Genomic DNA, 44,829 nt, shown 5'->3' with positions numbered 1-44,829 from the left:
GACACGTACAGCTCGCTCCTTAAGCTTTCGCATTGCCTCAGAGTTACTTGGAGCTAGTCCAGACTTTGTCAACAATGCAACGAGGCGCACCCCATCCGCAGGAACATTAATCTTCTGTAACGGCAACAGGTTGTTGTTACCTTGCCCTGTCACCACCGCTTGCCAACCAGCGATTGCTTTTTCGGCTGCTGCATTATCATAGAAACGGCTCACTAGCTCATGAGCTAGACGTAATTTAACCTCACGCGGATTCAGTTCCGATTTTGCGACCGCTTCACGCAATGCAACCGCTTCAGCGGCGCTGATCTTAAAAGAAAGCAGTTCGATCCAACGCCACATCAGATCGTCACCAATTTTCATAGTTTTTGTAACAATGTCGATAGGCGGCTCTTTAATACCAATGTAATTCCCCAAGGACTTGGACATCTTAGCCACACCATCCAGCCCCTCAAGCAGCGGCATAGTTAATACAATCTGAGGTGGCTGACCATGATGCTCTTGCAAGGCTCGCCCCATCAATAAATTAAACTTCTGATCTGTACCACCAAGTTCAACATCAGCTCGCAAAGCAATAGAGTCATAGCCCTGAATCAGTGGATAAAGGAATTCATGGATCACAATCGGCTGCTGAGAAGCAAAGCGCTTGGCGAAGTCATCCCGCTCAAGCATGCGAGCAACAGTGTGCTGAGCCGCGAGCTTGATCATATCGACAGCACTCATCTTCTCAAACCATTCGGAATTGAACCTCACCTCGGTAAGTGTACGATCCAAAACCTTAAATACCTGATCCTCGTAGGTACTGGCATTAGCCAATACATCCTCACGACTGAGTGGCTTACGGGTAACGTTCTTACCAGTCGGGTCACCAATCATCCCCGTAAAATCACCAATCAGAAAAACAACTTGGTGACCAAGATCCTGAAATTGCCGCATCTTGTTCAGCAAGACGGTATGCCCCAAATGCAGATCAGGAGAAGTCGGATCGAAACCTGCCTTGATCCGAAGCGGACGCCCGCTTCTCAAGCGACGCTCTAATTCATCGAATTTAAGTATCTCATTAGCACCTCTTTCAATGAGAGCAATAGAATTTGAAACCAAAGACATAATATTATTCAGTAGTAAAATTCGTCTGAAATTTTAATTGCATTAATAATAAATTAATAGAAGATCAATTCATCTGGAACATTAATAGAATTAAAATTACGAATGAGGTCAATGGTTTGACGAGTCAGGGATAAAATGTCTATGTTAACCCTGCTTGAGCTTAATTTGCAGATATCTTTTTTAAGGAAATTACATAATGCAAAATGCCGAACATAGGCACACTCACAAACAACGTATACGTGAACGACTCCATGTCCTACATGTTTCCACCCTACATCACAAGCTCAAGCATACGTTTCCTGCTGCGTTCAACCAACGCTGGACACCACGCCATTGGATCCACATGGCACTATTCGCCATGATAGGCGCATTAATTGCCACAATCATCCCAGGCTTATCTAACAACAGCCCACCCACCCAGCTATCAAGCCTAGCAACATTAGCACTCCCCCTCCCGCCACAATACACATCAACGGCGGACACATGGCGAATGGTGACAATTAAACCCGGGCAAACGCTAAGCAGCATATTCAACGAACTCAAGCTATCCAGTAACGACATGGAACGCGTGCTGAATTATGCCGATCTACGTAAAGTACTCACCCGACTCAGTCCAGGCGATGAAATCTCTTTCGATATACCGAACGACGGTCAATTACGCGGAATGCGTTTTAATCGTGACGAAAAACACCGCGTAGAACTGACTATTGATGACAACACCATCCATCAACAGGTTAGCCAACGCCAGACCAGCACCCGTACCGTCATTGCTAGTGGCGAGATCAAGAGTTCGCTATGGATCGCTGCACGCGAAGCAGGTTTATCACCTGTAGATGTGATCACGCTGACCGATGAAATTTTCAAATACGATATTGACTTCGACAAAGATTTGCAGACTGGCGACCGCTTCAGTGTGGTGATGGATGAAACTTGGCGAGAAGGTGAGCGCTTACCTGACGCCAAGATATTGGCCGCCACCTTTAACACTGGAGGGAAAATCTATTCAGGCATACGCTTTATGCGCGACGGCAAAGTCGAATACTTCGATAAGGAAGGCAGACCGCTGAAGAAAAGCTTCATTCGTATGCCAATCTCATATGCACGGCTTAGCTCCACCTTCGGCTTACGCCGCCACCCTATTCTAGGCACAATGCGCATGCATAAAGGTGTGGATTATGCCGCCGCAACCGGTACCCCAATTATGGCCGCGGGGGATGCACGCGTACAGTTTATCGGCCAACAGCGCGGATACGGCAATGTAGTGATCCTCAATCACGGAAAAGGGTACAGGACACTATATGGACACATGTCGCGCTTTGGAAAAATCAAAGCAGGCCAAAAGATTAACCAAGGGACGGTCATAGGCTACGTCGGCATGACCGGCTTGGCCACTGGGCCACATCTACATTACGAATTTCAAGTGAACGGCCAGCATCGCAACCCACTGTCAATCACGATGCCACCACCAGAACCTTTACGCGGTAAAGATCTAATTGCATTCCGCACTCAAACAGCCCCGCTAATCGCACAAATTCAACAATACGAAAAACGATTCTACGCAATAACAAACAAACACGACTCCAAATCTACGGAAAAAAGTACACGTGGCTGAAACACACTGACTTCAAGACCAAAAAATAAGGGCAACGTAAACCACTTTCAGCTCATTTCCTGTATGCCTGTGCATGATGATCACTGCAATCCAAATCCAGCTCCTCTCTACCTCGGTCTCATGTCCGGCACCAGCATCGACGGCATCGACGCAGCGTTGGTACGGATTAACGCAAACCCGATAACACATTGTGAGCTGATTGCCGCGCAAACCTCCGCTTGGGACCCTAACCTACGCACGACATTGTTGGAACTAAGTCAAGGACAGAACACAGCATCCCTTGACCAACTAGGCTGGCTCGACGCCCAAGTCGGACTGGCCTTCGCCACAGCCGCTAATACACTGATCGCAAAAACGGGCATAAAGCACACACAGATACGTGCAATTGGCTCTCATGGCCAGACCATACGCCATCGCCCACACGGCGATCTACCCTTCACTTGGCAATTAGGCGATGCCCACCGGATCGCCGAACTCACTGGAATCACTACCGTCGCAGACTTCCGACGCCGTGACGTGGCTGCCGGCGGCCAAGGCGCACCACTCATGCCCGCTTTCCATCTAGCGATCCTTGGATCCGCCAATGAAAACCGAGCAGTGCTGAACTTAGGCGGGATTGCAAACTTGACACTGATCCCGATGACCGGTCCAGTACTCGGCTTCGACACCGGACCAGCGAACGCACTGCTCGACAGCTGGTATCAACGCCATCATCACGAGACATTCGATCAAAGCGGTAACTTCGCCGCAAGCGGCAAAATCAACCAGAAGTTACTGGCCTGCCTGCTAGACGACCCTTGGTTCACCCTCCCACCTCCCAAAAGCACAGGGCGCGAACAATTCCATTTGGACTGGATGACCAAACAACTAGAACCTACACCACCATCACCAGCCGATGTGCAGGCAACACTGCTCGAACTGACCGCAGTCACCGTAGCAGATGCCCTACTACGCCAACAACCCAAGACGACTCGGCTACTGATATGCGGTGGCGGTGCGCATAACCCAGTATTGATGGCACGCCTGGCCACACACCTACCCAACGTAACAGTGGAATCGATTCAAACCTATGGACTCAATCCGGACTATCTGGAAGCAATGGGGTTTGCTTGGCTGGCCGCACAAACACTGGACGGCCAACCAAGTAACCTGCCAAGCGTCACTGGCGCACGCGGCCTGCGTTTGCTCGGCGCAATCCACCCAGCCTGAACCAAGAAAAAACCCATCCATCCGTCTCACACACGAAGCAACAAACAGATATCAAGACTTCCTTGGCAGCACAGCCTTGATTACTGCTGATAGCTCATTACTTAAATTCTGCAGACATATTTATCGGTAAATGTATCGACAAACAGCCCCCCAACCTCGCTCACCCTGGAAAACGATAGCTCATTGCATCTATTTCAGTACGCATACACCAAGCTATTACCAAACCTGGGACTCCCACCAATAAAGATACAAGGAAGAAAGCTTGCCACCCACAAGCATCAGCCAGCACCCCAGCAAATGGTCCAACGAAAACCCGACCGAGTGACGCAAACGCTGAAAGCAACGCATAGTGCGTTGCAGAAAATCGAACATTACACAAATTACTCAACAACGCCACAAAGGCCGCCGTACCCATACCCCCAGAAAAATTCTCCAGACTCAACACAAACAACAACAGACGATCCATTTCTGTCGGCATCTCAAGATGCACAATCAACGCATTAAAGCTCGGAATCACCGAACTCCCCCAGAAACCTGCACCAACACGTGCTAATGCATAAAACCCCAAATTGGAAACTAATTGCATCGCACCGAACCAAAACAAGGCCCGGGACAAACGTACACGTAATAGAAAAAAACCACCGATAACCGCACCGACAATCGTCATCAACAAACCAACCGTCTTATTAGCAATCCCAACTTCCGTTTGACTAAAATGTGCACCATTAATCAGAAACGGCGTAGATAAACTAAGCGCAAAAGCATCACCAACCTTATAGAGCACCACCAACCCCAAAAATGCCAAAGCACCCTGCATTTGGAAATACGTCGCCAACGAACGATTTAATGTCTCGAAACGCACAAAACGGATACACAACAACCCCAACAGCACCCCACCGGAAATCTCTCCTATTACAAACAGCAAACGGACCCAACTTTCTTTACTCCCCGGATCCAATCCAAACATCATAAAAAGATAACGACTCAACAGCGCCCCCACCACCACACCAACCAGCAAAGCCAAGAACCCCAACAACTCGCGTGCACCATGAGTCACAGGAGCCACGAAACGCCCCGAAAGACGCGGCATTAACAATAACGAAAGCAAGCCACCACCAAACATAAATCCACCCATCACCCGATATACCTGTGGCCAGCTATGCCATTGCTCAGCCCAAATCAGAGCAATACCACCAGATAACACCATTGCTAACCGATAGCCGAGCACAGCCAGAGACCCCCCCAATCCCCGCTGATGAGGCTCAAGCAAATCTGTCCGATAACCGTCGATCACCACATCTAACGTTGCAGACAACGCCGCAACAGACACCGCAACAACCGCAAACAACCGCAACTCGTGAACCGGCGACACACTCCCCATAAGAAACAAAGCACCACCAAGCATCCACTGTATAAAGACAATCCACCCACGCCGCCGTCCCAACCACGGCACATCGAATCGATCAATCAACGGCGCCCACAGCATCTTGAACGTATAAGGAGCCGCAACCAATACAAGAAAACCAAGCGTGACAAGATCCAACCCCTCAACCGTCAACCATGCCTGCATCGCACCTCCAGTCAACGCAAGCGGCAATCCCGAGGCAAAACCAAGCAACAACACAGTCAGAAAACGCCGTCCATTTTGCAAAACAGCATGCACATCGAACTTTCCCGAATAGTCACTCACAACACATACTCCACAGTGTAAGGGGCATGATCTGAAAAACGTTGCTCACAATAAATCGCACAACGCGACACACGTTCACGCAAACCTGGAGAAACAAACTGATAATCAATCCGCCATCCCACATTATTAACGCGCGCCGCACCGCGGTTACTCCACCACGTGTAATCCTCACCTTGCGGATGCAACACACGGTAAGTATCAACCCAGCCTCGCCCCTGAGCCGAATTAACATCATGTAGAGAATCGGCACATAAACCATTGAGCCAATCGCGCTCCAACGGCAAACAACCGGAATTTTTCTGATTAGATTTCCAATTACGGATATCCAATGCACTACGCACAATATTCCAATCACCACACAACACATAATCCCGACCACTGAGCAACCACTCGCACAAAATCGGACGCAACCAACGCATGACCTCGAACTTATAATGCTGACGCTTCTCCCCTGAAGAACCAGAAGGAATGTAAAACGAAACCACACTCAAATTTCCGAATCGCGCCTCCACATAACGGCCCTCTTCGTCAAACTCGGCCCAACCCAGCGTAGTGCGAAGCTCATCCGGCTCACACCTACTGTAAATCGCCACCCCGCTATAACCTTTCTTAATCGTCGCATCCCGAAAACACACATGATAGCCAGCCGGAAAAAAATCCGGTCCAACTAGCTGGTGCCTCTGCGCCTTGATTTCCTGCACACACAGCACATCAATGTCCTGAGTAGAAAACCAATCAAAAAAACCCTTACTAAGAGCCGATCGCAACCCATTGGCATTAAAACTGGAAATTCTCAAAAATCACCCAAATTCATATTTTTTTCATTCAATAGTTAAGACATCACAAATGCATAACTACTTTTCCAGAAACTCACATCATCATCACACTGATGACTTACCGGCAGACTGAATGCATTCTATCGACACCACTGACTGGTACTGCAAACACATTTGGCACATTACTCACGTCCCAACACACATGGACACGCTATATTTTCAACACCCACAAAGATAACAATCGATAAGCCAATACTGATCTCAAGCACAAAGACGACTCTGCAAAAAAAGAACGTCCCATTCCAGAATCATAAAAAAATGTAGCCGCTTATAACTTCCCTCTCATAGAAAAATAACCAACATCATGATCCATGAACACAACACCCTATTTTTTTCTTTTCTATTCGTGCTGGTGTCACACCATACTCAGACTGCATTTAATTATGTCGCATGAATGATCGCCAACCATGACACCCAGAAAAAACAAAACATTTCCCATCACTGATAGAAAATCATTACAACGTTACAAAGACCATCTTCCATCATCACTACCGTATCCCCAATCCACCTACTGAAACCGATACAGCCCGACTCATATTCTTGCCCAGCGACCAACAGCACATCATGACTACAACATTAAATATCACCAATATCGCATCGGACATTCTTCTCAAAACAACCATCCTCATTACATTACTTCGGATCCAACACTTCAGAACCACACCAACAAATAAGACAAAATAACCAAAACGCGACTATAACCCTGCCTTACTGCATCACATAGAACGATGACACAACGATAAAACGAACGGCCCTGCTACAAAAAAATCACTACCATGACTGCATCTTAAAGAGTCGACCAAACTCACCCTCATCATGCAACGTCAATACAATTTCATCGGGACTAAAAACTGGAAGATCATTAACACTCCGCTCCGGAAGATCCGAATCAATCAACGTAATCACTGACTGAATCCCGAAACTCGCATATTGCCGAATCACCCTTAGCAAATTTTCCTTCTTACGATCATCCAAAGACTCAAATACCCCATCATGATAAACAAACCGTGGGAATGGATCGTTTGAATACGCACGCAACACTGCCAGATCAAATGCGATACACATTAACCTACGGTAAGTATTTCCAAGATCCGCACTGGTCGGTTTACCAGCAGCATCCGTAATTTCCGCATGAAACTCCAGATGGCCATGTTTATTAGTGGTCACTCTCAATGCCCCATAACAATCAATAACCTCACGGATCATCTCTTTAAAATAGCGACCGATGGAAGCAAAGAGACTCTCTTTCTCCGAACACTGCTGCCGTACATCGGTATTAATCCTCTCCTCCAAATCAATACATTCATGCTTCAGAGTACCAATGTACTGATCCAAGGCCTGCAACTTACGCAAAGGTTCCCGTTGATATTCCAAGAAAGCGACCTCTCCACGCAATGCAATAATCTCATTGCAGAGCGTCTGATACTTTGTGAAAACACCCCGATTCGTTAAAAACGCAAGACCCTCCGCACGCCGTTTCCCTAAATCATCCAACTCCGCATTAATCTCCTTGAGATCGCCCTCAATCTCTGCCAACTCCTCTTGCAAATAATCATGGCGCTCTGCAGTGATGGCACGATTAAAAGCAATCAAGTGCTCAAAATCCTTTTTTATCTGTCCCTGGAAGAGCACCCCTACCTCATCAAACAACACCTGCGCCTCATCCGGGCAGAACAGGATCTGACCTTCCTGCAACGAGGTTTTGACCCTCTTCCAGTGACTCCTCATGGAGTAACGCCTCGCATTCAATGCAGCGATACGCTCATCCACTGTATCCACTAGCTCCTCCGTCAACGCAGGGTCCTGCGCGTGGAAATCAAACGTATCCAATAACGCTTGCTTCTTATTGACCTCATCTTGCTTACGTAATTCTGTGGTTTCAATCTCCTCAAGACTATCAAGCGAGCGACCCCAGGTCTTTCTCAGTAACTCGGCTTCTTTTTTCTTACTTTCAAGCTCCTGTGTTTTCTTGTAATACTCAGCAGCGCAATTTCCATCGAAACCCAATAAATGCGCAAGAAACGGCTTCCAATCAGCATGTTTTACAACAGAATGACTCAGCTCGAAGACCTTAGAGAAATTCTCTTGCGACCTTAATAAATATCCAAGAACCTTCCGATAGGACCACTTGTTGAGCATCCGCCAGCCAAGCAGATCATGAAACAACTGACGCGCATCATCAAACGTCACATCCCAATGGTCCCATTCAATGGGCAACAACGTAGAAAAGTCCTTATCACCTGTCTTATGTCTTTTGAAAGAAATTTTTGTTGCAGATCTGACACTGCGCCGTACCGTTATAAATGACGCATCCTCACATTCCACTTCAAGGAAAAAAACAAAATGATCGAATAACTTTTCATGTTTAAACAAAAATAAATTGCGGTCCCTCTTCGATAAAAAGCAAAAATCGAGTAACCGTCCCAATGTAGTTTTCCCAAGATTATGGGTATCTTTCTTCCTATTCTCTGGCAAGCGAATTTCCGCCATGACCACATTCAGCCCTGGACTAAATTTCACCGGACTGAATACCTGATGGTGATTAGAATAGAGTTTAGATAACTTCATTATTCCCCACATATTCCACTGTATCTGTCGCGCCCCGGTACTCAATCAGCCCCAACAGATAAAGAAAATTCAGTGCCGGCAGAAACAACACATCGCCGCCCGCAATGCGTTGTTTAGCCAAAGCACGCAATACATCATACCGAGAAAACCTGTCCTTTCTCAGCCTCTTCAGCAAGAGCAGTGACAGATGAATGACCGTCAGATCAGGATGTGAGTGTTTCGTTGGACGCAGCATCTTCAGCCTCTTCCGTGCTATCTACCTTCTTTCCAATATCACAATTCCAATACATATAAAAAAGCAGCGCACGTGTCAGCGATTGATGACCACTCTGCGCCAGCACGCTATCACGATTAAACAACAGATCCATCAAGTATTCGACCAACGCATCAAAGTTCTGGTGATCCTTGCGTTTCGCAATAATCTTAAATCTAAAATGTTCAGTGGTCGATGTGTACATCTCTACGAATCTTGTATTTTCCGGTGCCGCAAGAAAATTACGAATAAATAATTCTTCTTTCAGGTAGATGCGCCGCCATTCTTTCTCATACTCCTGGCTCAACTGATTAAGTTCATTTTTCTCTTTATAGGGCACCCATATCACCGGTGAATGATCGGGCAGCACCTGACACCCCTTTTCCTTCAACTGTGCCAACGCCTCAATAATCTCGGCAAGCTCCTGCGTTCTGACAATCAGCGGTGAATCTACAGGATCCAACCCCGCATGATGCACAGCTTCTGGAAAATGATTGAAATACATGTCCAGTTTCTCTAGTCCACAGAGGGAAATCGACTCAACCGGAATTTCACATTGCTTGGAAATATATTCAGTGATTTTTGTGTGTGCCGTCGCTGATAGCCTCCGATTGGTAAACAACATATAGTAATCAAGCTGCTTGGCAGCGCGTAATTTTTTGATACGTGGAATTTCTTCACCAATGACCGTATGACTACTTTTCTCGCTATAGAAATTTTTATCAGAACAGCTAGAGAAAAAGTGATTGGTGTGCTTGGCCTGGATAATCATTGTCCCTGACCACTGGTTTTTATCGCTTGGATAATGCTGCGCGGTACCAATGAATTTTGCATCGCACCCACCGTCCGGACCCTTTGCAAATCCCTGCACCCCAACACCCAGAATCTTCATACATAAAGATACAATCAAACGCTCAAACTGATCTGGCCCCAAATTCGCATAATTAAGATTAATTCTTGCCATCTCTGTTTAATGTTGTAATGCACACGATCATCTGGATACCTAAGAAGATCACCATCTCAATACACTGACACAACGGCCCGAAGACTCGCACACGGAAAGATATTTTACAGCTTGCAGCAATGCCACCTGAAATTCATTAACCTGGATAATACTAAATCATTGCAACTACTTCTCTTGGCTCTTGGCTCTTGGCTTTTGGCTTTTGGCTTTTGGCTTTTGGCTTTTGACTCTTGACTCTTGACTCTTGACTCTTGACTCTTGACTCTTGACTCTTGACTCTTGACTCTTGACTCTTGACTCTTGACTCTTGACTCTTGACTCTTGACTCTTGACTCTTGACTCTTGACTCTTGACTGAAATCATATTGAGCAATCAACACCTATAACGTAAATAGCAACACACGTGCCGCACGCACCGACAATTTCACGACGTTTTGCAACATCCACCAACGCATTTCCTGGACATGCGAGATTCACTTCACAACACCTCAACTACTCCTACCCATCCGTCATAGGCACCCATCAATACCCCACCTCGTTTCTTCATGAATAACCCAGGATACTTACGACGACATATCACCTCTCACCCATCTTTGATTCAATGGCACACACCATTCCCGTAGCAAACACCATCACCGGTAGTCGACAGGACAAAGAAAAACACAACAACGAGACCTGTACATCGCAACAACACCTACATCATCCATTGGCGCAACAATCACCAGCAATTGATGTCACTGCGTTAGCACACCGCCATGTCCACCCCCATCAACAGACAGAAAATATCCAGATAATCCGTCAGCAAAACAACAGCTTTGCTCTGTAAACATCTTCTTTGGACACCTCAATGGCGCAAAATTTTCGCGAAACGTTCGCATTCACTCCAGGGAACCTCCGCACACCATCGCTCCCGATCTGCACGTACTGAGGGTCGAAGTGATACAGCGCACCAAAATAATCTATAGCGTGTGACACAATCCCGCCACAGCAGTCCTTCTATCACGACATTGACTAGCCGTAGATGCAGGCATGGGTGAGATCGTCACCAACTCACCAATCTGAAAAGCACGTTAATGCATAGCAGTGATTTAACTGCAATACCTACATTAGCCAAGCATGATCGAAACGGATCGCGTCCTCATAAAAATGCTTATCAAGTTCAAATCAGCATAAATATTGTCATTACATTTTCAAGAGTCATATCACGAAACCCAAAGGGTTTTAATGCAATTCTTGGAATTGCATATACAAATATATATGCAAAGCGCTAACCAAGTGGCAGTTTAAAATAAACCGATATTAAATTTATCAGGGTAAATTGCAATGCAAACTGTCTTGAAAAAAAGAAAAAAATCAGGATATGGCTATATCCCAGATATAGCTGATATTCGTGACTTTTCATACACCCCAGAGAAATCTGTCATAGCTGCATTACCACCTAAAGTTGATTTAACCCCATCTTTTCAAGTTTACGATCAAGGGCGGATCGGTTCATGTACTGCCAATGCTCTTGCTGCCGCAATTCAATTTGAACGCATCCATGACAAGCAGTCACCTGAATTCATTCCATCACGACTATTCATTTATTATAATGAAAGAAAAATTGAAGGCCACGTTAACTATGATTCTGGGGCGATGATCCGTGATGGTATCAAAGTCCTCCATAAACTTGGGGTATGCCCGGAAAAGGAATGGCCCTACGGCGATACACCTGCAGATCAGAAAACCGAGGAATTTCCACCTGGAGCTCCAGCAAGTAAAAAACCGTCAGATCAATGTTATAAGGAGGCTCGAAACTACAAAATCACCGAATATAGTAGAGTGGCTCAAGATATTGATCACCTTAAAGCTTGCCTCGCTGCAGGTTCACCATTTGTATTCGGTTTTTCAGTGTATAACAGTTGGGTAGGCAATAATTCGCTCCCAGTTAAAATCCCATTACCAACCAAAAACGATAAGCTTGAAGGTGGACACGCCGTCTTGTGTGTCGGATATGATGATGAAATAAGACACTTTCGTATCCGTAATTCATGGGGAAACAACGTCGGAGAAAACGGCTACTTCTGGATGCCTTATGAATACATCAGAAATAGACAATTGGCTGATGACTTTTGGGTGATTAAGACCGTCAGAAAATAAGAAATTAAACTCGCATTAGCAGGATTTATTAAAACTCCCAAGGGGATAACACAATCCAACTTTAAGGTATTGGGTTGCTCTGTCCCCTTGCCCAGCTTAAGACAGAAGCTCACTAAGAAAAACGACTAAAACAGCAGAAAATGACTCAGCAGCCATCGTTTAATATAATTATTTCACTAGAAAACCATAATTCCTGCCCCTTCTCAGAAACAAGCTAGATCGCTAAAACAACCTTTATGATTTAGATCGTGATAAAAGGTCTTATTTATTAACTGGCCTTCCCCCTGAAATTTCGATATTGGCCTGCATATTAGTCATAAAAGGCTTGAAAGCATATTTATTCCACCGCTGCAGAACAAACCAAATCCTGAATATATTAAAATAACGGAATCTTATATCAATAATATCACCATCATCCAATCCAAAATGATCTTGCCCTTGATACTGTACGCTAGCACTGTAATGATCATTATAGATATGCAAAGAATCAATTTTAATATTCATTGAATTAATATTATGAACCGCGAGTCCAAGTCCGTTAAATATATCTTTAACCCGAGTGAATTGTGGATATACCGCACTATTGAGAGCCTCAATGAGATACTCCTTGTTTTCCGACGGGAAAATCCCTCTCTCCCAATCAATATAACTATCAAAGACTGACTTTATTCTTGCCACAGAACCATTCTTTGATCTTTTATTTAGGATTAGATCTTTGAATGCTTTATCAAGTAAAGGATCACTAAAAGGTGTTCCTTTATTATCTTGGAAATTAGATATAAGACTCTGCATCAAACTTGAATAACGACAAAATGATAACACTCCGGCCCAAAAACGGAACTCATCAAACAATATAACTATTGTTTCTTCGTCAGAAATTACTTTATTCTTTCTTATTATAAATCCTTCCTCGTTATTAAAAGGATCTACACAAAATGAAATAAATGACAGTCCATAATCGTGTATTAATTTCTCCTTCGTTAAATCACCACATTTCATATCTGAGGCAGAATAATCATTCATTGGCAGTTCACTACGGAACGCAAAAAAAGGGAAATCCAGAGAAGCAGTGGTCATATAAAATCCAAATAAAACTCTAATAATCGTATCTCTTATCCTATGAAGATAGCCTGTAATTTCTAGTATCAATTAATAATTTGAGAATCAAATGGTCAAATTCTCGTCAAAATTTATGCTGGATCACACCTATCGAGATACACGCAGGCAACGCATCACGCCCCTGTATTCTGGCTCCTGCTTACTAGAATTTTTCCACTATTTCAAACATCCACGGGCTACGAATATTCCTGGAAAGATGCCTCCTTTCCACAAAAAACAGGACCATTGTCATGATGGAGGTGGAAACCGACATAGGATAGTACGACCAACCACACTTAACGCATATCCTCAGCAGCAACACTCACGTCATAAATCAAAGAGGAGATTCCACTGGCGCAATCAGAAAACCATCCATTGCTTGCTCACCAATAGCACCTCAAAAGCACACATCGTTGAGCCAGATGCTCACAAAAAAACTACTGACATCAGTAAACCGATACAACCTTTTAGAACGCTTGGCATCTCTGATCTCAAGATGGATAAACAACATTCCATCTCGATAAATGAGCATTGTTATATCACTTTAGTTTTGTACCAACTAGAGATACGCACAGGACTTCAAAGTCCACCGAACGTCATCACGCTGCGCTGAAATTCAACTTAATACATTAAAATCATTGCTATATATTCGAATTCTAATGAAAGTCTCTCTCTCAATTAAAACTGACAGTACTCGTAAAACAATCACAATAAGAACACCATCCGAAAAGTCCCTCTTGGCACGATAGAGAAGACCGCGCCAGTGGCTATCCTTACAGCTTTATCCTCTCCACATGACTTAGTGACCCCTCTATGTCTCACTACCGCCAACGTTTCCTACAGCTGGCTTTAGACTCAAACGCCCTGTGCTTCGGCGAATTCACGCTCAAATCCGGCCGCATCAGTCCCTATTTCTTCAACGCTGGACACTTTAATTCAGGTGCAAAAACTGCTGCCTTAGCACAGTGTTACGCCGACGCAATTGATGCGGCGAATATGAACTTTGACCTGGTGTTTGGTCCAGCCTACAAAGGGATTCCACTCGCTACAGCACTGGCCTGCGAGTACGCACAGCGTGAGCGCGACCTACTCCTCACATTCAATCGTAAAGAAGTCAAAAATCACGGCGAGGGTGGCACTCTCATCGGTGCACCACTGAACGGACGCAAGATATTGATTATTGATGATGTCATCACCGCAGGCACAGCAATCCGCGAAGTATTACGTATCATCCGCAACGCTGGAGGTACCCCAACGGGGGTTGCTGTAGCCCTGAATCGCCAGGAAATCGCTTCAGAGACCAACCGCCAATCGTCCGTTCAAGCACTGATGGCCGAAACCGGGATCCCTGTCGTAGCGATCGCAACCCTGAACGACCTGTTAGCATTTGTAGAAGAGAACGCCAGTTTGGCCAAGTTTTACGAGCCTCTGCTGGCCTACAAGACCCACTATGGGACCGAAGCACCTGACTGAACAAGCTAAAAAGTGACCTGCGATGTCCATAAAAAAACACTACATCTACTGGAACACCATCTTATTTGTTGCCGTTGCCGCATGGCCGTGGCCTGGCAACACCCAAACATCTAACTCTAAAGCAAAAAAATTGTACTGCTGGCACCAAAATGGACAACGTGTCTGTAGCGACACCCTGCCTGCCGAAGCAGTGAATGACGCACGCGAAGAGTTCAATGCAAAAAATGGGATGCTCAAAGGCGAAGTACAACGCGCGCTCAATGAGAATGAACGTGCCGCCACTGCGTCAGAAGAAGCACAACGGCGCGCAGGCCAAGACGCCCAAGAAACCCGTAAAAGGGCTGACCAAATCATGTTGGCTTCGTTTCAAACCGAAGATGATTTGCGACAAGTATTCTTAAAACGCATCGCAACCATCGACAACAACCTGAAAATCGCCCGTTACAACGCAACCAACCTGCGCCAAGGCTTAGTCAACTTGTTACGCAATGCCAATGAACGGGAACTCGCCGGACAGAAAGTACCAGAGAAACTCGCCGCTGATATCGAGCAACGCCGCCAAGACCTACTGTCACAGCAACGACTGCACACCAGTTTCGAACAAGAACGCGCAACACTTAGCGGAGAAATCGAAGAAACCTTACAACGTTACCGAGCATTGAAAAGCAGTGAGGCAAATGCCTCACCACTCGCGGAACCATAAACATTAAAAGATTTAGAACACCAGTACCTGACCGGGTAGTAATGCCTGCAGATGCGTGCGGAATGCACTCTGAATCCGCTCCAATCCAGCCTGCGTGTCAGCCTCAAAACGCAACACCAGTGCAGATGCAGTGTCAGAAACGCGTACTAGCCCCCAACCATCAGTGAAATCAGCACGCAAACCATCAAAGGCGAACAAACGAGCACCATCGAACACACCGCCCTCAACGCTACGCTGCACTTCCTCAATAAAGGACTGTACACATGCCTGCGCATCACCCTCGACAGACTGCTCCATTTGCGCAGTGAAATAAGCATGGGGCAATGCAGCAAACACCTGAGACGGATTATCCTCGCGCTGCGCTAAGATCTCCAGCAAACGCGCCGCCGCATACAGAGCATCCTCAAAACCATACCAGCGTTCTTTGAAGAAGAAATAGCCACTCATTTCACCAGCCAACTCGGCACCGGTCTCGCGCATCTTAGCTTTGATGGAGGAATGCCCTATCTTCCACATCAACGGGCTGCCGCCATTGCGCAATACATAATCAGACAACTTGCTAGTACATTCAGCATCATAGATCACCAAAGCACCCGGATTCCTCTGTAGCACATCCGTCGCAAACAACATCAACACGCTATCCGATAAAATGACCTCACCTTCTCGAGTCACCACTCTGAGACTTTCCGCATCCCCATCAAAAGCAAGACCCAAATCGGCATCGGCCCGCTCAACCCGCTGAATCAACTTCTGCAGATTCCCTGGCTCGCCCGAATCAGGATGGACAATAAGGGAAACACCATCAATATCACCGTACAGTGACACCAGATCCGCACCAATCGCCTTAAATAAACGTGACAGGATCTCTTCAGCCGCACCGTGACCAGGATCAACAACAATCTTCAGCGGACGATTCAACTGCACATCATCAGCAATACGCTGAATGTAATCGTCAACCACATCACGCTCACTCAAACTGCCGGAGTCAACGGACGCATATAAGCGACCATTGGTGATGCACTGATACAAATCGCTCATCGCCTCACTGGATAAGGACTCACCACCAAGCACGATCTTGAAACCGTTGTAATCATGAGGATGATGCCCCCCTGTGACCGCAACGCAACTCCAAACGCCAAGATGGCAGGCAGCGAAATACACTACAGGGATCGGCACCAAGCCGATGTCTACCACATTGCAACCGGCATGACGTAGACCATCACTTAATGCTGCGGACAACTCAGAACTGGACACGCGGCCGTCACGGCCAATCACAATGTCACTCAAACCTTTGGCCTGCATCGCACTGCCGATCGCTTGACCGATCAACTTCGCCACACCTGGGTTCAACTCGCTAGGGACCACACCGTGGATATCGTCTTCATGGAAAAGACTAGGTTGAACCACCGCTTCCAAATTGAACTGAAGATGCAGCGACGACGACAACGCAACGTTGTTTTCCTTGTTTTCCTTGTTTTCCTTGTTTTCCTTGTTTTCCTTGTTTTCCTTGTTTTCCTTGTTTTCCTTGTTTTCCTTGTTTTCCTTGTTTTCCTTGTTTTCCTTGTTTTCCTTGTTTTCCTTGTTTTCCTTGTTTTCCTTGTTTTCCTTGTTTTCGTCATTCAAAACGATCGCGCGCTCCGGCGCCTCCTGCATCACACTTTCACGCAAAGTAACCTGTTCTTGTTCTGCATCGGCCATTTGCCCGTGACGCCTGGGTAGCATCCTATGCCCACCCGCAACTAACAACAGGACCGCCGCAACTAGCGCAAACACCCCTACCACAATCAAAGATGGCAGCAATCCCAAATCAAAAGGGACGTTTTCCAGCTGCGGCACAGCGGCAGCCATACGCAAGTCAGCCCAACCCAGCGGTTTAGCCAATGCCTCACCACCACTGGCTAACGCGGCGCTACCGCGCTCGACCACCGTATAACTCCCCTGACGCAATGCCAAGTAAGTGCTATTGGGCACCTCAATCGCATCCAACACACTTATCAAGCCACGTAGCGGCAGGCGAAGATAGACCACCGCCGGAGCTTGGCCAAGCTTGACCATCACAGCCATACCCAAGCCAATCTGAGTACCGTCACGTACAACCCATGCCTTCACACCATCACCACCAAGAGCCGCCTCTATCAGCCCAAGGCGGGCATAACCGGAGCGCGCCACATCCGCATAAGCAGCACTCAGATCGCCGGTCAGAACCTGTACATCCTCAGTGCCTGGAAATTGCTCACGAACCGCTGCAGCTGCTGCCGTGACGTCACCTCCACCCAGCACCTGTACGATGGCCGGACGCTGCACCACATTTTGCAACTGCTTAACCTGAGCAGACAGCACCTGAAGCAATGACGCAACAGCACCATCACGTGCCTGCTCGAGCTTCTGCTGCACCACATTCTGGCGCCACTGTATGTACGCCCCCAACAAAACACCCCTGCCAGCAACAAACACAACATCGCCAAAAGAAATGCAATCCGGCGTCGTTTCATCGGCAAAATCAACTCGTTTCCAATTGTCACGCTCATCTGTCTTCCTCCGTCAACGCACGCCAGTGTGACCAAAACCACCCGCTCCACGCCCACTTTCAACAAAAGTATCCACTACCTGAAGCACTACACGCACAATTGGTAACACAACCAACTGGGCGATACGGTCGCCAGGCTCGATAGTAAAAGCCTCGCGCCCACGGTTCCAAACACTCACCAACAACGGCCCCTGATAGTCTGAATCAATCAAACCCGTGCCATTGCCGAGCACAATCCCATGACGATGTCCCAAACCGGAACGAGGCAATACCACTGCACACAAGCTCGGGTCAACTAAGTGAATCGCTATACCCGTAGAAAGTAACTCCGCATCCCCAGGAACCAGAGTCATTGGTGCATCCAGTGCCGCCCGTAAATCAAGCCCAGCACTTGCTTCCGTCGCATAGGTCGGCAGCGGCCAAACGGTACCGAGACGAGGATCCAGAATCTTGATCTGCAGTGGTTTTACAGCAGCACTCATGTCTGCATCCTTTCAGCAATCAGTGCCAGCAGGCGCTCAGCCAACTCCACCTTACTGCAACTAGCGAAAACGCGTTCGCCACCCTGCCAATACGCAGTGACAGCATTGTCATCACTTTCAAAACCGTTTCCAACAATCCCAACCTGGTTGGCGATAATCAAATCCAAGTGCTTGGCAGCCAATTTACCGCGTGCGTAGCACGCAACATCATGCGTCTCTGCAGCGAAACCAACCACAAATTTCAGGTTAGCCGTCTGCGCTGCCACCTCTGACAAGATGTCTTGGGTACGCACCAACTCCAGGATCAGCGTCTGGCCAGACTTCTTGATCTTTTGTGGCAACACCGATTTAGGTGCGTAATCAGCCACCGCAGCTGCACCGATGTAAACATCCGCGGGGAACGCGCTGAGGACTGCATCGCGCATCTGTGCCGCCGAACGTACATCCACCCGAATCACCCCAGGTGGAGTTGGCTGATACACCGGACCAGCCACCAACACCACCTCAGCCCCATGGGACACCGCCGCACTAGCCAAAGCAAAACCCATCTTGCCACTGCTGCGATTGCCAAGGTAACGCACCGGATCCAAATCTTCGAATGTGGGTCCAGCACTAATCACAATGCGCTGCCCATGGAACAAACCACCGTGAACTGGAGCTGGAGACACCCCCTGAACCAACGCAACAACAATCGCCTCTGGTTCGCTCATACGGCCCAACCCAGACACACCTTCTGCCAACGGACCATCCTCTGGTCCGATGACCTGCACACCACGCCCCAACAACATCGCAACATTCGCCTGAGTCGCTGGATGCAGCCACATATTGTGGTTCATCGCTGGGCATATGATCAGCGGCGCCGTTGTCGCCAAACACAGAGTCGTCACCAAATCATCCGCCAAACCATGCGCCAACCGCGCGATCACATCAGCACTAGCAGGAGCAATCAAAACACGCTCGGCCCAACGCGCCAACTCAATATGCCCCATCGCCTGTTCAGCGTTACCATCCCACAGCGTGGTACGGGTCGATTGGCCAGACAATGCCTGGAAACTAAGTGGCGTGACAAACTGCTGCGCACTAGCAGTCATCGCAACCTGGACCTGAGCACCCGCACCACAAAGGCGGCGCACAAGCTCAAGCGATTTATAAGCAGCAATACCACCACTGACACACAACAGCAAACGCTGTCCGTTCAATGACCGTGGCTGATGAGATCCAGTCACCTCAGTTGATTCCTACAGTTAATTAGGACGACTAGATTAGCCGATGATCCATTCCAGTCTGATATCAGAGAAGCATGAGACTAGGCATCCTACACAGATGCACATCAACAACTGGCCTACGCATGAACGACCACGTGAAAAACTGCTGGCCCACGGTGCCGCCACACTTTCGGATGCAGAACTGCTCGCAATCTTCCTAGGCTCCGGCCTACGCGGTCATGACGCCGTGCAAACTGCACGTAACCTGCTGCACACTCATGGTCCACTACGAGAACTGCTGGACCGACCTCCAGGTGATCTCATGCGCCTGCCCGGGTTAGGTCTGGCACGCGCATGCAAACTCACCGCAGCACTGGAATTAAGCACCCGCCACCTGGCAGCCGCCCTGCAACGCGGCGCAAGTATCCACGATCCAATCAGCGCCGGACGCTATTTCGCACAGCGCCTACGAGCGAATCCAAATGAAGTCTTCGCCGTCCTATTTTTAGACAATAGGCACCGCGCGATCAGCTTTGAAGAATTGTTCCACGGCACCATCAACGGTGCCGAAGTACATCCACGCGAAGTCGTACGACGCGCATTAACTCTGAACGCAGCGGCAGTGATCGTCGGCCATAATCACCCATCCGGTAATCGCGAACCATCACCAGCCGACCAAATGATCACCCAACGCTTGAAAAACGCCTTAGACCTCATCGACGTGCGCCTAGTCGACCACTTCGTGATTGGTGACGGTGCGCCGGTCTCATTCGCCGAACATGGCTGGCTATAAACCTGGAAGACACCTATTCAGCGTATGGGAGGGCTGCCAAGCAGCCTACAAACTGAATGCTAACGCGCTCCTCATACAAACGGTCAGATAAAATTACGCTATCTATCGCCACACACCCACACCCACGTGAAAGCCCCAGTCCGCGCCCTGATTTGCCAAGGCATCGAAGCATTGCGTAGCAATGGCACCTTACCTACTAATACTCTGCCTCCAGATTTCGTAGTGGAACGTCCAAAGACGCGCAAACATGGCGACTTTGCGACCAACGTAGCAATGCTGCTCAGCAAAGCGACTGGCAGCAATCCCCGCCTACTGGCACAGACTCTGGTTGCAGCACTGCCAACCAGCGCCGACATTGCACGGATAGAAATCGCCGGCCCAGGCTTCATCAACTTCCACCTGCATCCAGTCGCGTACCAGCGTGAAACAATCAACGTGCTTAAACAGGATAACGACTACGGTCGGAACCTGTCCGGCCAAAGTCGCACCGTCGGAGTGGAATACGTCTCAGCCAATCCGACAGGTCCACTGCATGTCGGTCACGGACGCGCCGCAGCCATCGGTGACTGCCTTGCGCGTTTACTGGAAGCCAATGGCTGGAACGTCAAACGCGAGTTCTATTACAACGACGCCGGCGTACAAATCGAGAATCTTGTCCGCTCAGTGCAGGCACGCGCACGCGGACTGAAGCCTGGAGACGCCCTTTGGCCAACAGATGCCTACAACGGCGAGTACATCGCCGACATTGCCAAAGCCTATTTGGCTGGCGACAGCATCAACATGGTAGATACCATCATCACCAGCACCAAAAACGTCGACGACACAGCAGCAATCCACCACTTCGCCGTCAACTACCTACGTAACGAACAAAACCACGACCTGGCCGCATTTAACGTCGATTTCGATATCTACTTTCTGGAAAGCTCGCTTTACAAAGATGGCAAAGTCGAAGAAACAGTCCAGAAACTGATCAATTCCGGCCACACCTATGAGGAGGGCGGCGCACTGTGGCTGAAGTCAACCCATTTCGGTGACGACAAAGATCGGGTCATGCGCAAATCCGACGGTAGCTACACCTACTTCGTACCAGACATCGCATACCATTTAAGCAAATGGCAACGTGGCTACGAACGCGCAATCACCGAACTAGGAGCCGACCATCACGGTTCACTGGCACGCGTCCACGCTGGACTACAAGCATTAGAAATAGGCATCCCGCCCGGCTGGCCAGAATATGTGCTGCACCAAATGGTCACTGTCATGCGTGGTGGCGAAGAAGTGAAGCTCTCCAAACGTTCTGGAGGCTACGTCACGCTACGTGACCTGATTGAGGAGACCAGCACCGATGCAACACGCTGGTTTCTGATCGCACGCAAACCCGATTCACAACTTACCTTCGACATCGACCTGGCCCGTCAAAAGAGCAACGACAACCCTGTATTCTACGTACAGTACGCATACGCCCGCGTCTGTAGCCTGATGCACCAAGCCCATGAAAAGAACTTAAATTACGATCAAACCAGCGGCATGGCGTCCCTTGATCAACTTTCAGACAACACCTCACTGTGTCTGATGATCGAGATATCACGCTATCCTGAAATCGTGCAAATCGCCTGCGAACTGCTGGAACCTCACCTGATCGCACAATACCTGCGTGAATTAGCGCATGCATTCCATACCTGGTATCACAACACACCCGTACTGGTAGAGAACGCAGTAGAACGCAACGCAAAGCTGACACTGGCCTGCGCAACCAGGCAAGTCCTCGCCAACGGCCTGAACCTACTCGGCGTCGGCACCCCGGAAAAGATGTGAATCAAACACACCGCTATGAAGAAGTAATTGGAGAAGTTGATGGCAACACCGCGCGCTAGAAACCAAGCACGGCGCAACACTAATAATGCCCCTCCAGGATGGGTATGGCTGATTGCCGGTGCGGCGATCACTGCAATCGTATTTCTGGCAGCGCCAAAATTATTCAAGAAAAATGACGGCAGCCTTTTGCACATCGATGCGAATTCCAACCCAAACGCGCAACCGGCGCCCGTGGCCGACCACAACACCCCTATTGCGCAGCCATCCAAGCCAACCACCAAGGACAAACCAACCCCAAAACAACAGGAATACGACTTCTACACCCTGCTACCTGGCAAGGAAGTACCTACATCCAACGGTGACCGAATAGAGAAAGCAAACACCGTGCCCAGCAACACACCGCCCAAGATAACCAGTACACCAGTACAAACCACCACCAACGATCCCAAACCTTTACCGGAACCGCTCTCCCCTAGCCCAGCACCGATACCCGTCACCCCAAAAAAACCAACCCCAGCCCCTACAAGCCCACCTCCGGCAGTGATCGCGGACACCACCCGCTACATTTTGCAGGCTGGCTCATTCGGCACCTCCAATGAAGCGGAATCGACCAAAGCCCGGCTTGCCATGCTCGGCTTGAGTGCGCGCATCGAATCAACCAACATCGGAGGCAAACAACTGTACCGCGTGCGTATGGGACCATATAGCAACGCCAACGAACTGGCAGAAGCCAGAAAAAAAATCGATAGTAACGGCTTGCAAGCCATCACCATCAAAACCCATTAATCACAGGACCGTCTGCACCAAAACTCCCAACACCGTGGCCACATGCAGCAATCGTTTTCACTCCCACCAACCATGCACAGCGTCGTCGATACAACCATCTACCACTATCCGCCACATACAGACACGCCATGACTAAAACCATATTGATCACAGGAGCCACATCCGGCTTCGGCAGAGCCGCCGTGCATCGCTTCGCCAACGCCGGCTGGCGTGTCATCGCCACAGGACGCCGCATTGAGCGCCTGGAAGCACTCGCCGCCGAATGGCCTCCTGGACACATCCACATCACCGCCTTCGATATGCGGGATAGCGCCACACTACACACCGCGATTCAAACGCTACCAGCAGACTTTGCCGACATCGACGTCCTGGTCAACAACGCTGGTCTGGCACTGGGCACCGCACCAGCACAACACGCCGACCTGGCACAGTGGCGGGAGATGATCGACACCAACATCACCTCATTGGTGACCTTAACCCACCACGTCCTACCGACACTGATCGAACGCAAAGGCACGATCATCAACATCAGCTCCGTCGCCGCGACCTATCCCTACACAGGCGGTAATGTTTACGCTGGCACGAAAGCATTTGTGAAACAATTTTCCCTGGGCCTGCGCTCGGATCTCCATGGCACCGGCGTACGCGTGACCAGCATAGAACCAGGGATGGCCGAGACCGAATTCACCTTAGTCCGTACTGGCGGCAACCAAGCCGCTTCCGACGCTCTGTATCGTGGCGCTCACCCGATCACAGCCGAAGATATTGCCGAACAAATCTTCTACGTCGCCACACTACCACCACATCTCAACATCAATCGGCTAGAGATCATGCCCGTTAACCAATCGTTCGCTGGCTTCCAAGTCGCACGACAACAGCAATCACAATTGATCACCCCGCCCCACACACTTCCCACTCACTCCAGCGGCACATCTGACAAATAGGGATAACCCGTCAGACCGGCTTCCAACATATCGCTCAATGCCTTGGACTCCGCAGCAGACATCCCCGCCGCCGCAATACGTTGCGCATAAACCCTGCGCACCTCATCAAGCGCATAACCGACATAGTCCAACATCACATCGGTCGTATCACCGCAACGCTGCTGCGCAATACGATACCCCCTGCCGTCGACTGCAACCTCAACCGCATCGGTATCGCCAAACAAATTATGGATATCGCCAAGGATTTCCTGATAAGCACCCACAAGGAAAAAGCCAATCCTGTAAGCCTCGCCATGACGCAACACATGCAGAGGCAACGCACTGTCCAGACTCTCGTTTTCCACATACTGCTTGACCGTACCATCTGAATCGCAGGTCAAATCACAGACCACACCACGTCGGGTCGGTACCTCGTTCAAACGCTCAATGGGGACAATCGGAAAAATTTGATTGATAGCCCACACATCCGGAATCGACTCAAACACACTGAAATTGACAAAATATTTATCAACCAAGCGCTCATTCAGCTCATCCAACACCGGACGGTGACTCTTCTCCTCGTGACTGAGACGCTCCCGCACCCCATGCGAAATCGCATAAAACAAATCATCAATACGTGCGCGATGCACCAAATCAATCTGCCCGAGGGTGTAAGCCGCCAATCCCTCAGCATGAAAGTGCTGTGCTTCATAAAACAACTCTATTGCCGGACGCGCATCCAACTCCCCGTAAATCTCGCGCATGTGGCGAACCACCGCAGGCTCATCATCACACACCCCTGGCACCCGACCCTCCGGCACCGCTTCGACCTCGGTCACATTAGCGATCAGCACCGCATGATGCGCCGTCATTGCACGACCACACTCCGTGACAATGCGTGGCGGCACCAAATCATAATCCTCACACGCACTCGCCAGCGGCTGCACGATATGACTGGCATACGCCTGCAGACCATAATTGATCGAACAGTCACTACGCGAACGCGTGCCCTCGTAATCAATGCCAAGACCACCACCAACATCCACATGCGTGATCTTCGCACCCAAGCGCGAAAGCTCGACAAAGTAACGGGTCGCCTCACGCATCCCCTTAGCGATATCACGCACATTGGAGATCTGCGACCCCATATGAAAATGCATCACATTTAAACAATCTGCATACTCAGTACCACGCAACACCTTCCATACATCCAACACTTGACGCGGCGACAAACCGAACTTTGCCTTATCGCCACCGCTGTTCTGCCATTTCCCGGCACCCAACGACGCCAAACGCACCCGGACGCCCAAACCAGGCAATACATCGAGCGTTTTCGCCTCCTCAAGCACCATTCTCAATTCAGACGGCTTCTCAATCACAATAAAAGTCTTCAAACCAAGCTTGCGTCCGATCAACGCAAGACGGATGTACTCCCGATCCTTATACCCATTACAAACAATCAACCCACCCGGACGCGATAACGCCAACACCGCCATCAATTCCGGTTTGCTGCCGGCTTCCAAACCGAAACCATCCCCCTGGTGACTCGCCAGAACACCCGCCACACCGCGATGCTGATTGACCTTAATCGGGTAAACCGCAGTGTAACCACCTGCATACTCCCACTCGGACTGTGCCTGAGCGAACGCCGCCTGCAATTTACCCAGACGATGCCCCAAAATATCAGGGAAACGCAGCAGCAGCGGTAACTTGGCACCTGCAGCACGCGCAGCATCCACAACCTCTGGGAGCGAGATCCGCACACCATCCCCACCGAGCGGCATCACCACCATGTGCCCAGCATCGTTCACCTCGAAATACCCATCAGCCCAATGCCGGATCGAATACGTCTTGTGGGCCAGATCTTGAGACCAGGTCATGGATAAAAATCTTCAATAAAGCCAAAGGAGCCGCATTCTACAAGCCTTGGATACCAGCGACCGTTAGAATGCACATCACACAGCCACATCCACCACAAAACAGCACATCACATCCCCCGTGACTACATCCCATCCCAAACAGATCACGGCCACGTTGACACCTTCCCGCAGCACCTTGCTCCACACCGGAACAGGCCACCTACCAGCCAAAGATTCTCCACATGACCACCAACGACACCTGGTTCACCGAACATTTCCAAACAACCGGCTCAGCGATCGGCTTCCGCGTCACTGGCAAACTAGATGAAGTGCAATCACCATTCCAGAAAATCGAAATCTACAACAGCACCGACTGGGGCAAACTCATGGTGATCGACGGCGCATTAATGCTCACCAGTAGAGACAATTTCCTCTATCACGAAATGATCAGCCATCCAGCACTATTCACCCACACCGCCCCAAAGTGCGTGGTGATTATCGGCGGCGGCGACTGCGGGACACTGCGCGAAGTCCTCAAACACCCAGACATAGAACAAGTCACCCAATGCGATATTGATGAACAAGTCACACGCATGGCGGAAAAACATTTCCCTGAACTATGCACCTCCAACAACGACCCACGCGCCACACTGCTGTTCAGCGACGGCGTGGCTTATATGGCCGATTGCCCAACCAACAGCGTGGATGTGATTATCGTCGACTCAACCGACCCTGTCGGACCAGCCAAAGGCTTATTCAACAGAACCTTCTACGAAAGCTGTTTCCGCGCCCTAAAAAATGATGGATTACTCATACAACAATCAGAATCACCATTGGCACTACTAGAACTCATCAAAGAAATGCGCCATGAAATGAGCAAAGCCGGCTTCAAAGCATTCAAGACACTACCGTTTCCACAACCTTGCTATCCCACCGGCTGGTGGAGCGTCACCCTATCCAGCAAACAACCCAACGCGAACTTTGCATTTCGCCAAACCGACGCCCAAACCAAACCCTTCGACACCCTGTACTACAACGCACACCTGCATCATGGTGTACTCGTCCCGCCCCCCTTCATCGCACACGCATTAGGCGAGTAACCCCAAAACCAACCGCATTTGAATGCCTGCTGTTGCCAGCCATCAGCGGGCAATCCCATGCCCCCTACGCACAATAGCGTGCTCACACTAACACCGGCACCGCAGCAGCACCTCCTCCTCTAATCACGACTCACATGCTGACAAAGACACAAAATAGCAATTGGTCCATCACATTCGAGAGATCCCCCGCTTTGTGTAAAACCTTACCCCGCCCCAATTACAGAACACTCAGAAAGCAAAGAAAACACCATTGCTTCCACACACTCTCAAACGGTCATCAAAAAAATAAGATAACAACAAACATTACACCTGCTTACTAAATATCTTCTTAGAAAACTTATGCGCAATACTAATCGACGGCTTATCTATGTATTTCTCAAAAATAAAAGACACCAGAACACACACCAACACATAACAAGCAAAATTAACCAACAAAGATGCCTTTCCCATAGAGAGACTGACATACACATACGATGAAAGAGAACAAAGTATTACAAAATGAAGCAAATAAAGAGAAAAAGAAATGCCACCAAAAAATTGAGTAATGCGCCATTGAAGTATTTTTTCACCAAACCCTTGAACAACTGATGCTGTAATAAAACAAGCTCCGATCAAGTTGTAAAACGTCTTCTTATCCCACACCTCCAAATCACCAACCATAACTCGAGGAAGAAAATTGTAGATCGAATTTTCGAACTGGAAGCCCCCAAAATAGAAACCGATAAAAAAGAATACCGCCCTCAATCTTGATGACTTCTTTAGCTCATTCAAAAAAGAGCCAAGAAAAATAGCGTAGAAGTATATTGAATCCTGCCTGTGTATCACATATATCAACAGAAGAACCATCAATGCTGATAAAAAAGTGTAACGTTTTGGCTTCGAAATATAAAAAAGCAACACATACAAAGAGCCAATAAACTCGATTTTCAAGGTCCAAAGAGGAGGAATAAGAGCACTATTCCCAAAAATAATAGATTGGAATACAGACTCTTTAACAGCATCCGATAGCAAAATCCCACTAGGAAAGAAATTCTTTAACCATTCAGTGGACCCAGACATATCCGCCGCATGCACATTCAAATAAAGACCCGATACATAAACAACATACGATATTGAAATGGCAAAAAAGATCGGTATATTCAGTCTAAGATAACGCCCCCACAGTCTTTTACTTAAAACTCCGCTTGATTCATCTTGATTGTAATATGGCATCGTTAACACATAGCCAGACAACACAAAGAAGATAAGAACAGCAAAATGTCCGTTATAAAAAATGCTCACCATTGGGGATGTAAGAACATCGAACAACCCACTAGGATGATGATTTTTTGCAAAAATTGACGGGTAATTTTTATGAAGCATTGATGGCAAAAAAGCAGCCACAAAATGCGAAACAGCCACATTAAAAGCCGCTATCCCTCGAAGCCCATCAACACTCCTGTTTTTCATAAACAAATCCTTGTGAAAATAACATTTAAAATTCTAAATCATCGCTATTACTAACGAAACACGTCATCTTAGATGATCAGATTCTTAACCGGCGACACCTCTGGTATCAGCGCTGACTAACGTACTAGGGTAACGCTGACTCCGCTTTCTGACATCAGCGAGCTATTCGTTTGATCCAAACCAATATAAACATCTGTCATACCGCGCGTCGTGACCCGTTACGGTCAAAGAACCTCTGAATCTCCGCGTTTTTGAGCGTTCAATAAAAACCAACCAGGATTATTCCACCGTGACACTCTTCGCCAGATTACGTGGCTTATCCACATCAGTACCACGTACCAACGCAGTGTGATAAGCCAACAACTGCACAGGAATCGTGTGTACTAACGGCGACAATACCCCCGTGTGGCGCAGCGTACGAATCACATGCAAACCTTCCGATTCACTAAAGTGACTGTCCTGATCAGCAAACACAAACAGCTCCCCACCGCGCGCGCGCACTTCCTGCATATTGGACTTCACCTTTTCCAACAGACTATCGTTCGGTGCAATCACCACGACCGGCATATCAGCATCCACTAACGCAAGTGGCCCATGCTTCAACTCACCCGCCGGATATGCCTCAGCATGGATATAAGAGATTTCCTTCAGTTTGAGCGCACCTTCTAACGCAATCGGATAATGCAAACCGCGACCAAGAAACAACGCATGATGACGCGACGAAAAACACTCCGCCCACCCAGCAATCTGCGGTTCCAGATTGAGTGCTTGCTGTACGCTGCAAGGCAATTGGCGCAATTGCTCCAAATACGCCGCTTCACCCTCGGCATCAACAGCCCCACGCAACACCCCCAATGCCACAGCCAACTGGAACAGCACCACCAGCTGAGTGGTGAATGCCTTCGTCGAAGCCACACCAATCTCTGGGCCTGCACGGGTATAGCAAATCAACTCACTGATCCGCGGAATCGCACTGTCAGGAGCATTACAAATCGACAGCGTATGACGGTGACCTAATGCTTTGGCGTACTTCAACGCCTCCAATGTATCCAGCGTCTCCCCAGACTGGGAAATCGTGACCACCAAATGCTGTGGATTGACATACGCCTTACGGTAACGGTACTCACTAGCAATCTCCACCTGACATGGCAAACCAGCAATCGCCTCAATCCAATAACGCGCGGTCAAACCAGCGTAGTAACTGGTGCCACACGCCAAAATCTGGATACCCGTAATGCCACGGAACACCGACTCGGCCTGCGCACCGAACAACATGGGTGGAAATCCAGCCGCATCAATCGCCGCCTCCATCGTATCGGCAAGCACCCGAGGTTGCTCATGAATCTCCTTCTGCATGAAATGACGGAACTCCCCCAATTCCAACGAAGACAGCGACACATTCGACAGATGCAATGAACGTTCCACTGGACACTGTTCCGCATTGAAAATACTGATTCCATCACGGCGAATCTCCGCAGTATCGCCATCCTCCAAAAAAATCACCTGACGTGTTGCTTGGATGAGCGCAGAGATGTCAGAAGCAACAAAACTCTCACCATCCCCTATACCAATCAATAACGGGCACCCCATCCGAGCGCAGACAAAACGCCCTGGTTCAGCCTGACTCATCACCGCCAACGCATAGATCCCCGTCAGCGCCTTGACCGCACACTGCAACGCCCCCAGAAGATCACCACCTTGCTGCATGTAGTAATGAATCAGATGCGCAATGACTTCCGTATCCGTCTGCGACTGGAAGACATAGCCAAAGGCAGACAGACGCTCGCGCTGCACCTCGTAATTCTCAATGATCCCGTTGTGCACCAACACAACACCGTGGCTCACATGTGGATGCGCATTGGCCTCGGTCACTCCCCCATGCGTTGCCCAACGCGTATGACCGATACCAAGCGATGCTGTAAATCCCTCTTGCGTTGCGGCGACAGCCATTTCAGCAACCCGCCCAGTACGACGCACCCGCCGGATTGACCCGCTCTCAAGCACCGCGATACCGGAAGAATCATACCCTCGATATTCCAACCGCTTGAGGCCCTCAATCAACACAGGAACCACGTCACGGCCAGCAATAGCACCGACAATACCGCACATAAGACAGCCACAGAATGTAAAGCAGACATTGTAACGATGTCGCCCCTTAACCTCCGCACCCTCTGACAGCGACCTACAAAAAAGCGCGCAACCTGCTCACCACAACATCACCTCGCACACCGATGCAACGCGATAACACCTGGTATTGGCACTCCCCATAAAACCTCAGCCAAACCAACACAGATGCCGCCGGCCCCGCCTTCCCCCGGCGGGAAGAACACATCCAATCAAAAAGATAAAAATAAATATCCCGCAAACATCACCGGACCAACCGCCACTGCAACCGACCTGCGCTGACCCTTTACACAACACAAAGCAACCCATCGCCCACCATACACTGCAAATAAACCTACAGCCCTCCCACGACTGACCGCGATACGCTTCAGCATCGCATCCATCCCCACCTGGCATTCTGCCCTCCACACACCTCCTCAAACTGCCGTTCTTCAACCATGCTGCAAACCCACCATGTCCATCCCACACCGCACTTCACCGCTCATTGGCCGCCGCCTGCTGGCACTCAGCTACGACTTACTACCCATACTGGCACTCTGGCTCCTGGTCGCACTCCTGTTCACCCTTGCTTACACCCTATCCGGCCATCGCCTACATGAAAACATTGCCCCATTCAGTCCCTGGCAATGGCTACTGTGGCTATGTTGCTGGTGCACAACCGGCCTGTATGCCACCGTCAGTTGGCGCTACGGTGGCCAGACCTTGGGCATGCGTCCGTGGCAACTGCGTGTGGTCGCCACCACCGGACACACACCGCCGGACTGGTGCAGGCTGTGGTGCCGCTACGCTGTCGCCAGCGTGTCGCTCGCTGCCCTTGGATGCGGATTCTGGTGGGGATGGTTGGACCCTGATGGCCGCACCTGGCACGACCGCGCAAGTCGAACCCGCCTAGAACGATTACCACGCCACTCACCAACACAACCGCTCAACGATGCTGCCGCCGGAACAACCAATACGACCCGCACAACATCACCATTGGAGGCAATAAATAAAAAATCTGGTAATTGAGCTTGAGCACACTGGCAATGCGCTCAAAAAACATCTGCAACATCCAAAAACTCAGCGCAAACAAAATACCTAAGAACGTCCGCTTACCCATACCGCCACTACGTAGCAGACCGAAAGAAAACGGAATCGCTGCCAAACACAGCGCCAACACATTGACCGGGTAAAACCAGCGACTCCAGTACTGCCCCTCGAAATCGCGCGCATCCAAGTGATTACGGCGCCGGTACTCAATGCTTTGCACAAGCTCGTGCGCAGACAGATTACGTGGCTTCGCCAAACCCGCCGCAAGCACCGCCGGATCAAGCCGTGATCGCCAAGGCAAACTGTCGAAGGTCTCACGCTGCACCCCACGTTCACTGAACGTATCCCGTTGCACCTGCTGAAGTATCCAAACATCCTGATGATGTTCCACCCGAGCAGCACGCGTCATACTTTGCAACCGCCCATCGGCAGCCAACTGATACAAACGCACATCATGCAATATCAACATGATGCCGCCGCTATCCAGGCGTTTCTCCTCACCACTACGCGCATTGAGAAACACCTCACCCTCACGCGCCCAAAAACCGGAATAACGCGCCCCGGTCATATCGCTCTTGTACTTAGCACTGGCCTTCAATATGTCTGCTTGGGCTTGCGCCCAAGGACCCAGCGTCTCCCCAGTCAGCACCATCAGCCCAGTGCCCATCCCAATCATCATCATCACCGACAGACTCAACCGCGTGCGCGAGACCCCCAGCGCACGCAGCGCCGTTAACTCGGAGGTAGCCGCCAACTGGCCCAACCCTAGCAACATCCCAATCACTGCTGCAGTTGGAAATAACGTATAAGCACGGCGCGGCACCGTGTAAGCGATATAAGCAATCGCATGACCAAAACTGTAACTGCCCTTGCCGATGTCGCGTACCTCACTGGCAAAACCATTCACCACATCCAGACCCAACAACACCAACCATGTCAACAACACCGTAGCAACGACAGCACGCGCAACGTAACGATCATGCAAACATGGAAATAGTTTCATCGGCTTCTCCGCGGCCACGGCATCCAGCAGCCACCGCGGGCATACAAACATACTGCCACCAACAGCAGCGGCAACGTCAGCCACCACAAGCCCCACACAGGAGAAATCTTGCCGTTGGCGATCCACTGAGTACCGACAATCATCAGATTGGTGCCCACCATGTAGACCAAGAAACACATCATGACAGCCCCATAGCGTTGCTGACGCGGAGCGCTGCGTGACAGCGGCAATACCAACAACGCAAATGCCAATGCCAACAATGGAGGCGCAAGCCGTGCATGCAACTGCGCCTGCGCCTCGCGACGCGGATCACCGATCAAATTGAACGTGGGTAAAATATCGGGATGATTGCTGTCATACACCACGGACAGCTCAGGCAACAACGCATCATTGCGCGCAAAAGTCAGCACACGGTAATTCAGCGCAGCACCATCGGCAGGCCCATCCACGCGTTGCCCATCCTCCAGACGCAAATAACGCCCCTTATCCCCCTGCACATACATCTCACCACGCTTAGCAGTGACAACCGCTATCCGGTCGTCCTTCTGACTTTGCATGAACACCGCATTGAGCTTAGTACCATCAGAGGAAAGCGAAGATAAATAAACCACACCCCCATCAGGCATCGGAGTAAACGTCCCCGCCTCAAGACCGGCCATGATAATGCTGCGATTGGCCTGCTCCAGCAGATCATTGGCGGTGCGATTGGCCCAAGGCGCCAACCACAACGAACACACACCGATCAGCACGACCACAGGCAACACCAACCCCAGAATTGACGGCAACATCCGCCCAGGGCCAACACCAATTGAAGTGATGACCGCCATTTCCGAATCCCGATACAACCGGCCCAGCGACATCAGCAACCCCAACATCAACGCCAGCGGCAAGAGCAGCGGAAGATAACTAATGAACCGCAGGCCAAGCTGGGACAACAGCAGCTTGGCCGGAAAATGGCCATCGGCAATGCTCCCCAGAATATCGACCAACACACCACCCACCCCAACCAGCATCAGCACAATCAAAGTTGCAATGAAACTCTGAGTAAAATCGCTCAACAGATAGCGGTCTAGCTTCGGCATAGAATATGGTTGCTTTAGACTTGTAAGCTCGTTCGCGGCAGCCGCCAAGATAACCCAAGCGGCGACAAACTCCGCGATTGTAAGGACTCGCAACAGGAATCTGAATCTAATGGCCCTCCAATTCCAGCTCAACCAAACCACACCACAGACTGTCACCACCGATTGCGTGATCGTCGGCATCTATGCTGACAAGACACTCTCACCCACCGCAAAAACTCTGGACGCCGCCAGCGGCGGCCGCATCACCGCATTGACAGCACGCGGCGACCTCACCGGAAAATCTGGCACCTCCGCATTACTCCACGACCTGAACGGTGTCACCGCACCCCGTGTCCTGGTGGTGGGCTTAGGTGAAGCGGATAAATTCGGCGCCGGACAGTACATCAAAGCCGTTGGCAACGCCGTCCGCGCCCTGAAAGATGCCCCAGTGACGCACGCCCTACTCACCTTATCTGAACTCCCCGTCAAAGACCGCAACGCCGCCTGGAACATCCACCAAGCCGTGATCGCCGCTGACCACGCCGCCTACCGCTACACCGCCACCCTAGGGACCAGCCGCAAAAAAGCCGAAGAATCCGGCCTCATCACCCTGGCGATCCACGGTCAAGAGACCAGCGGACTGACACTAGGTCAAGCCATCGCTGAAGGCGTGGAGTACGCACGTGCCCTAGGTAACTTGCCGCCGAACATCTGCACCCCTGCCTATCTGGCAGAAACCACAGCCCACTTTGCCGCCACACACCCTGGTGCAACATGCGAAATCCTGGACGAATCCAACATGGAGGCATTGGGCATGGGCGCACTGCTTGCCGTGGCCCGTGGCTCAGCCAACCGCCCCCGCCTGATTGTGCTGAAGTGGAACGGCGGCGGTGACGCCCGCCCCTATGTCCTCGTTGGTAAAGGCATCACCTTCGATACCGGCGGCGTCAACTTGAAGACCCAGGGCGGCATTGAAGAGATGAAGTACGACATGTGCGGCGGCGCGGCGGTCATTGGCACCTTCGTCGCCGCAGTCAAAGTACGGCTACCGCTCAACCTGATTGTGATCGTACCGGCGGTAGAAAACGCCATTGATGGCAACGCCTACCGCCCCTCGGACGTCATTACCAGCATGTCCGGCAAAACCATCGAAGTCGGCAACACCGACGCAGAAGGCCGCCTCATCCTCTGCGATGCCCTGACCTACGCCGAACGCTTCAAACCGGAAGCACTGATCGACGTCGCCACCCTCACCGGCGCCTGCATGATCGCCCTCGGGCGCGCCGCCACTGGCCTGATGACTCATCATGACGATCTTGCCAACGAACTGCTGACCGCCGGTGAGCACGTCCACGACCGCGCCTGGCGTCTGCCCCTGTGGGACGAATACCAAGGCTTGCTGGACTCCACGTTTGCCGACGTCTACAACATCGGCGGCCGCTGGGGAGGCGCCATCACCGCCGGCTGCTTCTTATCGCGCTTCACCGAAGGCCAACGCTGGGCACACCTGGATATTGCCGGCTCAGCCAGCAACGAAGGCAAACGCGGCATGGCCACCGGGCGTCCTGTCGGCCTACTGACACAGTGGCTCGTGGATCGATGCTAAGCGACCACGCATGGATGCATATTTACGGTATGGGAAGTCCCTTATTGGGACTTCTCCTAACTTTTATCGTGAAACGTATTTCGGCTTGGCTAAAGATCAGAAAAGCCCAAAAGGAACAAACCAAGAAACAAATTATCAAGAAAGCACTGGATGAGATCGAAACCATTGCTTCCCAACCCTTCAATCCATTGCCCTTCACCAAAGAAGCCGTTGAATGCTTCATGTACTTCGTATGCAGCTTCACCATGATCAACATCGCACTGATCAATGCTTCAAATACAAATCTAGTCATTCAAATCATTAACTATCTGCTGCATTTCACTGCGAGTGCATTCCTAGGGTTGTCCCTTGGCGCTTTAATTGAATTAAGACGACAACTGAAAATCAAGTTGGACCCTCAGAAAGCCACCGAACGGCTACGTGCCATGCTCGAGAAACTGGATTAATGGCACGCGCCGACTTCTATTTGATTGCCAAACCGCGCTTTCTTGAGAAACCGCTGCAATTAGTCTGCGAATTAGTCCGCAAAGCCTACGACACCCATCAGCCCACACTGATTCTGGCCCGCGACCAGGCCCAGGCCGAAGCACTGGATGACCTACTGTGGGCGTTCGACCCGGACGCCTACATCCCCCACCAAATCGCTGGCAGCGACGAAGACGACGACATCACCCCCGTATTGATTGCCACCCCGGACAGCGACACCCCATCGCGCCCGCTGGTCATCAACCTACGCGACGCCCCTTGGGATGGCCCCTGCGAACGCGTGTTGGAGGTGGTTCCCGCTGATCCTGCGGCACGCGAGCCACTGCGTGAACGCTGGAAACACTACAAGGCACGCGGCCTGCACATGAACAAACACGACATGTGACCACGCTGCCATCCCCTCATTAAATAAGACCATCCATCCCTTTAAGACAAAAAATCCCAACAATGCGCTTACTCATTGCTCTCCTGTTACCGTGTCTACTGTTCTTCACCATCGGGCGTCCACTCGCCGGTGTGACCTGCCTAATATTGCAAATAACACTGATCGGATGGGCCCCCGCCGCCATCTGGGCGGTCTATGCATTGAACCAATACGAGACAGACCAGAAAATCAAAAATCTCACCAGGCGTCAGGACTAATCACCCCGTCCCTGCTCCCCATCTTCCCTGCCCCCTATCTGCAGCCCCTGCCATGTCCCAGTTCACCTCCAGCTATGACCCCACCTCTTTTGAAGCGCGCTTATACGCCGAGTGGGAAGCTGCAGGCCACTTCAAACCCTCCGGCGTAGGTCAGCCCTATACCATCCTGCTACCACCGCCGAATGTCACCGGCACCCTGCATATGGGCCATGCCTTCCAACAAACCTTGATGGATGCGCTGGTGCGCTATCACCGCATGTGTGGAGATGACACCCTATGGCAAGTGGGCACCGACCACGCCGGTATCGCCACCGAAATGGTGGTCAGCCGCAATATGGCACTCGAAGGCCGCGGAGAAACCCGCGACTCGCTGGGCCGTGAAGGCTTTATCAACAAAGTGTGGGAGTGGAAACAGCAATCCGGCGACACCATCGAACGGCAAATGCGCCGCCTCGGCGTCTCCGCAGACTGGTCACGCAGCACCTTCACCATGGACGCGCAGCCATCAGCGGCGGTGACAGAAGCGTTTGTACGCTGGTACGAAGAAGGGCTGATTTACCGCGGCCAACGTCTGGTCAACTGGGACCCGGTGCTGAAAACCGCCATCTCTGATCTGGAAGTGGAGAACGTCCAAGAAGAAGGCATGCTCTGGTCGATCCGCTATCCACTGAGCGACGGCGTCACCTACGAACACATTGAGCATGATGCCGCAGGGAATGAAACCCTGCGCGAGACCCGCGACTCCCTCATCGTGGCCACCACCCGTCCGGAAACCCTGCTCGGCGACACCGCAGTGATGGTGCATCCTGAGGACCGGCGCTACACCGCATTGATCGGTAAAACCGTGACATTGCCGCTGACCGGACGCCAGATCGAAGTGATCAGCGACACCTATGTCGAGCCCACATTCGGCACTGGCGTCGTCAAAGTCACCCCGGCGCACGACTTCAACGACTATCAAGTCGGCCTACGGCATCGCTTACCCATGATCCAGGTGCTGGACGATGCAGCGTGCATTGTCTCCAAAACAAGCATCCAATCCGGGATAGCCTCCGGTGCCACCAGCGACACAACAGACACCCCCAGCGATTCAGATGCCAGCAACGCCTCCAATCAACATGACACCCTGATCATGCCAGCGCATTTGGCAGGCCTGGACCGCTACGAAGCACGCAAGCAGATACTGGCCGATTTGGACGCACAAGGCCTACTCGTCGCGGCGACACCCCATACCTTGCAAGTGCCGCGTGGCGACCGCACCGGCCAGGTAATTGAACCCTATCTCACTGCACAGTGGTTTGTGAGGATGGAGACGCTCGCCGCACGCGGATTGGAACTGGTCGAGCGCGGCGCCGTGAGATTTGTTCCGCCAAACTGGATCAACACCTACCGCCATTGGATGGAGAACATCCAAGACTGGTGCATCAGCCGCCAACTGTGGTGGGGCCACCGTATCCCTGCCTGGTTCGACACGCAGGGATGCGTCTACGTCGGCCGCAGTGAAGCAGAAGTCCGTGCCAAACACGCCCTCGGCCCCGAGGTGACACTCACCCAGGACAACGATGTATTGGAAACCTGGTTCTCCTCGCAACTGTGGCCCTTCTCCACCCTGGGGTGGCCCGATCCAATGGCAATGGCCGAACGCGGCTTTGAACGCTATCTGCCTTCATCGGTGTTGGTCACCGGATTCGACATTATTTTCTTCTGGGTGGCCCGCATGATCATGGCCACCGACCATTTCACCGGAAACGTGCCATTCCACGATGTGTACATCACTGGTCTGATTCGCGATGCCCAAGGCCAGAAAATGTCCAAATCCAAAGGCAACGTGCTCGACCCGCTGGACATCATCGACGGCATTACCCTAGATGACCTGGTCGCCAAGCGCACCACCGGACTGATGCAACCCAAGCTTGCCGAAAAAATCGCAAAAGCCACACGCAAAGAATTTCCTGACGGCATTGCCCCGCACGGGGCCGATGCGTTGCGCTTCACCATCGCGGCACTAGCAACCCACGGGCGCGATATTAAATTCGACCTTGGCCGCGCCGAAGGGTACAAAAACTTCTGCAACAAATTGTGGAACGCCACCCGTTTTGTACTGATGAACACTGCGGGCGACACCGCCCACTCACCCGCACAACACCAGGCGGGCCAAGACGGGCAGGACGTACCCCGCACCCCGCAACCGCGCACCGACGCCGAACAATGGATTCTGTCGCGGCTGGCCGCCGTCACCGCAGAAGCACATGCGCAATTTGCCGCCTACCGCTTCGATTTATTAGCGCAGGCCTTGTACGAATTTGCGTGGAACGAATTTTGTGATTGGTTTGTCGAACTGGCCAAACCCGCACTCAATGGCGATGACACCCAAGCCGCCGCCAGCACCCGTCACACCCTGCTGTACGTGTTAGAAACCCTGCTGCGTCTGCTGCATCCACTCATCCCGTTTATCACGGAAGAACTCTGGTGCCAGGTGGCGCCGCGCCTGGGCATCCAAGCAACCACGCTAATGCTACGCCCCTATCCGCAGCCACAGCAGCTAGAGACCACAGCCTTCGCCAACGCCGCCGCCGATGTTGAATGGCTAAAAATCATGGTCAGCGCATTGCGCCGGATACGCAGCACCCTCAACGTGCCACCTTCGCGGCGCATCTCCCTGCTGCTCCAAGGAGGCCAGGAGGTTGACCGGCGTCGTATCACGCATTTCGCCATTGCATTGCACTTTTTGCTCAAACTCGAACACATCGACTGGCTGAGCGCCACGACCGCCGCCCCTCCGTCCGCGACAGCCATCGTTGGCAGCTTAAAACTCCTGGTGCCGCTGGAAGGTTTGATTGATGTGGACGCCGAACGCGCGCGCTTGGATAAAGAAATCAAACGTGTCGAAAGCGAAATCGATAAAAGCAACGGGAAATTGAGTAACGCCGTCTTTGTGCAAAACGCCCCTACGGCGGTGGTGGAGCAAGAACGCAGCCGCCTCAGGGAGTGGACGACACAACTCAACGGGCTACGCGAACGACGCACCACACTATGAGCCGATGGGGGATGCGGTATTGATATTGCAAACAGTTCCGCAACACCGTAGGTGCCGTGTTCTCACCCCAAGATGCGCTTTAAGCAGAGCGGGAAATCTCCCGCTCTAAAACAACTCCTAAACAACACGTCGCATCACGTTCTGCCCATTCAAGCATCCAGGGTTCACACCGTTGAGATGGGAACCCTGGATCATGCAATCCATCACGCGATCTAAGGCACATCATCAGTTGTGATGCTTCACTGGTCAGGAACGTTCAAAACCAGCAGCGTATCCCAGCCACCCAGCGCTTTTCATCGTCAGAGGTACCACGCCCGCGTGCCTGGCGCCCATTCCCCCCATAACCATATTCGCGCTCCCAACCCACATACGGTGCAACACGCCGGGTGATCTGGTAACGCATCCGCACGCCAACCTGTAACGTTTGGGGTCCGGCCCCCAGATCGCGATCCCGAGTAAGACCAGCGGTCGCTTGGAGGTTCGGTTGCAGGATCAACCGCTGACTGAGTAGCAGGTCATATTTAGTCTCCACCATGAGCCGCATCGCAGCACCGCTCAAATACAGAAACGCGGCACTCTCAAATTTATACGGGGTCACGCCCTGCACACCAAGCGCCGCCCAGGTGCGGCCATCCGGCTGCACATCGCGGCGCGCGCCAATGAGAGCATCCCACCAGGGCGAAATATCGTGCCCATACAGCATATCCACTGCGACAGATTGGCATCGACCACCGTAACACTCACCTTGGCTACGTAACCACAGCCGTTGAATGTCGCTGCCAATCCATGCCTGCGTTGCCCAAGCGTGGCCGCGCCCGGGATCAGCATTCCACGTTTCCAACCGATCAATACGGACCAGAGACACCAGGGGTGGCGCGTGCGCAGCACGGTGGCGTAACGGAGGAAACGCCGCTGCCAACGCCGCCGTGGTGGGCGGGGGTAAGGCAACATCTCCGGCAGATCGCGTTGTTGCACCGTGGATCGCATGATCCATCCCTGTGTGATCCATCCCTGTGTGATCCATCTGGGTGTGATCCATCTGGGTGTGATCCATCTGGGTGTGCTCACTCAACGCCGGTGATGTCTGTTCGGTCTGCGGGCGCGGCTGCGCTTGCAGCGGTACGAGTGGCAGAGCGACGCAGAACAATACGAACCAGGTACGGGTGTTCATGGGCGCACCTGTACTTCACGCATCATGCCGCTTTCCATGTGGTACAGCATGTGGCAGTGGTAGGCCCAGCGCCCCAGTGCATCGGCACGCACACGGTAGCTGCGGCGTGTACCCGGCGGCATATCGATGGTGTGTTTACGGACCTGAAACGCGGCGTTGGCATCCTCTAAGTCACTCCATAAGCCGTGCAGGTGAATGGGGTGCGCCATCATGGTGTCATTGACCAAGACGATGCGTACACGTTCACCGTAGTTGAGTCGTAAGGGTTGCGCGGAGGCAAATGGGATGCCATCAAACGACCAGGCGAATTTCTCCATATTGCCGGTGAGATGTAATTCGATCTCACGCCCTGGTTCACGTCCATCCGGATCATCGAACAGGCTATGCAGATCAGCGTACGTCAAGACGTGGCGGCCATTGTCACGCAAGCCAATGCCGGGATCATTCAAACGCGGCTGTGGTGCGTCCACATGCATGTCCACCAAGGGATTGTTCTGTTCGCTGGCAGGATGCTGCGGCGCTGTTCTGTCCGCCGGAAGGCTATGTAAACCATGAGGGGGCTGCGCAGGAGGCTGGTTGGCGTGGCTGGCATGATCGCCCAGTCTGCCAGGATGGGTCATTCCTGGGATGTCCGCCATTTCAGAGACGCGACTCCCATGCTGATCATGCGTCATCCCGTGTCCCATGTCCTGCATTGTCAGGCGAGGACGCGGGTCCAATGCCGGCAGGGGGGCGTGTAAGCCGGGACGCACGGCGAGGGTGCCGCAGGCGTAGCCGGTGCGGCCCATGTCCTGGGCAAAGATTGCAAAGGCATCCTGGCCGTGGGGTTGGATCAGGACATCATAGGTTTCGGCGAGGGCAATACGTAATTCATCCACGGTCACCGGATGGACGTATTGGCCATCCACGGCGACAACGGTCAGTTTCAGGCCTGGAATACGGACGTCAAAATAGGTCATCGCCGAACCATTAATCAGCCGTAATAGCACTTTTTCTCCGGGGCGGAACAATCCAGTCCAGTGGCCGGCTGGCGTGGTGCCGTTCAGCAGGTAGGTATAGGTATGGGCATTGACATCGGACAGGTCTGTCGGGGTCATCCGCATTCTGCCCCACATGCGGCGATCGGCCAGTGTGGTGCGCAGGCCATCACGGTGTATGTCATGGAAGAAATCGCGGACGGTGCGTTGGTAGGTGTTGTCGTAAGAGGACATTTTTTTGAGCCTGCGAAACAGTGCGGCAGGGTCCAGGTCGGTCCAATCTGAGAATAGGAGGATGTGCTCGCGGTCGGCGCGGTAGGGAGGCGGCTCCAGTGGATCAATAATCAACGCTCCATACAGGCCGGCCTGTTCTTGAAACATGGCGTGGCTGTGGTACCAGTAGGTCCCAGACTGGTGTAACTGAAAGCGGTATAGATAGTGTTCGCCTGGTGCAATACCGTCGAAACTCATGCCCGGTACGCCATCCATGTTGGAGGGCAGAACGATGCCGTGCCAATGAATTGAGGTCATCACATCGGGCAAGGTATTGGTGACATGTATTTGGACCGTATCGCCTTGGCGCCAACGCAATACGGGTCCAGGCAAGCTGTTATTAACGGTGATGGCTGGACGCATACGTCCGGTGAAATTAACGCTGGACTGTCCGATACGCAGCTCTAGGGGAGTGGTACGCCGCTGCAGTGGCGGCAACTCAGGGTTGGCTGCATGGACAGGAAGACGCCATAAGCCGGTACCGGCGACGACGCCTCCCAACGCCAAGCCTTTTAGGAAGCGACGCCGGTCAATGCCTCCCTGGGAAGGGAAGGTAACAGTGTTCATAGAGACTCCCATGTCCGGCGCTTTGGCGACGGAACGATAGCAAGCAAGGGGAATACGGAGGAGGTGCGCTATGGGGGACAGGAAACATCCCTCAGGGACTCAGGCAATGGGAGGCCGCATGGGACGATAGGGGGCGGGGAGTCCCCGGCTAGTCAGTATTCCGGCAAGCGGGGGCATACGCTCCAGCAACACGACCGGCAGGATGAGGAGCGTCACCGGCAGGGCGTTGCTGTGCTGCAAGCAGTCACAATGACCGATTTTGCTGCATGGGGTTGAGGGTGTGGGTATGGCATGGCTGAGGTGTGCTGCACTCTGAACGCCAGAAACGCCGGTATGGTGACAGGGCCTGTCGACCACGGCGACAGGCATAGAAGGCAGGGCAATCCTTGGGGGCATCGTGACCGACGCCCAAGCACTCACAGACTGCTGAGCAATCAAGCAAAGGCTGATCAACAGACGTAGTAGTAAAGATGGCAAGGGAGTACAACGCAATCGTGAAGTGGCATCAGTATACGGTGATGACACGCCAAGATTGATGCCTGCAGATGCAACGCTCAGCGCATTTTTACAAGTGCGCCAGGTGGCGATGCCAAGGACACGAGGTTCCTGTTCAATCAGGCGGTGCTGCCATCGGAGGGGCACTGCCGGTCAGGGTGGGCAGTGCAGTAGCATCATTCAGGAAGAGGTCTCGCATCGGGCTGGGGATGGAAGACAAGCAGGAGAGGTTTCTGGTCAGGAGTGCGGAAGTAACTCATTGCAAGCATTGGACTTGAGATCACGCGGTTTTGTACCGCGTGCAACACGGTAGGGATACGCTCATTTTTTGCGTGCCTTGATGTGATGAGGCGAATGGTGCAAGGCGGCACGCGCTGACCTACAGATGCAAATGGGTGGGTCATAAAAAAGCCGAACACGTCGCGAAACACTCAATGGGTGCTCAGAGGGTGCAAGGTGGCTATGGGAGAATCGACGCTTTCTATCACTGTTGCTCTTTTATGTCGCAGCGCGAGTGGGTCGCATCCTCCATCTGTAAGATCGAAGCTGATTTTAATCGCTCCGTTGACACCCATCTCATCCCGTTGCAGTTGCCTGGTTTCCCGGACATTGATTTCTATCTCAAAGACGAATCGATCCACCCCACTGGAAGCCTTAAGCATCGATTGGCACGTTCGTTGTTCTTGTACGCTCTGGTCAATGGTTGGCTGTCTCCAGGGCGGCCGGTGATTGAAGCATCCAGCGGTTCAACGGCTGTCTCAGAGGCTTACTTCGCGAGGCTGTTGGGGCTTCCTTTTATCGCGGTGATCCCAACCTCGACCTCACCGGAGAAGGTGGCTGCGATCGAGTTTCACGGGGGGCGCTGTCACGCGGTCGAACGGGCGTGTGATCTGCATGATGCTGCACATCAGTTGGCGCGTGAGACAGGGGGCCATTTCATGGACCAGTTCACTTACGCAGAACGTGCAACTGATTGGCGCGCCAATAACAATATTGCTGAGTCGATCTTTAAGCAGATGGCCGATGAGCCACACCCAATTCCCGCCTGGATTGTGTGTAGTCCGGGGACGGGAGGCACTGCTGCAACGCTCGGCCGCTATGTGCGCTACCGGCGTCACGTCACTCGCATCCTGTGCGCTGATCCGGAGATTTCGGTGTTCTTCGATCACTACCGCGCTGCCTGCAAGGGAAGCGATCATAGGAACAGCGTCACTGACACGGGGGATCTCGGATGGAAGGGATCGGCCGACCACGCTTAGAACCAAGTTTCATCCACAATTGTATCGACGCGATGATTAAGGTGCCCGACGCGCTGAGTCTGGCGGCAATGCGCTATATCAGCGCTCGCTTAGGTCGACGTGTGGGCGGCTCCACTGGAACCAATATGGTGGGTGTGCTGCAAACCGCAGCACGCATGCGGGCTGAAGGCATGAAGGGTTCGATCGTCACCATTCTGTGTGATGGAGGTGAACGTTACGCGCATAGTTACTATTCTCCAGCGTGGTACGCGGCACATGGCATTGATGTGTCGGACAGTGACGCGGTGATCGCTGCTGTCGTGGCAGGTGATACGTTGCCGCTGCTTCCTTGCGCGGCTCTGGAATGACACCATAATCGGTAGGCATCTCCGCATTTGGCTGCATTCCCAAGACACAGAAGACACACATGAGTAACCCACTCCTCGATTTCTCAGACCTTCCTCGCTTCGACGCGATCCTCCCTGAACACGTTGGCCCGGCCATTGAGCAGTTGCTCGCAGAGGCGGAGGCAG

At 51.4% G+C, this 44,829-nt stretch carries 35 protein-coding genes and 2 pseudogenes (2 of these 37 running past the window's edge); 19 read left to right on the top strand and 18 right to left on the bottom strand.

From position 1 onward, the window contains the following. Positions 1–1,104 carry the 5' portion of a tyrosine--tRNA ligase gene (gene tyrS / locus F7G16_RS00680; protein WP_004087787.1) on the bottom strand. Its footprint begins 153 nt before the window's first position, so the window shows 1,104 of its 1,257 coding nt (coding positions 1–1,104); it begins with the start codon at positions 1,102–1,104; its stop codon lies beyond the left edge, outside the window. Between the two features lie 196 nt (positions 1,105–1,300). Between tyrS and F7G16_RS00675 the strand changes: the two genes are divergently transcribed. Together F7G16_RS00675 and F7G16_RS00670 are read left to right on the top strand one after the other, a co-directional pair. Then, entirely contained in the window at positions 1,301–2,716 is a 1,416-nt protein-coding gene (locus tag F7G16_RS00675) for a peptidoglycan DD-metalloendopeptidase family protein (RefSeq protein WP_004087785.1), read from the top strand. A gap of 63 nt (positions 2,717–2,779) precedes the next feature. Further along, on the top strand, positions 2,780–3,925 hold the full coding sequence (locus F7G16_RS00670) for an anhydro-N-acetylmuramic acid kinase (RefSeq protein ID WP_004087784.1): 1,146 nt from the start codon (positions 2,780–2,782) through the stop codon (positions 3,923–3,925). Between the two features lie 160 nt (positions 3,926–4,085). Here F7G16_RS00670 and F7G16_RS00665 read toward each other — a convergent pair whose 3' ends face one another. The 5 genes from F7G16_RS00665 to F7G16_RS00645 all read right to left on the bottom strand — a co-directional run bounded on the left by F7G16_RS00665 (position 4,086) and on the right by F7G16_RS00645 (position 10,236). Then, complete coding sequence (locus F7G16_RS00665) at positions 4,086–5,615, bottom strand: MFS transporter (RefSeq protein ID WP_004087783.1); 1,530 nt, start codon at positions 5,613–5,615, stop codon at positions 4,086–4,088. Then, complete coding sequence (locus F7G16_RS00660; RefSeq protein WP_004087782.1) at positions 5,612–6,412, bottom strand: exodeoxyribonuclease III; 801 nt, start codon at positions 6,410–6,412, stop codon at positions 5,612–5,614. The genes F7G16_RS00665 and F7G16_RS00660 overlap by 4 nt, the downstream gene beginning before the upstream one ends. Positions 6,413–7,222: 810 nt before the next feature. Beyond that, a complete protein-coding gene (locus F7G16_RS00655) occupies positions 7,223–9,064 on the bottom strand; it encodes a DUF2326 domain-containing protein (protein WP_225622002.1) in 1,842 nt (613 codons plus the stop codon). After that, positions 9,006–9,254 (bottom strand): ABC-three component system middle component 8, encoded by a 249-nt coding sequence (locus tag F7G16_RS12615; RefSeq protein ID WP_004087778.1) that lies wholly within the window; start codon positions 9,252–9,254, stop codon positions 9,006–9,008. The genes F7G16_RS00655 and F7G16_RS12615 overlap by 59 nt, the downstream gene beginning before the upstream one ends. After that, positions 9,223–10,236 carry an ABC-three component system protein gene (locus F7G16_RS00645; protein WP_004087776.1) on the bottom strand — a complete coding sequence of 338 codons (1,014 nt, stop codon included), beginning with the start codon at positions 10,234–10,236 and terminating at the stop codon, positions 9,223–9,225. The genes F7G16_RS12615 and F7G16_RS00645 overlap by 32 nt, the downstream gene beginning before the upstream one ends. A gap of 600 nt (positions 10,237–10,836) precedes the next feature. Between F7G16_RS00645 and F7G16_RS00640 the strand changes: the two genes are divergently transcribed. Together F7G16_RS00640 and F7G16_RS00635 are read left to right on the top strand one after the other, a co-directional pair. Then, a complete protein-coding gene (locus F7G16_RS00640) occupies positions 10,837–11,061 on the top strand; it encodes a hypothetical protein (protein WP_004087774.1) in 225 nt (74 codons plus the stop codon). A 497-nt stretch (positions 11,062–11,558) separates the two neighbouring features. Beyond that, complete coding sequence (locus F7G16_RS00635) at positions 11,559–12,374, top strand: C1 family peptidase (RefSeq protein ID WP_004087768.1); 816 nt, start codon at positions 11,559–11,561, stop codon at positions 12,372–12,374. Positions 12,375–12,635: 261 nt separating this feature from the next. Here F7G16_RS00635 and F7G16_RS00630 read toward each other — a convergent pair whose 3' ends face one another. Continuing rightward, positions 12,636–13,451 (bottom strand): YPO3983 family protein, encoded by an 816-nt coding sequence (locus F7G16_RS00630; RefSeq protein WP_004087767.1) that lies wholly within the window; start codon positions 13,449–13,451, stop codon positions 12,636–12,638. A gap of 834 nt (positions 13,452–14,285) precedes the next feature. Between F7G16_RS00630 and pyrE the strand changes: the two genes are divergently transcribed. Both pyrE and F7G16_RS00620 read left to right on the top strand, forming a co-directional pair. After that, complete coding sequence (gene pyrE, locus F7G16_RS00625; protein ID WP_004087761.1) at positions 14,286–14,945, top strand: orotate phosphoribosyltransferase; 660 nt, start codon at positions 14,286–14,288, stop codon at positions 14,943–14,945. 22 nt (positions 14,946–14,967) lie between these two features. Further along, on the top strand, positions 14,968–15,648 hold the full coding sequence (locus F7G16_RS00620) for a regulator of G-protein signaling domain-containing protein (RefSeq protein ID WP_004087758.1): 681 nt from the start codon (positions 14,968–14,970) through the stop codon (positions 15,646–15,648). A gap of 12 nt (positions 15,649–15,660) precedes the next feature. On the opposite strand, the gene F7G16_RS12045 is transcribed toward F7G16_RS00620, so the two are convergent. The 3 genes from F7G16_RS12045 to coaBC all read right to left on the bottom strand — a co-directional run bounded on the left by F7G16_RS12045 (position 15,661) and on the right by coaBC (position 19,883). Next, entirely contained in the window at positions 15,661–18,042 is a 2,382-nt protein-coding gene (locus F7G16_RS12045; protein WP_243857845.1) for a phosphomannomutase/phosphoglucomutase, read from the bottom strand. 147 nt (positions 18,043–18,189) lie between these two features. Continuing rightward, entirely contained in the window at positions 18,190–18,657 is a 468-nt protein-coding gene (dut, locus tag F7G16_RS00600) for a dUTP diphosphatase (protein WP_004087579.1), read from the bottom strand. Further along, positions 18,654–19,883, bottom strand: a complete 1,230-nt coding sequence (coaBC, locus tag F7G16_RS00595; protein WP_011097509.1) for a bifunctional phosphopantothenoylcysteine decarboxylase/phosphopantothenate--cysteine ligase CoaBC — start codon at positions 19,881–19,883, stop codon at positions 18,654–18,656. Before coaBC ends, dut begins: the two co-directional genes overlap by 4 nt. Positions 19,884–19,980: 97 nt before the next feature. Here coaBC and radC point away from each other — a divergent pair, with 97 nt between their 5' ends. From radC to F7G16_RS00575, 4 genes are all read left to right on the top strand, one after another. Further along, positions 19,981–20,655 (top strand): RadC family protein, encoded by a 675-nt coding sequence (gene radC, locus F7G16_RS00590; protein ID WP_011097508.1) that lies wholly within the window; start codon positions 19,981–19,983, stop codon positions 20,653–20,655. 126 nt (positions 20,656–20,781) lie between these two features. Then, a complete protein-coding gene (gene argS / locus F7G16_RS00585; RefSeq protein WP_011097507.1) occupies positions 20,782–22,470 on the top strand; it encodes an arginine--tRNA ligase in 1,689 nt (562 codons plus the stop codon). A 39-nt stretch (positions 22,471–22,509) separates the two neighbouring features. Then, a complete protein-coding gene (locus F7G16_RS00580; RefSeq protein ID WP_004087582.1) occupies positions 22,510–23,256 on the top strand; it encodes an SPOR domain-containing protein in 747 nt (248 codons plus the stop codon). 128 nt (positions 23,257–23,384) lie between these two features. Further along, entirely contained in the window at positions 23,385–24,200 is an 816-nt protein-coding gene (locus tag F7G16_RS00575) for an SDR family NAD(P)-dependent oxidoreductase (protein WP_004087583.1), read from the top strand. Here F7G16_RS00575 and speA read toward each other — a convergent pair. Continuing rightward, complete coding sequence (gene speA / locus F7G16_RS00570; RefSeq protein WP_004087585.1) at positions 24,173–26,059, bottom strand: arginine decarboxylase; 1,887 nt, start codon at positions 26,057–26,059, stop codon at positions 24,173–24,175. The genes F7G16_RS00575 and speA overlap by 28 nt on opposite strands. A 221-nt stretch (positions 26,060–26,280) precedes the next feature. On the opposite strand from speA, the gene speE reads away from it, so the two are divergent. Next, positions 26,281–27,138: a polyamine aminopropyltransferase gene (gene speE, locus F7G16_RS00565; RefSeq protein ID WP_004087589.1), complete on the top strand. Its 858-nt coding sequence runs from the start codon at positions 26,281–26,283 to the stop codon at positions 27,136–27,138. Positions 27,139–27,441: 303 nt separating this feature from the next. Here speE and F7G16_RS00560 read toward each other — a convergent pair whose 3' ends face one another. Together F7G16_RS00560 and glmS are read right to left on the bottom strand one after the other, a co-directional pair. Further along, a complete protein-coding gene (locus F7G16_RS00560; RefSeq protein WP_004087591.1) occupies positions 27,442–28,587 on the bottom strand; it encodes an acyltransferase family protein in 1,146 nt (381 codons plus the stop codon). A gap of 279 nt (positions 28,588–28,866) precedes the next feature. Next, positions 28,867–30,696, bottom strand: a complete 1,830-nt coding sequence (gene glmS, locus F7G16_RS00555) for a glutamine--fructose-6-phosphate transaminase (isomerizing) (protein ID WP_004087594.1) — start codon at positions 30,694–30,696, stop codon at positions 28,867–28,869. Positions 30,697–31,164: 468 nt separating this feature from the next. On the opposite strand from glmS, the pseudogene F7G16_RS00550 reads away from it, so the two are divergent. Further along, positions 31,165–31,620, top strand: a pseudogene (locus F7G16_RS00550) (RDD family protein); the annotation flags it as partial. 16 nt (positions 31,621–31,636) lie between these two features. On the opposite strand, the gene lptG reads toward F7G16_RS00550, so the two are convergent. Together lptG and lptF are read right to left on the bottom strand one after the other, a co-directional pair. Further along, positions 31,637–32,794: an LPS export ABC transporter permease LptG gene (gene lptG / locus F7G16_RS00545; RefSeq protein ID WP_172632649.1), complete on the bottom strand. Its 1,158-nt coding sequence runs from the start codon at positions 32,792–32,794 to the stop codon at positions 31,637–31,639. Next, positions 32,740–33,825, bottom strand: a complete 1,086-nt coding sequence (gene lptF / locus F7G16_RS00540) for an LPS export ABC transporter permease LptF (RefSeq protein ID WP_004087598.1) — start codon at positions 33,823–33,825, stop codon at positions 32,740–32,742. Before lptF ends, lptG begins: the two co-directional genes overlap by 55 nt. A gap of 109 nt (positions 33,826–33,934) precedes the next feature. Here lptF and F7G16_RS00535 point away from each other — a divergent pair, with 109 nt between their 5' ends. From F7G16_RS00535 to F7G16_RS00515, 5 genes are all read left to right on the top strand, one after another. Continuing rightward, the gene (locus tag F7G16_RS00535; protein ID WP_004087599.1) at positions 33,935–35,410 is read left to right on the top strand and encodes a leucyl aminopeptidase; all 1,476 of its coding nucleotides are present in this window, start codon (positions 33,935–33,937) and stop codon (positions 35,408–35,410) included. A gap of 68 nt (positions 35,411–35,478) precedes the next feature. Further along, positions 35,479–35,856 carry a hypothetical protein gene (locus F7G16_RS00530; RefSeq protein WP_228446159.1) on the top strand — a complete coding sequence of 126 codons (378 nt, stop codon included), beginning with the start codon at positions 35,479–35,481 and terminating at the stop codon, positions 35,854–35,856. Beyond that, a complete protein-coding gene (locus F7G16_RS00525; protein WP_004087601.1) occupies positions 35,856–36,281 on the top strand; it encodes a DNA polymerase III subunit chi in 426 nt (141 codons plus the stop codon). The genes F7G16_RS00530 and F7G16_RS00525 overlap by 1 nt, the downstream gene beginning before the upstream one ends. 62 nt (positions 36,282–36,343) lie before the next feature. Next, positions 36,344–36,538 carry a hypothetical protein gene (locus F7G16_RS12040; RefSeq protein WP_011097503.1) on the top strand — a complete coding sequence of 65 codons (195 nt, stop codon included), beginning with the start codon at positions 36,344–36,346 and terminating at the stop codon, positions 36,536–36,538. A 52-nt stretch (positions 36,539–36,590) separates the two neighbouring features. Continuing rightward, positions 36,591–39,575: a valine--tRNA ligase gene (locus tag F7G16_RS00515; RefSeq protein ID WP_004087603.1), complete on the top strand. Its 2,985-nt coding sequence runs from the start codon at positions 36,591–36,593 to the stop codon at positions 39,573–39,575. 256 nt (positions 39,576–39,831) lie between these two features. On the opposite strand, the gene F7G16_RS00510 is transcribed toward F7G16_RS00515, so the two are convergent. The 3 genes from F7G16_RS00510 to F7G16_RS00500 form a co-directional block, all read right to left on the bottom strand. After that, entirely contained in the window at positions 39,832–40,746 is a 915-nt protein-coding gene (locus F7G16_RS00510) for a copper resistance protein B (RefSeq protein WP_072866343.1), read from the bottom strand. Further along, complete coding sequence (locus tag F7G16_RS00505) at positions 40,743–42,563, bottom strand: copper resistance system multicopper oxidase (protein WP_004087605.1); 1,821 nt, start codon at positions 42,561–42,563, stop codon at positions 40,743–40,745. The genes F7G16_RS00510 and F7G16_RS00505 overlap by 4 nt, the downstream gene beginning before the upstream one ends. 99 nt (positions 42,564–42,662) lie before the next feature. Beyond that, on the bottom strand, positions 42,663–43,205 hold the full coding sequence (locus tag F7G16_RS00500) for a CopL family metal-binding regulatory protein (RefSeq protein WP_012382412.1): 543 nt from the start codon (positions 43,203–43,205) through the stop codon (positions 42,663–42,665). A gap of 353 nt (positions 43,206–43,558) precedes the next feature. On the opposite strand from F7G16_RS00500, the pseudogene F7G16_RS00495 reads away from it, so the two are divergent. Both F7G16_RS00495 and F7G16_RS00490 read left to right on the top strand, forming a co-directional pair. After that, positions 43,559–44,664: pseudogene (locus tag F7G16_RS00495) on the top strand (PLP-dependent cysteine synthase family protein). Between the two features lie 59 nt (positions 44,665–44,723). Beyond that, positions 44,724–44,829, top strand: the 5' portion of a protein-coding gene (locus F7G16_RS00490; RefSeq protein ID WP_004087612.1) for a M3 family metallopeptidase. The gene runs 1,919 nt beyond the window's last position; the window shows 106 of its 2,025 coding nt (coding positions 1–106); its start codon is at positions 44,724–44,726; the stop codon falls past the right edge of the window.

The sequence above is a fragment of the Xylella fastidiosa genome (assembly GCF_011801475.1).
GTDB lineage: Bacteria > Pseudomonadota > Gammaproteobacteria > Xanthomonadales > Xanthomonadaceae > Xylella > Xylella fastidiosa.
This window is presented reverse-complemented; position numbering and strand designations above follow the sequence as displayed.

Excerpts from the sequence above, each read along its gene's own strand:
- F7G16_RS00675 (WP_004087785.1), top strand. The coding sequence starts at position 1,301 with ATGCAAAATGCCGAACATAGGCACACTCACAAACAACGTATACGTGAA.
- F7G16_RS00670 (WP_004087784.1), top strand. The coding sequence starts at position 2,780 with ATGCCTGTGCATGATGATCACTGCAATCCAAATCCAGCTCCTCTCTAC.
- F7G16_RS12615 (WP_004087778.1), bottom strand. The coding sequence starts at position 9,254 with ATGCTGCGTCCAACGAAACACTCACATCCTGATCTGACGGTCATTCAT.
- F7G16_RS00645 (WP_004087776.1), bottom strand. The coding sequence starts at position 10,236 with ATGGCAAGAATTAATCTTAATTATGCGAATTTGGGGCCAGATCAGTTT.
- F7G16_RS00640 (WP_004087774.1), top strand. The coding sequence starts at position 10,837 with ATGGCACACACCATTCCCGTAGCAAACACCATCACCGGTAGTCGACAG.
- F7G16_RS00635 (WP_004087768.1), top strand. The coding sequence starts at position 11,559 with ATGCAAACTGTCTTGAAAAAAAGAAAAAAATCAGGATATGGCTATATC.
- F7G16_RS00630 (WP_004087767.1), bottom strand. The coding sequence starts at position 13,451 with ATGACCACTGCTTCTCTGGATTTCCCTTTTTTTGCGTTCCGTAGTGAA.
- pyrE (WP_004087761.1), top strand. The coding sequence starts at position 14,286 with ATGTCTCACTACCGCCAACGTTTCCTACAGCTGGCTTTAGACTCAAAC.
- F7G16_RS00620 (WP_004087758.1), top strand. The coding sequence starts at position 14,968 with ATGTCCATAAAAAAACACTACATCTACTGGAACACCATCTTATTTGTT.
- dut (WP_004087579.1), bottom strand. The coding sequence starts at position 18,657 with ATGAGTGCTGCTGTAAAACCACTGCAGATCAAGATTCTGGATCCTCGT.
- radC (WP_011097508.1), top strand. The coding sequence starts at position 19,981 with ATGCACATCAACAACTGGCCTACGCATGAACGACCACGTGAAAAACTG.
- F7G16_RS00580 (WP_004087582.1), top strand. The coding sequence starts at position 22,510 with ATGGCAACACCGCGCGCTAGAAACCAAGCACGGCGCAACACTAATAAT.
- F7G16_RS00575 (WP_004087583.1), top strand. The coding sequence starts at position 23,385 with ATGACTAAAACCATATTGATCACAGGAGCCACATCCGGCTTCGGCAGA.
- speA (WP_004087585.1), bottom strand. The coding sequence starts at position 26,059 with ATGACCTGGTCTCAAGATCTGGCCCACAAGACGTATTCGATCCGGCAT.
- speE (WP_004087589.1), top strand. The coding sequence starts at position 26,281 with ATGACCACCAACGACACCTGGTTCACCGAACATTTCCAAACAACCGGC.
- F7G16_RS00560 (WP_004087591.1), bottom strand. The coding sequence starts at position 28,587 with ATGAAAAACAGGAGTGTTGATGGGCTTCGAGGGATAGCGGCTTTTAAT.
- glmS (WP_004087594.1), bottom strand. The coding sequence starts at position 30,696 with ATGTGCGGTATTGTCGGTGCTATTGCTGGCCGTGACGTGGTTCCTGTG.
- lptG (WP_172632649.1), bottom strand. The coding sequence starts at position 32,794 with ATGTTTGTATGCCCGCGGTGGCTGCTGGATGCCGTGGCCGCGGAGAAG.
- lptF (WP_004087598.1), bottom strand. The coding sequence starts at position 33,825 with ATGCCGAAGCTAGACCGCTATCTGTTGAGCGATTTTACTCAGAGTTTC.
- F7G16_RS00535 (WP_004087599.1), top strand. The coding sequence starts at position 33,935 with ATGGCCCTCCAATTCCAGCTCAACCAAACCACACCACAGACTGTCACC.
- F7G16_RS00525 (WP_004087601.1), top strand. The coding sequence starts at position 35,856 with ATGGCACGCGCCGACTTCTATTTGATTGCCAAACCGCGCTTTCTTGAG.
- F7G16_RS12040 (WP_011097503.1), top strand. The coding sequence starts at position 36,344 with ATGCGCTTACTCATTGCTCTCCTGTTACCGTGTCTACTGTTCTTCACC.
- F7G16_RS00515 (WP_004087603.1), top strand. The coding sequence starts at position 36,591 with ATGTCCCAGTTCACCTCCAGCTATGACCCCACCTCTTTTGAAGCGCGC.
- F7G16_RS00510 (WP_072866343.1), bottom strand. The coding sequence starts at position 40,746 with ATGAACACCCGTACCTGGTTCGTATTGTTCTGCGTCGCTCTGCCACTC.
- F7G16_RS00505 (WP_004087605.1), bottom strand. The coding sequence starts at position 42,563 with ATGAACACTGTTACCTTCCCTTCCCAGGGAGGCATTGACCGGCGTCGC.